The sequence below is a fragment of the Ferdinandcohnia jepli genome, assembly GCF_047246645.1.
Lineage (GTDB): Bacteria > Bacillota > Bacilli > Bacillales > Bacillaceae_L > Ferdinandcohnia.
Window position 1 is genome coordinate 57,672 of sequence record NZ_JBFOKR010000013.1, and the last position, 57,671, is coordinate 115,342.

At 37.9% G+C, this 57,671-nt stretch carries 57 protein-coding genes and 1 tRNA gene (1 of these 58 only partly in view); 10 read left to right on the forward strand and 48 right to left on the reverse strand.

All coding sequences use genetic code 11. The features are described 5' to 3' along the window. On the forward strand, nucleotides 1-105 hold the 3' portion of the coding sequence (locus AB3M96_RS14775) for a hypothetical protein (RefSeq protein WP_412968396.1). 21 nt of this gene lie to the left of the window's left edge; 105 of the gene's 126 nt are visible here — the last part of the coding sequence; the start codon falls outside the window, past its left edge; its stop codon occupies nucleotides 103-105. A gap of 402 nt (nucleotides 106-507) precedes the next feature. Here the strand turns inward: AB3M96_RS14775 and eno are convergent, their stop codons facing one another. From eno to rpoN, 8 genes are all read right to left on the reverse strand, one after another. Beyond that, a complete protein-coding gene (gene eno, locus AB3M96_RS14780; protein WP_412968397.1) occupies nucleotides 508-1,800 on the reverse strand; it encodes a phosphopyruvate hydratase in 1,293 nt (430 codons plus the stop codon). 63 nt (nucleotides 1,801-1,863) lie between these two features. Then, complete coding sequence (gpmI, locus tag AB3M96_RS14785; protein WP_412968398.1) at nucleotides 1,864-3,399, reverse strand: 2,3-bisphosphoglycerate-independent phosphoglycerate mutase; 1,536 nt, start codon at nucleotides 3,397-3,399, stop codon at nucleotides 1,864-1,866. Then, a complete protein-coding gene (gene tpiA / locus AB3M96_RS14790; RefSeq protein WP_412968399.1) occupies nucleotides 3,392-4,159 on the reverse strand; it encodes a triose-phosphate isomerase in 768 nt (255 codons plus the stop codon). Before tpiA ends, gpmI begins: the two co-directional genes overlap by 8 nt. A 100-nt stretch (nucleotides 4,160-4,259) precedes the next feature. Then, nucleotides 4,260-5,444 (reverse strand): phosphoglycerate kinase, encoded by a 1,185-nt coding sequence (locus tag AB3M96_RS14795; protein ID WP_412968400.1) that lies wholly within the window; start codon nucleotides 5,442-5,444, stop codon nucleotides 4,260-4,262. A gap of 292 nt (nucleotides 5,445-5,736) precedes the next feature. Then, a complete protein-coding gene (gap, locus tag AB3M96_RS14800; protein WP_412968401.1) occupies nucleotides 5,737-6,744 on the reverse strand; it encodes a type I glyceraldehyde-3-phosphate dehydrogenase in 1,008 nt (335 codons plus the stop codon). 43 nt (nucleotides 6,745-6,787) lie between these two features. Beyond that, complete coding sequence (locus tag AB3M96_RS14805; RefSeq protein WP_412968402.1) at nucleotides 6,788-7,807, reverse strand: sugar-binding transcriptional regulator; 1,020 nt, start codon at nucleotides 7,805-7,807, stop codon at nucleotides 6,788-6,790. Between the two features lie 198 nt (nucleotides 7,808-8,005). Next, nucleotides 8,006-8,248, reverse strand: a complete 243-nt coding sequence (locus AB3M96_RS14810; protein WP_412968498.1) for a glutaredoxin family protein — start codon at nucleotides 8,246-8,248, stop codon at nucleotides 8,006-8,008. Between the two features lie 21 nt (nucleotides 8,249-8,269). After that, nucleotides 8,270-9,583 carry an RNA polymerase factor sigma-54 gene (gene rpoN, locus AB3M96_RS14815; RefSeq protein WP_412968403.1) on the reverse strand — a complete coding sequence of 438 codons (1,314 nt, stop codon included), beginning with the start codon at nucleotides 9,581-9,583 and terminating at the stop codon, nucleotides 8,270-8,272. A 186-nt stretch (nucleotides 9,584-9,769) separates the two neighbouring features. Between rpoN and AB3M96_RS14820 the strand changes: the two genes are divergently transcribed. Beyond that, a complete protein-coding gene (locus AB3M96_RS14820; RefSeq protein WP_412968404.1) occupies nucleotides 9,770-9,958 on the forward strand; it encodes a hypothetical protein in 189 nt (62 codons plus the stop codon). 59 nt (nucleotides 9,959-10,017) lie between these two features. Here AB3M96_RS14820 and AB3M96_RS14825 read toward each other — a convergent pair whose 3' ends face one another. From AB3M96_RS14825 to AB3M96_RS14840, 4 genes are all read right to left on the reverse strand, one after another. Beyond that, nucleotides 10,018-10,662, reverse strand: coding sequence for a response regulator transcription factor (locus tag AB3M96_RS14825; RefSeq protein WP_412968405.1), 645 nt, complete (start codon nucleotides 10,660-10,662; stop codon nucleotides 10,018-10,020). Then, the gene (locus AB3M96_RS14830; protein ID WP_412968406.1) at nucleotides 10,634-12,661 is read right to left on the reverse strand and encodes a sensor histidine kinase; all 2,028 of its coding nucleotides are present in this window, start codon (nucleotides 12,659-12,661) and stop codon (nucleotides 10,634-10,636) included. Before AB3M96_RS14830 ends, AB3M96_RS14825 begins: the two co-directional genes overlap by 29 nt. Nucleotides 12,662-12,700: 39 nt before the next feature. Then, a complete protein-coding gene (locus AB3M96_RS14835; protein WP_412968407.1) occupies nucleotides 12,701-13,357 on the reverse strand; it encodes a hypothetical protein in 657 nt (218 codons plus the stop codon). Between the two features lie 182 nt (nucleotides 13,358-13,539). Next, nucleotides 13,540-13,611: transfer RNA gene (locus AB3M96_RS14840), tRNA-Arg, on the reverse strand. A gap of 481 nt (nucleotides 13,612-14,092) precedes the next feature. On the opposite strand from AB3M96_RS14840, the gene clpP reads away from it, so the two are divergent. Next, complete coding sequence (gene clpP, locus AB3M96_RS14845; RefSeq protein ID WP_412968408.1) at nucleotides 14,093-14,683, forward strand: ATP-dependent Clp endopeptidase proteolytic subunit ClpP; 591 nt, start codon at nucleotides 14,093-14,095, stop codon at nucleotides 14,681-14,683. Nucleotides 14,684-14,727: 44 nt separating this feature from the next. On the opposite strand, the gene AB3M96_RS14850 is transcribed toward clpP, so the two are convergent. The 5 genes from AB3M96_RS14850 to AB3M96_RS14870 form a co-directional block, all read right to left on the reverse strand. Beyond that, on the reverse strand, nucleotides 14,728-14,985 hold the full coding sequence (locus tag AB3M96_RS14850; protein WP_412968409.1) for an HPr family phosphocarrier protein: 258 nt from the start codon (nucleotides 14,983-14,985) through the stop codon (nucleotides 14,728-14,730). A 148-nt stretch (nucleotides 14,986-15,133) separates the two neighbouring features. Further along, nucleotides 15,134-16,075 (reverse strand): DNA-binding protein WhiA, encoded by a 942-nt coding sequence (gene whiA / locus AB3M96_RS14855; RefSeq protein WP_412968410.1) that lies wholly within the window; start codon nucleotides 16,073-16,075, stop codon nucleotides 15,134-15,136. 29 nt (nucleotides 16,076-16,104) lie between these two features. Beyond that, nucleotides 16,105-17,067, reverse strand: coding sequence for a gluconeogenesis factor YvcK family protein (locus AB3M96_RS14860; RefSeq protein WP_412968411.1), 963 nt, complete (start codon nucleotides 17,065-17,067; stop codon nucleotides 16,105-16,107). Then, entirely contained in the window at nucleotides 17,067-17,957 is an 891-nt protein-coding gene (gene rapZ, locus AB3M96_RS14865; RefSeq protein ID WP_412968412.1) for an RNase adapter RapZ, read from the reverse strand. The genes AB3M96_RS14860 and rapZ overlap by 1 nt, the downstream gene beginning before the upstream one ends. 18 nt (nucleotides 17,958-17,975) lie before the next feature. Next, nucleotides 17,976-18,443, reverse strand: coding sequence for an NUDIX hydrolase (locus AB3M96_RS14870; protein ID WP_412968413.1), 468 nt, complete (start codon nucleotides 18,441-18,443; stop codon nucleotides 17,976-17,978). Nucleotides 18,444-18,636: 193 nt separating this feature from the next. Here AB3M96_RS14870 and AB3M96_RS14875 point away from each other — a divergent pair, with 193 nt between their 5' ends. Continuing rightward, nucleotides 18,637-18,804: a hypothetical protein gene (locus AB3M96_RS14875; protein ID WP_412968414.1), complete on the forward strand. Its 168-nt coding sequence runs from the start codon at nucleotides 18,637-18,639 to the stop codon at nucleotides 18,802-18,804. 86 nt (nucleotides 18,805-18,890) lie between these two features. On the opposite strand, the gene AB3M96_RS14880 is transcribed toward AB3M96_RS14875, so the two are convergent. From AB3M96_RS14880 to AB3M96_RS14895, 4 genes are all read right to left on the reverse strand, one after another. Next, entirely contained in the window at nucleotides 18,891-20,306 is a 1,416-nt protein-coding gene (locus AB3M96_RS14880; protein ID WP_412968499.1) for an NAD-dependent succinate-semialdehyde dehydrogenase, read from the reverse strand. A 47-nt stretch (nucleotides 20,307-20,353) separates the two neighbouring features. Beyond that, nucleotides 20,354-21,709 carry a 4-aminobutyrate--2-oxoglutarate transaminase gene (gene gabT / locus AB3M96_RS14885; protein WP_412968415.1) on the reverse strand — a complete coding sequence of 452 codons (1,356 nt, stop codon included), beginning with the start codon at nucleotides 21,707-21,709 and terminating at the stop codon, nucleotides 20,354-20,356. A 125-nt stretch (nucleotides 21,710-21,834) separates the two neighbouring features. After that, nucleotides 21,835-23,952 (reverse strand): sigma 54-interacting transcriptional regulator, encoded by a 2,118-nt coding sequence (locus tag AB3M96_RS14890; RefSeq protein WP_412968416.1) that lies wholly within the window; start codon nucleotides 23,950-23,952, stop codon nucleotides 21,835-21,837. A 126-nt stretch (nucleotides 23,953-24,078) separates the two neighbouring features. Beyond that, nucleotides 24,079-24,324, reverse strand: a complete 246-nt coding sequence (locus AB3M96_RS14895) for a biotin/lipoyl attachment domain-containing protein (RefSeq protein ID WP_412968417.1) — start codon at nucleotides 24,322-24,324, stop codon at nucleotides 24,079-24,081. 289 nt (nucleotides 24,325-24,613) lie between these two features. On the opposite strand from AB3M96_RS14895, the gene aguA reads away from it, so the two are divergent. Further along, nucleotides 24,614-25,711 (forward strand): agmatine deiminase, encoded by a 1,098-nt coding sequence (gene aguA / locus AB3M96_RS14900; protein WP_412968500.1) that lies wholly within the window; start codon nucleotides 24,614-24,616, stop codon nucleotides 25,709-25,711. Nucleotides 25,712-25,729: 18 nt separating this feature from the next. After that, complete coding sequence (locus AB3M96_RS14905) at nucleotides 25,730-26,602, forward strand: carbon-nitrogen hydrolase (RefSeq protein WP_412968418.1); 873 nt, start codon at nucleotides 25,730-25,732, stop codon at nucleotides 26,600-26,602. A 128-nt stretch (nucleotides 26,603-26,730) separates the two neighbouring features. On the opposite strand, the gene AB3M96_RS14910 is transcribed toward AB3M96_RS14905, so the two are convergent. From AB3M96_RS14910 to AB3M96_RS14940, 7 genes are all read right to left on the reverse strand, one after another. Further along, the gene (locus tag AB3M96_RS14910; protein ID WP_412968419.1) at nucleotides 26,731-28,110 is read right to left on the reverse strand and encodes a putrescine aminotransferase; all 1,380 of its coding nucleotides are present in this window, start codon (nucleotides 28,108-28,110) and stop codon (nucleotides 26,731-26,733) included. 17 nt (nucleotides 28,111-28,127) lie between these two features. After that, nucleotides 28,128-29,585, reverse strand: a complete 1,458-nt coding sequence (locus tag AB3M96_RS14915) for an aldehyde dehydrogenase family protein (protein WP_412968501.1) — start codon at nucleotides 29,583-29,585, stop codon at nucleotides 28,128-28,130. A 214-nt stretch (nucleotides 29,586-29,799) separates the two neighbouring features. Then, nucleotides 29,800-30,858 carry an ABC transporter substrate-binding protein gene (locus AB3M96_RS14920; RefSeq protein ID WP_412968420.1) on the reverse strand — a complete coding sequence of 353 codons (1,059 nt, stop codon included), beginning with the start codon at nucleotides 30,856-30,858 and terminating at the stop codon, nucleotides 29,800-29,802. Between the two features lie 85 nt (nucleotides 30,859-30,943). Beyond that, complete coding sequence (locus AB3M96_RS14925) at nucleotides 30,944-32,512, reverse strand: GNAT family N-acetyltransferase (protein WP_412968421.1); 1,569 nt, start codon at nucleotides 32,510-32,512, stop codon at nucleotides 30,944-30,946. A gap of 112 nt (nucleotides 32,513-32,624) precedes the next feature. Further along, nucleotides 32,625-34,049: an NAD-dependent succinate-semialdehyde dehydrogenase gene (locus tag AB3M96_RS14930; RefSeq protein WP_412968422.1), complete on the reverse strand. Its 1,425-nt coding sequence runs from the start codon at nucleotides 34,047-34,049 to the stop codon at nucleotides 32,625-32,627. Between the two features lie 33 nt (nucleotides 34,050-34,082). Further along, on the reverse strand, nucleotides 34,083-35,159 hold the full coding sequence (locus AB3M96_RS14935; RefSeq protein ID WP_412968423.1) for a C45 family autoproteolytic acyltransferase/hydrolase: 1,077 nt from the start codon (nucleotides 35,157-35,159) through the stop codon (nucleotides 34,083-34,085). Nucleotides 35,160-35,252: 93 nt separating this feature from the next. Then, nucleotides 35,253-36,527: an NAD(P)/FAD-dependent oxidoreductase gene (locus AB3M96_RS14940; protein WP_412968424.1), complete on the reverse strand. Its 1,275-nt coding sequence runs from the start codon at nucleotides 36,525-36,527 to the stop codon at nucleotides 35,253-35,255. A gap of 368 nt (nucleotides 36,528-36,895) precedes the next feature. Here AB3M96_RS14940 and potB point away from each other — a divergent pair, with 368 nt between their 5' ends. The 3 genes from potB to AB3M96_RS14955 all read left to right on the forward strand — a co-directional run bounded on the left by potB (nucleotide 36,896) and on the right by AB3M96_RS14955 (nucleotide 38,912). Beyond that, nucleotides 36,896-37,723, forward strand: coding sequence for a spermidine/putrescine ABC transporter permease PotB (potB, locus tag AB3M96_RS14945; protein WP_412968502.1), 828 nt, complete (start codon nucleotides 36,896-36,898; stop codon nucleotides 37,721-37,723). A gap of 1 nt (nucleotide 37,724) precedes the next feature. Next, complete coding sequence (locus tag AB3M96_RS14950; RefSeq protein ID WP_412968425.1) at nucleotides 37,725-38,507, forward strand: ABC transporter permease; 783 nt, start codon at nucleotides 37,725-37,727, stop codon at nucleotides 38,505-38,507. Between the two features lie 84 nt (nucleotides 38,508-38,591). Further along, nucleotides 38,592-38,912 (forward strand): hypothetical protein, encoded by a 321-nt coding sequence (locus AB3M96_RS14955; RefSeq protein WP_412968426.1) that lies wholly within the window; start codon nucleotides 38,592-38,594, stop codon nucleotides 38,910-38,912. Between the two features lie 79 nt (nucleotides 38,913-38,991). Here the strand turns inward: AB3M96_RS14955 and AB3M96_RS14960 are convergent, their stop codons facing one another. The 3 genes from AB3M96_RS14960 to AB3M96_RS14970 all read right to left on the reverse strand — a co-directional run bounded on the left by AB3M96_RS14960 (nucleotide 38,992) and on the right by AB3M96_RS14970 (nucleotide 42,859). Further along, nucleotides 38,992-40,071 (reverse strand): ABC transporter ATP-binding protein, encoded by a 1,080-nt coding sequence (locus tag AB3M96_RS14960; RefSeq protein WP_412968427.1) that lies wholly within the window; start codon nucleotides 40,069-40,071, stop codon nucleotides 38,992-38,994. Between the two features lie 245 nt (nucleotides 40,072-40,316). Next, nucleotides 40,317-41,261, reverse strand: coding sequence for a thioredoxin-disulfide reductase (gene trxB / locus AB3M96_RS14965; protein WP_412968428.1), 945 nt, complete (start codon nucleotides 41,259-41,261; stop codon nucleotides 40,317-40,319). 107 nt (nucleotides 41,262-41,368) lie between these two features. Beyond that, the gene (locus AB3M96_RS14970) at nucleotides 41,369-42,859 is read right to left on the reverse strand and encodes a tetratricopeptide repeat protein (protein ID WP_412968429.1); all 1,491 of its coding nucleotides are present in this window, start codon (nucleotides 42,857-42,859) and stop codon (nucleotides 41,369-41,371) included. A 135-nt stretch (nucleotides 42,860-42,994) separates the two neighbouring features. Here AB3M96_RS14970 and AB3M96_RS14975 point away from each other — a divergent pair, with 135 nt between their 5' ends. Next, complete coding sequence (locus AB3M96_RS14975; RefSeq protein ID WP_412968430.1) at nucleotides 42,995-43,189, forward strand: hypothetical protein; 195 nt, start codon at nucleotides 42,995-42,997, stop codon at nucleotides 43,187-43,189. Between the two features lie 47 nt (nucleotides 43,190-43,236). On the opposite strand, the gene hisIE is transcribed toward AB3M96_RS14975, so the two are convergent. From hisIE to AB3M96_RS15060, 17 genes are all read right to left on the reverse strand, one after another. Beyond that, a complete protein-coding gene (hisIE, locus tag AB3M96_RS14980) occupies nucleotides 43,237-43,863 on the reverse strand; it encodes a bifunctional phosphoribosyl-AMP cyclohydrolase/phosphoribosyl-ATP diphosphatase HisIE (RefSeq protein ID WP_412968431.1) in 627 nt (208 codons plus the stop codon). Next, a complete protein-coding gene (gene hisF / locus AB3M96_RS14985) occupies nucleotides 43,860-44,618 on the reverse strand; it encodes an imidazole glycerol phosphate synthase subunit HisF (RefSeq protein WP_412968432.1) in 759 nt (252 codons plus the stop codon). Before hisF ends, hisIE begins: the two co-directional genes overlap by 4 nt. Beyond that, nucleotides 44,618-45,352 (reverse strand): 1-(5-phosphoribosyl)-5-[(5-phosphoribosylamino)methylideneamino]imidazole-4-carboxamide isomerase, encoded by a 735-nt coding sequence (gene hisA / locus AB3M96_RS14990; protein ID WP_412968433.1) that lies wholly within the window; start codon nucleotides 45,350-45,352, stop codon nucleotides 44,618-44,620. The genes hisF and hisA overlap by 1 nt, the downstream gene beginning before the upstream one ends. Continuing rightward, entirely contained in the window at nucleotides 45,349-45,984 is a 636-nt protein-coding gene (gene hisH / locus AB3M96_RS14995) for an imidazole glycerol phosphate synthase subunit HisH (protein ID WP_412968434.1), read from the reverse strand. Before hisH ends, hisA begins: the two co-directional genes overlap by 4 nt. Further along, nucleotides 45,985-46,572, reverse strand: a complete 588-nt coding sequence (gene hisB / locus AB3M96_RS15000; RefSeq protein ID WP_412968435.1) for an imidazoleglycerol-phosphate dehydratase HisB — start codon at nucleotides 46,570-46,572, stop codon at nucleotides 45,985-45,987. Nucleotides 46,573-46,791: 219 nt separating this feature from the next. After that, a complete protein-coding gene (hisD, locus tag AB3M96_RS15005; protein WP_412968436.1) occupies nucleotides 46,792-48,057 on the reverse strand; it encodes a histidinol dehydrogenase in 1,266 nt (421 codons plus the stop codon). A gap of 28 nt (nucleotides 48,058-48,085) precedes the next feature. Beyond that, on the reverse strand, nucleotides 48,086-48,715 hold the full coding sequence (hisG, locus tag AB3M96_RS15010) for an ATP phosphoribosyltransferase (protein ID WP_412968437.1): 630 nt from the start codon (nucleotides 48,713-48,715) through the stop codon (nucleotides 48,086-48,088). Continuing rightward, nucleotides 48,715-49,887 carry an ATP phosphoribosyltransferase regulatory subunit gene (locus AB3M96_RS15015; protein WP_412968438.1) on the reverse strand — a complete coding sequence of 391 codons (1,173 nt, stop codon included), beginning with the start codon at nucleotides 49,885-49,887 and terminating at the stop codon, nucleotides 48,715-48,717. The genes hisG and AB3M96_RS15015 overlap by 1 nt, the downstream gene beginning before the upstream one ends. Nucleotides 49,888-50,351: 464 nt before the next feature. Continuing rightward, nucleotides 50,352-50,876 carry an acyltransferase gene (locus AB3M96_RS15020; RefSeq protein WP_412968439.1) on the reverse strand — a complete coding sequence of 175 codons (525 nt, stop codon included), beginning with the start codon at nucleotides 50,874-50,876 and terminating at the stop codon, nucleotides 50,352-50,354. Then, entirely contained in the window at nucleotides 50,873-51,559 is a 687-nt protein-coding gene (ppaX, locus tag AB3M96_RS15025) for a pyrophosphatase PpaX (protein ID WP_412968440.1), read from the reverse strand. Before ppaX ends, AB3M96_RS15020 begins: the two co-directional genes overlap by 4 nt. Then, nucleotides 51,549-52,493 (reverse strand): nucleoside recognition domain-containing protein, encoded by a 945-nt coding sequence (locus AB3M96_RS15030; RefSeq protein WP_412968441.1) that lies wholly within the window; start codon nucleotides 52,491-52,493, stop codon nucleotides 51,549-51,551. Before AB3M96_RS15030 ends, ppaX begins: the two co-directional genes overlap by 11 nt. 24 nt (nucleotides 52,494-52,517) lie before the next feature. After that, nucleotides 52,518-53,330 (reverse strand): prolipoprotein diacylglyceryl transferase, encoded by an 813-nt coding sequence (gene lgt, locus AB3M96_RS15035; RefSeq protein WP_412968442.1) that lies wholly within the window; start codon nucleotides 53,328-53,330, stop codon nucleotides 52,518-52,520. A gap of 56 nt (nucleotides 53,331-53,386) precedes the next feature. Continuing rightward, nucleotides 53,387-54,322, reverse strand: a complete 936-nt coding sequence (gene hprK / locus AB3M96_RS15040; RefSeq protein WP_412968443.1) for an HPr(Ser) kinase/phosphatase — start codon at nucleotides 54,320-54,322, stop codon at nucleotides 53,387-53,389. Between the two features lie 278 nt (nucleotides 54,323-54,600). Further along, nucleotides 54,601-55,848, reverse strand: coding sequence for an ATP-binding protein (locus AB3M96_RS15045; RefSeq protein ID WP_412968444.1), 1,248 nt, complete (start codon nucleotides 55,846-55,848; stop codon nucleotides 54,601-54,603). Between the two features lie 128 nt (nucleotides 55,849-55,976). Beyond that, the gene (locus AB3M96_RS15050; protein ID WP_412968445.1) at nucleotides 55,977-56,339 is read right to left on the reverse strand and encodes a phage holin family protein; all 363 of its coding nucleotides are present in this window, start codon (nucleotides 56,337-56,339) and stop codon (nucleotides 55,977-55,979) included. A 6-nt stretch (nucleotides 56,340-56,345) separates the two neighbouring features. Then, nucleotides 56,346-56,540 carry a PspC domain-containing protein gene (locus AB3M96_RS15055; RefSeq protein ID WP_412968446.1) on the reverse strand — a complete coding sequence of 65 codons (195 nt, stop codon included), beginning with the start codon at nucleotides 56,538-56,540 and terminating at the stop codon, nucleotides 56,346-56,348. Between the two features lie 10 nt (nucleotides 56,541-56,550). Next, nucleotides 56,551-57,657: a DUF4097 family beta strand repeat-containing protein gene (locus AB3M96_RS15060; protein ID WP_412968447.1), complete on the reverse strand. Its 1,107-nt coding sequence runs from the start codon at nucleotides 57,655-57,657 to the stop codon at nucleotides 56,551-56,553. Between the last annotated feature and the right edge of the window lie 14 nt (nucleotides 57,658-57,671).

Here is a 57,671-nt window from a genome sequence, read left to right on the forward strand (position 1 = left end):
GCAATGGTAAAAACCGCTAAGAAACACATTCCAAACTATTTAGGTGAGAATACTCAGGACCCTAAAAAAACGAAAAAAAGACAAAATAAGAAAATGGAATCTTAAGTAACATAGAGCATAAAAAGAAAGAAAACGACAAGCCCAATGCTTGTCGTTTTTTCTATTTTAGAATTAGATAAAAAAGTTATAATTTATTACTTAGATTTTTGTGTCTAGCTCCAGCGCCTAGCCCCTCGAGGTCGCTTCACCCCTCCTGCGGCGGCAACACTAAGGAATGCTTCGTGAGGTTAATCCTCGCAGGAAAAAAGCTTTGCTTTTTTTCGAGCCTCCTCGTCAGGGTTCCAGCGCTTGTCGGACTTGCACAGGACAAGGAAGGCTACGGCAGCATAGACATCGCACGAAGAAAATGCACAGCATTTTCGAGGATGTGCTGACATCGACGTTCGCCACAGGACGTGGCGGCTTTTAGTTGATGTTCCTTTTTTCAAGGCGCTTGCGCTTTTCTTATTAGCCTCTTAAGTTATAGAATGCTTTTTTACCAGCATATTGAGCCATATCAACTAATTGATCTTCAATACGTAGTAATTGGTTATACTTCGCAACACGGTCTGTACGTGATGGAGCACCAGTCTTGATTTGACCAGCATTTGTTGCAACAGCGATGTCAGCAATTGTGCTGTCTTCAGTTTCACCAGAACGGTGAGAGATAACTGCTGTGTAACCAGCGCGTTTTGCCATTTCAATTGCATCAAATGTTTCAGTAAGTGTACCGATTTGGTTTACTTTGATAAGGATAGAGTTAGCAATTCCTCTTTCGATACCTTCTGAAAGCTTTTTAGTGTTCGTTACAAATAAGTCGTCTCCAACTAATTGTACTTTTTTACCAAGACGTTCGGTTAGAAGTTTGTGACCTTCCCAGTCGTTTTCATCTAAACCATCTTCAATTGAGATGATTGGGTATTTGTTAACAAGGTCTTCATAGAAAGATACCATTTCTTCAGAAGTAAGGACTTTGCCTTCACCTTTAAGATGATATTTTCCGTCTTCTTTGTTATAGAATTCAGAAGAAGCAGCATCCATTGCAAGTTTTACTTGCTCGCCTGGCTTATAGCCTGCTTTTTCAATTGCTTCAACGATTGTTTGAAGAGCTTCTTCGTTAGAACCAAGGTTTGGCGCGAATCCACCTTCATCACCTACAGCTGTATTTAAGCCTTTACCTTTTAGTACTGCTTTTAAGCTATGGAAGATTTCAGCACCCATACGTAGTGCTTCTTTGAAGTTTTCAGCACCTACAGGCATAACCATGAATTCTTGAATGTCTACGTTATTGTCTGCATGCTCACCACCGTTGATGATGTTCATCATTGGAGTTGGCAATGTTTTTGCATTGAATCCACCAAGGTATTGATAAAGTGGTAATTCTAAGAAGTCAGCTGCTGCACGAGCTACTGCCATAGAAACACCAAGGATCGCGTTAGCACCTAATTTACCTTTGTTTTCAGTTCCATCAAGCTCGATTAACGCTTGGTCAACAGCAACTTGATCTGTTACGTCAAAACCGATAATTTCTGGAGCAATTAGTTCATTTACGTTATTAACAGCGTTTAATACACCTTTACCTAAGTAACGGCTCTTGTCGCCATCACGAAGTTCTACAGCTTCATATTCACCAGTTGACGCACCACTTGGCACTAGAGCACGACCAAAAGCTCCAGATTCAGTAATTACTTCTACTTCAACAGTTGGGTTTCCACGAGAATCTAGTACTTCACGAGCATATACATCTACAATAATTGACATTTAAAAATCTCTCCTTTGATCCTTAATATACAGGTGTATTTTAACCTATTATTGGAAAATTAGTTATTTTTTAAGTAAAGTAGTTCCAGTCATTTCTGCTGATTTTTCTACTCCAAGAAGATCTAGCATTGTTGGAGCCAAATCTCCTAAAATACCGTCCTCACGAAGTTCAACACCTTCTTTTGTAACAATGACAGGTACCGGGTTTGTTGTATGAGCTGTCATTGGATTGCCTTCCAAAGTAATTACTTCATCAGCATTACCATGGTCAGCAGTGATAATTGCAGATCCACCTTTTGCTAGGATGGCATCAACAATTTCTCCAAGACACTCGTCAACCGTCTCGATTGCTTTAATCGTTGGCTCAAGCATTCCTGAATGTCCAACCATATCCGGGTTAGCAAAGTTTAAGATAATTGCATCATGTTTATCTGCTGCAATTTCAGCTAATAATGCATCTCTTACTTCGTATGCACTCATTTCTGGCTGTAGGTCGTAAGTAGCAACCTTTGGTGAGTTAATTAAGATACGTTCTTCACCAGGGAACTCCTGCTCGCGACCACCACTCATAAAGAAAGTAACATGTGGATATTTTTCTGTTTCTGCAATACGTAATTGCTTTAATCCATTTTGGGATAATACTTCACCAAGTGTGTTATCTAGATTTGTTGGTTTAAAGGCAACATATCCATCTACACTCTCACTAAAATGGGTTAAGCAGACAAAGAATAAATTCTTAGGATGTTTTTCACCACGGTCAAATGATCGGAAATCATCATTTGTAAATGTATTTGAAATCTGAATCGCACGGTCTGGTCTAAAATTATAAAAGATAACTGCATCATCATTCTGAATTGTAGCTACCGGTGAGCCGTCTTCTTTTACAATTACAGAAGGCAGTACGAATTCGTCATGGATGCCATTTTGATAAGAATCCTCAACGCATTCAAGTGCTGTCTTATATGTAGGACCTTCGCCATATACCATTGAACGATACGATTTTTCAACACGTTCCCAACGCTTATCACGATCCATGGAATAGTAGCGCCCTGAAATGGTTGCGATTTCTCCCACACCTAATTCAGTCATCTTGGCATTTAATTCTTCAATATAACCCTTTGCTGTTTGCGGACCAACATCTCTTCCATCTAAGAAGCCGTGAATATAGACTTTCTTAAGACCTTCGGCAGCAGCTAACTTAAGTAATGCATATAGGTGTTGAATGTGACTGTGCACACCACCGTCTGATAACAGTCCGAACAAATGAAGAGCAGTACCTTTTTCTTTCACATGCTTAATTGCCTCAATAAACGTTTCGTTCCTTTCAAACTCACCTTCACGGATTGCCACGTTCACTCTTGTTAAGCTTTGGTAAACAATACGGCCAGCACCTATGTTAAGATGCCCAACTTCTGAGTTTCCCATTTGTCCTTCTGGTAAACCTACTGCTTCACCACTAGCTTGTAATGTTGCATGTGGATAATGGTTCCAAAAACGATCAAAGTTCGGTTTGTTTGCTTGAGTTACGGCATTCCCTTTTTCCTCATTTCGCAAACCAAAACCATCTAAAATAATTAATGCAACAGGCTTTTTACTCATTACTTCCTGCCTCCAAAAGCTTTAGGAAAGAAGAAGGATCTAAACTTGCTCCACCTACTAATGCTCCATCGATATCAGGTTGAGCCATGTATTCTTGAATATTTTCAGGCTTGACGCTACCACCATATTGGATACGAACTGCTTCTGCAACCTCTGATGAAAATTGATCAGCAACCACTTTACGGATATGAGCACAAACTTCATTTGCATCTTGAGCTGAAGAAGACTTACCAGTTCCGATTGCCCAAATTGGCTCGTAAGCAATAACTGTTTGCTTCACTTGATCTTCAGTTAAACCTACTAATGCTTTTTGAATTTGAGTACCTACTAAGTCATTTGTTTGCCCTGCTTCACGTTGTTCTAATGTTTCACCACAACATACAATTGGTACAAGTCCATGTGCAAATGCTGCTAATGTCTTTTGATTTACCGTTTCATCAGTTTCAGCGAACATTTCACGACGCTCTGAATGACCTAAAATAACATAGTCTACACCTATGTCTTTTAGTGCAACAGGGCTAACTTCACCAGTGAAGGCTCCACTCTCTTCAAAGTGCATATTTTGCGCACCAATTTTAAGATCATAGTTACCTTCTTTTACATTTGAAACAAGACGTTCTAAAAATAATGCAGGCGCACATACTACAGAATCAATTTTGTCTGGTGATGGAATTAATCCATTTACTTCTTCTACGAATTGTACTGCTTCTGAAAGAACCTTGTTCATTTTCCAGTTCCCTGCAATAATTGGTTTTCTCATGTTACACACCATCCTTACTACTTTTTTGACTCAGCTAGAAGTCATTTATGTTTGTTAGGGAACTTGTTGGTAGATTACCAAACAAGTCCCCTCAATCTTATTATTTATCGTTTAGTAACACTACTCCAGGTAATTCTTTGCCTTCCATGAATTCAAGAGAAGCTCCGCCACCTGTAGAGATATGACTCATTTTGTCTGCAAGTCCAAACTTTTCAACAGCTGCTGCAGAATCTCCGCCACCAATTACAGAATAAGTATCAGTTGCATCTGCTAAAGCTTGTGCTACACCTTTTGTACCGTTAGCGAATGTTTCAAGTTCAAATACACCCATTGGTCCATTCCAGATGACAAGTTTAGAGTTTGAGATAACATCACGGTACAATTCAGTTGTTTTTGGTCCGATATCTAACGCTTCCCAATCACTTGGAATTTCTTCAATTGGTACAACCTTTGTATTTGCATCATTAGAGAAGTCATCTGCAACAATTACATCAACTGGCATATAGAAGTTAACGCCTTTTTCTTTAGCCTTGTTCATGAATGATGTAGCAAGATCAATTTTATCTTCTTCTAAAAGTGATTTCCCAACCTCGTGACCTTGTGCTTTTACGAATGTATAAGCCAGGCCACCACCGATGATAAGGTTATCTACTTTTTCTAATAGATTATCAATAACACCAATCTTGTCTTTTACCTTTGCTCCACCAATAATTGCTGTGAACGGACGGTCTGGATTAGAAAGAGCTTTTCCTAAAACCTCAATTTCTTTCTCCATTAAGAATCCTGCAACCGCTGGTAGGTGCTCTGCGATTCCTGCTGTTGAAGCATGTGCACGGTGTGCTGCTCCGAATGCATCGTTAACATATACGTCTGCTAAAGCTGCAAATTTCTTCGCAAGCTCTGCATCATTTTTCTCTTCTCCAGGATAGAAACGTACATTTTCTAGTAAAAGAACGTCTCCTGCTGACATTTGCTCGATTACTTGTTCAACTTCAGAACCAAATGCTTCGTCCGTTTTATGAACCTCAATACCTAAGTGTTCACCTAAACGTTTTGCAACCGGATTTAAACGAAGTTCTTCAACTGCTTGCCCTTTTGGACGTCCTAAGTGGCTAGCTAAGATGACCTTTGCGCCTTCATTACGAAGATACTCAATTGTTGGTAATGCTGCACGAATACGTGTGTCGTCAGTTACCTGACCATCCTTCATCGGAACATTAAAATCAACTCTACAGAAAACTCGCTTGCCTTTAACATCAATATCTCTTACAGATTTTTTGTTCATCGAAAGGCCTCCGTTCTTATGTATGATTCCAGAAAAAAGTATAAAGGGAAGGGAACACTCCCTTCCCTATTATAAGGTGAAACTTCAATCATTGGGGTTTTTTTCATCCCCAATGATTGTTAGTTGAACCAATCGGGGTGTTAGCGTCCGTTATCGCCCATCTAAACATCTCGATTCACTCCATGTTTTAAGAGGGAGTATTACGGACGGTTGCACCGGGATAATTGGAAATACTTAGTAAACCAACTTAAATGTGTTTTACTATTTTATGATTGTGATATACTATTTTATTTTATAGACCTTTGCTTGCAATGTATTCAACTAGGTCAACTACGCGGTGAGAGTAACCACTTTCGTTGTCATACCAAGAGATAACTTTCGCCATATTGCCTTCCATAACCATTGTTGATAATGCATCAATAGTTGAAGAGTTTGGATTTCCGTTATAGTCACCTGATACTAGTGGCTCTTCACTGTAACCCATAATACCTTTTAAGTCATTTTCAGAAGCAGTGCGTAATGCTGCATTGATTTCTTCAACTGTAGTTTCTTTATCTAATTCAACTACTAAGTCAACTAGAGAAACGTTTGGTGTAGGAACACGCATAGCTCCACCATTTAATTTACCTTTTAATTCAGGTAATACTAGAGAAACTGCCTTTGCAGCACCAGTAGTTGTTGGGATAATATTTTCAGCAGCTGCACGAGCACGACGATAGTCTTTATGTGGTAAATCTAGAATTTGTTGGTCATTTGTGTATGAGTGAACAGTTGTCATCATACCACGTCTAATTCCAAAGTTCTCATGTAATACTTTTGCAAATGGAGCTAAGCAGTTTGTAGTACAAGATGCATTTGAAATTACATTGTGGTTTACTGCATCATATTTGTCATGGTTTACACCCATAACGATAGTGATGTCTTCATCAGATGCAGGAGCTGAGATAATTACTTTCTTTGCACCAGCTTCTAAGTGTTTCGCTGCGTCTGCACGCTTAGTGAAACGACCAGTAGATTCAACTACTACATCTACTCCAAGGTCTCCCCAACCAAGTTGTGCTGGATCGCGCTCAGCTTTTACTTGAATTTCCTTGCCGTTAACAACTAGATTGCTTCCATTTACAGAAACCTCTGCGTCAAGAATTCCATGTACTGAGTCATACTTTAAAAGGTGAGCTAGCATGTCTGCATCAGTTAAATCGTTAACTGCTACTACCTCAATATTAGGATTTTTTAATGCCGCACGAAGAACGTTACGACCGATACGACCAAAACCATTAATACCAACTTTTACTGCCATTATAATTTCCTCCTTTTATATGTGAAACCATATTGTAGGGGTATTACCCCTTAATTAACTCTTTTGCCGCACCTTCATCTGTTATTAATAATGTGTCAGGTGCTTGTTTTAAGTATGCGTGGATTGCTTTTGCTTTAGATGCTCCTCCCGCTACTGCGATTACGTCGCGAATTCCTTTAAGATCCGTTAATTGAATCCCAATTGTTTGTACCTTATGAACCACATTTCCGTTTTCGTCAAAGTAATAACCAAAGGCTTCTGCAACTGCATTTGATGAGACTATTTTTTTCAAATCTTCGTCATCGGTTTTGCGTCGCTCTGCCATTGTAATAGCGTCTCCTATTCCATGTATAACCATACTTGAAGACTTAATTAAGTTAAGTACTTCCTTTATTGAAGGTTCCAATACAAAGGATTTGTACGCTTCATTACTAACTACATCCGGAACATGAAGAAGACGGTAATCTCCAGAAGCTTTTTCAGCCATTTTTGCACAAATGGTATTCGCTTGGTTTTCCACTCTTTCTCCTAGTCCGCCTCTAGCAGGGACAAACAGAATACTACGACCTTTTGAGTCAGGGGTCATCATATCAGCAACATCAGCGAGTGTTGTACCACCAGTAACTGCGACGATATTTTCACCAGAAAGCCTTTGTTTTATACGTGAAACACAAGCTCTTCCGATTTCTTTTTTCACCCAAGGAAAAACATCACTGTCTCCTGGTACGACAATAACGCCTTTTACGTTTAATTTTTCCTTAAGCTTTGTTTCTAACACTCGTAAACCTAAAACTTCTTTCATAATTTCTTCGAGTTCAACTAATAATTTCTTTCCCTCTTTTGTTAAGGTCATGCCAGATGTGCTAAAATCCACGAGTTTTTGTTCTTTTAAGAATTGGACCTCTGCTCTTAGTACACGCTCACTGTGACCAAGACTAGTAGAGAGACTTCTTCGACCAATTGGTTCCATGAGTCGTATGTACTTTAAAATCTCATGACGTTTCTGCATAACCTCAAGAAGGTCGGGTAATAATTTTTGTTGTACTTCTATGATCGACCTCATGCGCATTTCCCCTTTTTACCATAAGGGACTTCAAATGTCCCGGTGTGACTTATTGTGTCCCACTTACAGTAAAAAAAAACAAACTTTTAATATAAGTACTCGCCACGCTACAAATTCATTTTAACAGTTGATCTTGGATAAAGCAATAAATAAACTGCCTATTTTTTAGGCAGTTCAAAGAGTTGTTCATAAATTAGACTAAGAACTTACGTTTTTTAGAAAATCTGTAATTGTTTCCTTATGGATGATACCGTATTCAACTTCTTTACCAGCTATTTCAATGACTGGAATCATAATTTGATACTTCTCTAAAAGTAAATCATCCTTATAAATGTCTACTTCTTCGATATCTAACGGAAACTCTTCATTAATTTCACGTAAAACATTCATTGCTTTTGTACATAGTGAACAATTTTCTTTTGAATACATAATAACCTTAATCTTTTCCACCATTCACACTTCCTATATCCCATACCTCTTGCGTTTAGATGAAGACGGTATTTTAAGTTGATCACGATATTTTGCAATCGTTCGTCTAGAAACTAATATACCATGTTCAGTCTTAAGTATCGTAACAATATCTTGATCTGACAGAGGTTTTTGTTTATTTTCTCCCTCAATAAGTTTCTTCAATACATTTTTAACTTGGGTTGCTGAGGTATCCGAGTCACCGGTTGTCGGAATCATTCTACTAAAGAAATACTTCATTTCAAAGACACCATAAGGTGTTTGAACATACTTGTCTTTAACTGCTCTACTAACTGTTGACTCATGTATTTCCAGTGCCTCTGCAATTTCACTCATAACTAGAGGCTTTAGATAATCGGGTCCTTTAATAAAAAAGTCGAGCTGACGGTTTACAATTTCGTTCATTACATTTTGAAGAGTCGTTTTTCGTTGTTCAAGGCTTTTTATAATCCATTGACATTGATCAACCTTTTCTTGAAGATACGTCTTTGTTTTCGTATCTTTTTCCTGTAAAAAGTGTTGATAATATTGTAGATTCATTGATACCTTTGGGTAATAAGAATCCTGTAATTTTATCGACACAATCTGATTATTTACCTGTATTTCAATATCAGGAATGATATATTGAAGTTCATTACTTTGAAATACGGCACCTGGCCTTGGTTGTAAGGTTTGGATAAAATCATATACTTGCTGAATATCGTATAATTTAACATCTATGAGTTTAGTAATCTCTTTCCAAGCCTTTTCAGCAAATAATGCAAAATGTTCGCGTATAATAATTTCTGCTAGTTCATTTCGTTCTGGTAGTGCTTGTAATTGAAGTAAAAGGCATTCCTGAAGATTTCTAGCACAGATACCAACAGGCTCTAATTTTTGAATAAATGTAACTAACTCCTCAACCTTTTCAGGTTCAACTGATAATTCACTTGCTATTTCATCCGAAGAAAAATACAAATATCCGTTACTATCAAGTGAGTGAATAATATACTCAGCTATTATTTTTTCTTCATTCGTTAACTTCACATATGAAAGTTGTTTAAGTAAATGCTCATACAATGATGTTTCTTTTTTATCTAAGTAATCGATTGGATTTATATATGTTTCATTAGATACCTTTGGTTTTTTTGATCGAGAAATGTAGTCAGTTGTTTTTAATTCGATGAGGGGATTCTCTACCATTTGTTCTTCTAGAAATTTCGTAAGGTCCAACGATGAATATTGCAATAATGCAATTGCTTGGCTTAATTCCTTCGTCATAACTAACTTCAAAGACTGCTGCTGAAACAACCCAGTATTCAAATTCATTCGTTTCCCCCCTTTCTTTTATTTTACAACACCTCTGTAGTCATTGTAAGGTCAAATATTGGAAGCGTTTTCTTTTTTAAAAATTTAGCGCCAATATATTTTTTATATACATAATCATAAAAGTTAAAAATTAGCACGTATTTCATCACTTTTTTTGAAAGAATCTACCTATAAGAGGTGAACAAAATGAAAAAGGATGAAATCATGTATACTGGTCCAGTGACGGGAACTCTTCAAGAAGCAAAAGAACAAAATGAAAAAGGGCGTTATAAGGAAGAGTTTGGTGAGGAGTTTGAGCCGATTCAAACAATGTGGGCTGTTAATCCTGTCGAAGAAGTGGAGTATGATGGGACTGTGGGGTATAAAGATAATTGAAATAAAAATTAACTACGGACTCATGTACTATATAAAGGTACAGAATATACTCTGTACCTTTATCCCATTCCTGCATCCTTTGCCTTTTTGATAGCCTCTGCTCGATCAGCAACCTGGAGTTTACTTAAAATACTTGTAATATGATTACGAACTGTGCTTGGACTAAGAACTAATAAATTGGCAATTTCCGCATTTTTATAACCTCTTGCAATTAGATTTAAAATCTCCCGTTCTCTTACAGTTAGTTCGGAAAGCTCTCCAGCCTGTAAACCAAGTCTAAACTGTTCAAAATAATTAATAAATTTCTTTGCTATCCTCTCACTAAAAATGGCTTCTCCTGCTGCCACTGCTTGAATGGCACGAATAATCTCATTAGGGAGTGCGCCTTTTAAAACATATCCCCTCGCTCCGGCTCTCATTGCAGCCGCGACTGTTTGATCATCCTCAAACATCGTCATTACAAGAATCCTCACATTTGGAAATAAAGTAGTAATTTGTCTTGTAGCTTCAATTCCGTTAATTCCCGGCATCTGGATATCCATGATAACGACATCTGGTTGGAGTGTTTTTGCTATAGAAATAACTTCATCTCCACTACCAGCTTCACCCACAACCTCAAATGTTTTGTCATTATTCACCAGAGAAGCAAGACCAGTTCGAAAAGTGGGATGATCATCAGCTAATAGTACTCGAAAGATTGACATTATCATTACCTCCATCCAGAAACGGTATGCTGCCTTTAATGGCAGTTCCACCAGACTCTATATTTTCAATAAAAAATGTTCCACCTAACTCTTCTGCACTCTCACGCATTGTAATGATTCCAACACCAGAACGTTTTCTTTTCGGCAAGCCAATCCCGTTATCTCGTATTAATATCGATAGTGTTCCTTCACCTATAACTATTTTGACACTTACACTTGTTGCCCGAGAATGCTTTTTGATATTTACTAAACCTTCTTGAACAATTCTATAAACTGCAACTTCAACAGCTGCACCAAGGACTGGAAAAGATTCAGGAAGTTCTAATTTTATTGTGATATTATTATCAAGTTGATTTTGAACAAGTTCACTAATCGCTCCACCTAACCCATATTCGTCTAAAGATGGAGGACGAAGATTGTATGCTAATTTCCTTATTAAATCTACTGCGTTTCGTATATCAATTTGAAGCTCACTTAAAATTTCATCAGATTTTGCTGGTTCATTAAGTGACTGCCGAGCAGCTGCAATCTTAAATGAAAACGCAGCAATCTCAGGACCCAATCCATCATGAAGTTCTCGCCTTAACCTTCTTCGTTCATCTTCACGTGTCGTTACTATGCGTTGGCGAGATAGTTGAAGTTCTTTTGTTATTCCTAATGTATGTATTACTGAGCCAGTTTGACGCACCAGATTGTTAATTACTTGTCTGTCTTCATTAGACCACACATCATCTTTATCTCGATGCTCGACAACGAGCTCCGCAACTTTTTCTCCTTGATAATATACATCAATACGTTCTGGGTCGTTTCCAGGTGCACCACTTGATGCTGCAACGGTACCATTTGGCCAGACTAGCGCTGCATAAGGTAACCTTAAAGCATCCCGGAATGAAATAACAATCGCCTCTAATATACGATTAGGTGAAGTGGTAACATCAAGCCTTTCTCCCAATCTAACAATTGCTGCATATGGATCCTGCCTATCTCCATACATTAGTTTATTCACGATAAGTTGAAGTCTATTATGCAATGGTTGAACTACAATCGCTACCCCTACAGTACCAATTAAAGATACCAAAGCTGTTTTGTCATCAAGAAAGGTTAATCGTAATGCATATACAATACCCGTATATATCGCTAATAACATTCCCGATAATATTCCATATCGAAGCGTTCGGTTAATCAAAGGGTCAATTGACCATAGTCGATACCTAATTATCGCTAATGAAAAAGATAACGGTATCAAGGATAAGGCAACCAAATAAAGTGTCTGACCCAAAAGGTTTCCCCAAATAGTAGAGGCAGGAATTTGAACTGATAAGATAACCAGTATAATAGATATACTAAAAGCAAAAACAGGAAATTTAGTTTGTTGCCGTTGTAATGAGGTGAATTGCTTTCTATAACGTTGTATCTGATAATATCCCATTAAAAGTAAAATACTCCATTCAAGAACGAGTAAAAACCCTTCTAAAACAGAGGGTAAAACAGGAGAAAAAAGAATAAAAACTTCTACTATTATATAAGAAAGTGCTAAGAAGTGACTTAAACGTCGTGAAGATCGATGATCTGGAAAATAGCAAATAACCAAACCAAGTAACGTTATTGAAAAAAATCCTATCACTCTAGCAATCCCTTCAAGCTTTGGAAATTCGTTGTAAAAGGGGTCTGCTATAGTCAAAGTTAATCCAAATAACATTAATGTTATAGCAACAAGGAATGCCATCGAGTCTTTTGGACGCTTTACCAAAATTAGTATACCAAGGATAACATTACACAATGTAAATAGAAGCGAAGTAAATAATAGATAAAAGGCATACCGGCTCGTGTTTAGTCCAACCGTTTTTAATTCTTTTTGGATTTCAGGGGGTAATGAGCATGTATCACAAACCCGTTGAAGTTCCCCAAATAGTACAGGTATGTTTAAAATAAAAAGGACTGTTGTAATAACTACCATACTAATCGAAAAGGCCCGTATAAGTACCCAGCGTTTTGTCATACAACAGCCCTCCATTTCTTGTTATTTGTCTATCTAATTTTAGAAGTTTTCGATTTCAGTAGTAGCTATTACCTTTTTTTGTCTACCAAGTAAAATCATCCCTATGCCGCCATATAAACATAAGGTTATTAAAGAACTTATAAATGGTTGTATAGGTCCAAGTTCTATAAACCCTGTAATTAACTGCAATACGCCAAATAAAACAAACCATTTTGAAGCAATTTTCGCTCTAACTAAGCCAATTGTAATAATAAGCATGCCCACGTAGGATAACAGAAAGAATAAGAGATGTGGAATGAAGTAAACCGGTGTTTCAAAAATCCATTGAAGAAGTGATACCATCGGTTCCCGTTCTAATGTTGCCATACCTCTTTGGATAAGTGCCTCTGTTACTAAAATTACAAAGAAGAAGTTTCCAACTAATGCGGTAAGGGCACCTAGATAAGTTACCACCTTTCCTCTTCCATGAACTTTATGAGTAATACCAATCAAAGCAGGTATATTAGCAATAGCAAACCCTAGTACAGAAAATGTGAAAAACAGTGTATATCCAGGTCGATCATTTACCCAGTCAAGAAATGCAATGTCTCCCGCTAATGGTGGACCAAACAAAGTAACAATCTGCAAAATTGCAGATATTAAAAAGCTCACCCCACCGATGAAGATAATAAAATTTTTCGAAGAATCTTTTTCCATTTGTCATCGCTCCCTTAATGAGTTATTTCATACTCATTGTATTTGAGCGCACTTTTATAAGTCATGGGAGTAACTCCTACAAAAAGTCCTATCTTTACTCCTAAAATCTTTATAGTACATATTACTTTAAAACATAATAGAAAAGACCCGTTTCTATATAAAGAAACGGGTCTTTTTGTATACGCCCTCGGCAGGATTCGAACCCACGATAAGAGAACCGGAATCTCTTGTGCTATCCACTACACTACGAGGGCAAAATTGAAATGCGTATGCTTTTTTAAGAGGAACATCGACTAAAGTCCGCCACGTCCTGTGGCAACGTCGATGTCAGCACATCCTGTGCAAGTCCGACAAGCGCTGGAACCCCGACGAGGAGGCTATTGCCGCCGCAGGAGGGGTGAAGCGACCTCGAGGGGCTAGGCGCAGAAGCTGGACATATATAACTTTATAATTTTTGCATACATATATACTAATTTAATACTACAAACTGCACTCACAATTATATTCGAGAATTCACTCCATTGCAAGTTGCATGTTTTAAATCCATAAGATAAGGGTATGATGGAATACGTATGATTTTTTTCTTTTCCGTATATCAGTTATCATTGGATTAGAAGATATTGAATAGAATAATTTTAGTAAAGCGAAATGTTTGACCTTTACTGACCTTAATTGTATGATGGAAATACATAGTAAGTTAATTTTGACATATAAAGGATAAGGGAGGAAGTAATAATGAACTTAATACCTACAGTCATTGAACAAACAAATCGCGGAGAGCGCGCATATGACATTTACTCACGTCTTTTAAAAGACCGTATCATCATGCTAGGAAGTGCAATTGATGATAATGTTGCAAACTCAATCGTTTCTCAGTTATTATTCTTAGCGGCTGAGGATTCTGAAAAAGATATTTCTATATACATTAACAGCCCAGGTGGATCTATCACAGCTGGTATGGCAATCTACGATACAATGCAATTCATTAAACCAAAAGTATCAACCATTTGTATCGGTATGGCTGCTTCAATGGGTGCATTCCTATTAGCTGCTGGTGAAAAGGGTAAACGTTTTGCACTACCAAACAGTGAAGTGATGATTCACCAACCACTTGGCGGTGCTCAAGGGCAAGCAACTGAAATTGAAATTGCTGCAAAGCGTATTCTTTTCTTACGTGATAAATTAAATCGTATCTTAGCTGATCGTACAGGTCAACCATTAGAAGTTATCGAAAAAGATACTGATCGTGATAACTTCATGACTGCTGAAAAAGCACTTGAATATGGTTTAATTGATAAAGTAATGTTCCCAACAGATAATAAGTAATAGCAACAAAAAATCCTCTCACTCTTATTCGTGAGAGGATTTTCTTATGCTTCTTTTTGAACAAATGCAGTTAAAGCTTCAACTGCTGCTTCTTCATCATGACCTTCTGCTATTAATGTAACAGATGAACCTGAGCTGACTGCTAAACTCATTAACCCCATGATGCTTTTAGCGTTTACCTTTTTTCCGTCTTTTTCTAAGAAGATATCAGCATTGAATTTATTTGCTTCTTGAACAAATAATGCTGCCGGACGTGCTTGTAAACCAGTCCTTAAACCAACTTCCACCTTTTTCTCAACCATTTTTCTTCCTCCTCGTTTTTCTCAAGCTTTTCTTGTGGTTTGTTTTTTGTAAACTTAGAGTGTTTCCTTGTATACGTATATAACACCGTTAAGGTTTCATTTCTTTTTTATGATAGCGTTTTAATTTATTGTAAAAAAGAGACTAAGCTTAATAGCTTAGTTGTCCAGAACGTAGCTTTTCTGCAATCTCGTCAATTTTTCGCAAACGGTGATTGATTCCTGACTTACTGATTTTCCCCGATGAAACCATTTCACCAAGTTCTTTAAGCGTTACATCTTGGTAGGCAACTCGTAATTCAGCAATTTCACGTAGTTTATCAGGTAATATTCCTAAACCAACTGTTTCATCGATATAACGAATATTTTCTACCTGTCTAATAGAAGCACCAATTGTTTTATTTAAGTTCGCAGTTTCACAATTCACTAATCGGTTTACTGAGTTTCTCATATCGCGAACGATACGCACATCTTCAAAGCGAAGTAATGCCTGGTGTGCTCCGATTACGTTTAGAAATTCAGTAATCTTTTCTGCCTCTTTTAAATAAGTGATATATCCTTTTTTGCGCTCTAATGTTTTGGCATTTAGGTCAAAGATATTCATTAACTCGCAAAGAGAATCATTGTGCTCCTTATAAGAGGAATAGATTTCAAGATGATATGATGACGTTTCTGGATTGTTTACTGACCCACCGGCAAGAAATGCACCTCTTAAGTATGAACGTTTACAGCATTTTTTCGTAAGCAAATCGGATGAGATTTCCTGACGTAACGAAAAGCCTTCGAAAATCTTTAAATCTTCTAAAATACCTCTGGCATTTTCAATTAAACGTACAATGTATACATTGTTTTTCTTTAACCTCATTTTTTTACGAACTAACAACTCTACTCCTACATTGTAGCATTTTTTAAGTAAAGTATAAATTCTTCTCGCAATAGCAGCGTTTTCTGTTTGTATATCAACTACTACTTTTTGATTGGAAAAGGAAAGTGCGCCATTCATTCGGATTAAAGCAGAAAGTTCAGCTTTTGTACAGCAATCCTTTATGTCTAAGTTTGTTAATTCTTTTTTGGTCTCTGATGCAAATGACACAGCTTCTCCCCCCTTTTTATAACAGACATTTATTTTTTGGGCAGCAAGTCATATAACAACGACGCCACCTTAGTGGTATCGTGTCGAATAACTCCATCTTCATATGAAATAATTTTATCATGAATAATGGTTAGCCCCATAGCAGATAGCCTTTCTGTATCGTAATACACAGGCTTTGCTAATTCCTTGGCATATTTTTCTTTAATATGTTCTGGAACTTCTTCATCATTTACAAGAATTGTATTTATAAACGCGAGCCCCATATGATCATATAGAGCTTGAACATGATCGCTTGCTGTGAAGTCTAAGGTCTCCCCCGCTTGAGTCATCACGTTACAAATATAAATTTTCTTGGCCTTTGCCTTCTTTACCTCTTCTCCAATTTTCGGAACAAGGAGGTTTGGCAAGATACTTGTATATAAACTTCCTGGCCCTAGGACAAGCAGGTCTGCCTGTCGAATGGCGTTAATCGTTTCAGACAAAGGTTCAATATCGTCAGGAGTTAAAAATACTCGCTTAATTCTTTTTCCGGAATAAGGGATCTTTGATTCACCAGAGACAACAGAGCCATCCTCCATTTCAGCATGTAGAACAACACTCTTGTTAGCAGCTGGGAGTACTTTTCCTCTTACTTTTAACACCTTGCTCATCTCACCGATTGCGTGAACAAAATCTCCAGTTATTGTTGTCATGGCAGCCAAAATTAGATTTCCTAAAGAATGACCGGATAATCCATTTCCTCCAGCGAACCGATGTTGAAATAGATCTTCAATAAGCGGTTCTACATCAGAAAGTGCTGCTAATACATTACGTATATCTCCTGGTGGTGGGATATCCATTTCATCTCGTAGTCTACCAGAACTGCCACCGTCATCTGCAACCGTTACGATTGCAGTGATATCAACTGGTTGAAATTTCAACCCACGTAAAAGAACAGAAAGTCCTGTTCCACCACCGATGATGACAATCTTAGGTTGTTTAGGTTCAGACATCACTTTCTTTCCTTTCGCCTTTCAATATCTCGGTGGGATACGTGGGTTTCATATTCACCCTTGAAATAATTTGCAAAGTATTCAGCAAGAGTAACTGAACGATGTTGACCACCAGTACATCCAATCCCTATAACAAGCTGGCTTTTACCTTCACGTTTATATTGAGGAAGCATAAATGTTAGTAAATCAGTAACTTTTTCAATAAATTTATTTGTCTCATTCCATTTTAATACATAGCTTGAGACATCTTCATCTAACCCTGTTTTAGGTCTCATTGCTTCAATGTAATGAGGATTAGGCAGGAATCTAACGTCAAAAACCAGGTCAGCATCAATCGGAATTCCATACTTAAATCCAAACGACATCACATTCACTGAAAATGTTGGACGGGAATGTGAAGCAAATTGCTTTAGTATTTTTTCTCGAAGATCGCGAGGTTTTAAATCAGATGTATCATAAATGTATTGCGCTCTACCCTTTAATTCATCAAGTATTTCTCTTTCATTTTGAATACCTTCTAAAGGTGAACCCGTTGGAGCCAGCGGATGGGAACGTCTTGTTTCCTTGTATCTAGTAACAAGCGTAGAGTCCTTCGCGTCTAGGAAAAGGATTTGTGGTGTAATCCAAGATTTTTCAGATAGATCATCAAGTGATTCGAATAAGCTATCAAAAAATTCTCTACCTCGCAGATCCATAACGAGTGCTACTTTATTCATTTTGCCACCTGATTCTTTCATAAGTTCCAAAAACTTAGGTAGTAAGGTTGGTGGCAGATTATCTACACAAAAGTAGCCTAAATCTTCAAAGCTTTGAATCGCAACTGTTTTTCCCGCACCAGACATACCTGTTATAATGACTAATTGAATTTCACTAGTTGAGCCTGTACTCATTCTTTCTCCCCCTTACTCCTAACTCGGATCTAACCGATATGACAATAATTCAAAATCAGGTGTGTATGTAAATGTACCATATATGATTCCTGAACCTTTCAACACATAATCTAAAATGTGAAAGTCTCCAGGTGCCATTGGTAAGGATGAGATATCTGTAACATCATGCCATTGAAGAATACCTTCCTCACATTCATCTACATTTTCACCTTCATATTCTGTTGCTAAAAAGGAAAACATCATCCACTCGGAGGTGATTTTGTCTCCATCTTTTATGATAAAAGTAAAAATACCCTTTATGTTTGGATTTTTTAAGTAAATACCGGTTTCTTCCCGATATTCTCGAATACACGAATCCCGGATAGATTCACCGATTTCCATCTTGCCACCAGGGGCAACCCACCACCCACGTCGTGGTTTTTGTAACAATAAAACTTTATTATCTTTCCGTAACACGCAGTTAGTAACTCTCTGCACACTATTCACCCCAAGTCGGCTTGCACGTAACGACCGTTTGTAAGCATTCTATTGTTATTATTATACTATTTCTCAAAGGTAGTCACAACGAACAAGATTTTCTTATTTTATTCTATGGCATTGTCGTATCTTACATATGTAAATAAGGGTTGAAATATGAAAAAGGATTTTTTCTAAGAGGCAAAAAAAGGGGGCACAGAGGATGTATCTGTGCCCAAAAGAAATCTATTTTATAAAAAGGGGGTCAATTACTATCTTTATAATACTGGAAGAATATTTCACTCGTGTTACAACAGGGTTAAATACAAATTACGAAAATAGGCTGGCGTTTACAATTGCCTCTCAAAGCCTTGAAACAATTGATTTATAGGTCTTTTAACCCCTTTGAAAATGGTGCAAAATGTCTATAGAATTTGTTTGGACATTATATTTTTTAAATGTAATTTACTTTCAGTCTTAAAAAGCAATTGAAATGTATTTCACTTCTATATATTCATCAATTCCGTAGTGACCGCCTTCTCTTCCTAAGCCACTTTCTTTGAACCCACCAAATGGTGCCTGGGCAACAGAAGGTAGGCCGTCATTGAGGCCGACAATTCCATACTCAAGTTGTTCAGAAATACGTATCGCTTTTCCGATATTCTCAGTAAATACATATGCAGCCAGGCCATATTGTGAGTTGTTTGCTCGTTGTATTGCTTCTTCTTCTGTTCTAAATGTAGTGATTGGTGCAAGTGGACCAAAGGTTTCCTCTTTCATACAGAGCATTTCATCAGTAACATTCACAAGAACAGTTGGTTCGTGGTAATAACCTTCTTGGTCGTGAAGTCTGTTTCCTCCATACATAATACCAGCGCCTTTTGAAACTGCATCTTCAATATGTTCTGTTACTTTTTCAAGTGCTGCCTGATCAATTAATGGACCGATATCAATACCTTCGTCTAAACCGTTACCTACCTGTAGACCCGCAACAGCCTTTTGGAATTTTTCCTGGAAAGAATCAGCAACAGATTCATGAACATAAATTCGGTTTGTGCAGATGCACGTTTGCCCTGCATTTCTAAACTTTGAACCTACAACCCCTTCAACTGCTTTGTCCAGATTTGCATCGTCCATCACAATGAACGGCGCGTGTCCTCCAAGTTCAAGGGAGATTTTCTTAACTGTATCTGCAGCACCCTTCATTAAAAGCTTACCAATCTCTGTAGAACCAGTGAACGTTATTTTTCTAACACGATTATCTTCAAGCCAGCTATCACCTATTGCACGAGCATTACCCGTAACAACATTAATAACACCCTTAGGAATACCTGCTTCACCTGCTAGTTCTGCTAGTCGAATAGCAGTTAACGGTGTTTGTGAGGCCGGTTTCACTACAGCAGTACATCCAGCTGCAAGTGCAGGTCCTACCTTTCTTGTAATCATTGCCGCAGGGAAATTCCAAGGAGTTATCGCCGCAATTACCCCTACCGGTTGCTTATGAACTAGAATTCTTTTATTTGGATGAGAAGCCGGGATTGTTTCTCCATAGATTCGTTTTCCTTCTTCTGCGTACCAGGAGATAAAGCTATTGGCATACATAATTTCCCCTATCGCTTCCTTCAATGGCTTTCCTTGTTCCTCAGTCATCAAACGCCCAAGCTCTTCTTTATGTTCATCGACTAACTGATACCACTTCATCAGTAATTGCCCGCGTTCATTCGCCGTTTTAGCTGCCCACTCCTTAAAAGCTGCATGCGCTGCATCTACTGCTTTTTTCGCATCATCTCTTCCTCCTCTTGGAACAGTTGCAATGACCTTTTTTGTTGCAGGATTAATTATTTCAATTTCTTCTCCAGATGTACTACCTACTTTTTCTCCGTTAATATACATAAAATGAGTTGGCATAAATAAGCCTCCTTTGTTTTTATTTTCCATTCTTATTGACTATTAATCTTTTGTTTTGATAAAACTACTTCTATTGATTGTTCTAATATTGCAAGCCCTTCAAAGAGCTGCTCATCCGTTATGACGATTGGCATAAGAAGTCGGAGAACGTTACTATAAACTCCTGCACTTAGTAACAAAAGCCCACGCTGGTTAGCTTCCTTAATAATTTCATTTGTAAGTCCCTTTGCTGGAAGCTTTGATTTTCGGTCCTCTACGATTTCAATAGCACACATTGCTCCGAGTCCACGAATATCACCAACACATTCATACTTATCATATAGATGCTGAAACTTTTCCATAACCAGTTTACCAATTTTTTCAGCTCTTGCGTTCAAATTTTCCTCTTCAATAATATCAATTACAGCCAGAGCAGCTTTGCATCCCAAAGGACTTCCACTATATGTACCTCCTAGCTCCCCGGGATCGGACTGATCCATAATTTCACTTCGTCCAATAACACCACTGATTGGGAAACCGGCTCCTAATGACTTAGAAACAGTAATCATATCAGGGATTACATCAAAATGATCAATCGCAAAATAACGGCCTGTTCGTGAAAAACCTGTTTGAATTTCATCTGCAATAAATAAGATACCGTGCTCTTTACAGATTTGATAAACTCCTTGAACAAACTTCTTTCCTGGAACAATAAAGCCGCCTTCTCCTTGAACTGGCTCCATAACAACTGCCGCTATTGTTTCTGGTGCTACCTCTGTGATTAAGAAATTCCGAAATTCTTCAACCATAAAGTCCTCGTATTGTTCGATTGATAGTCCTTCAGGTCGGCGATAATGGTAAGGATATGGAGCTTTATAGATTTCAGGTGCAAACGGACCAAACTCATATTTATATGGCTTCACCTTACTTGTCATTGTCATAGTGAGCAAAGTTCTGCCATGAAAGCCTTTAGAAAAGGATACTATTCCTTGTCTTTTGCTATATTTTCTTGCTATTTTTACCGCATTTTCAACTGCCTCAGCCCCGCTATTTTGAAGCAGAACTTTTTTATCATGGCCACCAGGTGCCAGTTTTGCTAGTTTTTCAGCCAATTCGATATAAGCTTCATACATCATAATATTAAACCCCGTATGAATGAATTGATCGACCTGTTCATGTAATGCTTTTTTTACTTTCGGATGACAATGTCCCACGTTAATCGTTCCAATTGCTCCAACAAAGTCAATGAATGTGTTACCATCAACATCTTTAATAAGTGCACCTTCTGCTGATTGTGCAAATAGCGGAGTACCAAAACTGACTCCTTTCGGTACAGCTTGTTTCCTTCTTTCTAATAATTCTTCTGATTTTGTACCAGGTACATTTGTATGAATTGATGCAAAACTCATTATACGATCATCCTTTCTTAGCAATTGTTCAATAATATATATCTAGCAATATTTATGCCAAAAAAGAACTGAACGACAAAAACTACTGACCTATTTTTAGTGTCAGTAGTTTTTATTGTTTAATGTTAAAAAACATTTTCAAAGTTATTTTGCTGTTCGGCCATAAGTTTCTGATACTTTCTACTTACTGATGATTGACTAATTCCAAGTGCCTTTGCTGCCTTTGTAGTGGTTTTATAATGTTTCATTGCCATTAATATAAGCTGCTCTTCCACCGAATCTAATGCTTCCTGAAGAGGTAAAATCTTCGTAACAATCGGCTTGGTCTTTTTCAATTCACTTCCTAAAAGAAGGAATCTATTAACAAATTCAGCATCGATTGCTTCATCATCAGCTGAGACCACTAAGCGTTCAATCATATTTTGGAGTTCACGAATATTGCCCGGCCATGAATGGACCTCTAATAGATTAAGAGCATCAGGTGTTAGATGGTAGTTTCGATTGTATCTTTCATTCAATTGTTGAATAAAGTGAAAAGCTAATAATGGAATATCCTCTGACCTCTCACGTAACGGCGGTATATGTATCGGAATGACATTTAACCGATAAAATAAATCTTCTCGAAATTCCCTTTTCTCAACCATCTTCTCTAGGTTTTTATTTGTTGCTGCAATGATTTGGACATCTACTTTAATAGGTTTTGTGCTTCCTATAGGGATTACCTCTTGTTCTTGAAGAACGCGAAGAAGCTTTACTTGAAGATGTAACGGCATTTCTCCAATTTCGTCCAGAAATAGCACGCCACCATCAGCTTGTTTAAAATAACCTTCTTTTCCATTTCTCTCTGCACCTGTAAAAGCTCCCTTGCTATAACCAAACAATTCACTTTCGAGTAAGTTTTCTGGTATTGCTCCACAGTTTAACTTAAGGAAAGGCTTCTTGGAACGTTTTCCAAACTGGTGAATCGCTTGGGCAATTACCTCTTTCCCAACTCCCGATTCACCATAAATGAGTACGGTCGAGGAAAAGTCGGCGATTTTCTTCACCTGTGTCATAATCTGCTCCATTTTAGTACTGCAATATATCAATTTTTTATAAAATAAATCCTTTGTTTTCATATCATCTAATTCACGTTTATATTGGTCAGTAATCTCTCTCATATGGCGTAATTCATTTTTTAATTTAGTTGTTTCTGTAATATCCCTTGAAGCAATGATGATCCGAGATAAATCCCCATTCTCATCAAAGATTGGCTTTCCAACAGCAAGGATTTTTTTTCCTGCCTTTGTTTCCTGTACCACGGATACTTTTTTCTTTTTTTCTAAGACAAGCCGTGTTACAGAAGGACTAAATAAGCCTTTTTGTTCAAGTTCAATAATATTTTTTCCTAGCAAACTCTTTAGTTCGACTCCCCAAAACTGAGAGATTTCAGTATCACTAAAACGAATTAATTCTCCTTTTGCATTTACAACAAGTATTTCATCATAGATGCTCGAAAGTATTGCATGCAGGTCATTATTCAAATCCTTTATATATTCTATTTCATTTGCCATCTCTTCAACCATTGGCAAATCTTGAACAATAATAATCATTCCATCAACTTGGTTTTCTGGTGTGTATATTGGACTAAAATCAACTAATACACTCATTGTTGTAGTAATCTGAAGCTGGTTTAAAACTGTAGATCCAGTCCTAAACACATTTTCGATATGTTCTTTTGCGAAGATTTCATCTGCGGATTTATGTAGGATGTTCTCTGGGGCCATTTTTATCATTTTTAATGCTGAATCATTGTAGGAGACGATATTTTTCTCACGGTCAACGACAAGGATTCCCATTGGAATCGAGGTTAGAATTACTTTTAAAAGGTCAATGTTTTGATTACCTTGTCTAAATAGTTCTGCTAATACATCTTCTCTTAAAATATATCCGCACAACTCGCCTTTCTCATCCCTTGTTAAAGCAAAGGGTTCTCCAATCATTTGAAAAATTCCAGGAAGCGAAATGTTCTTGCTGAACTGAGAGATATTATTGATAGGGATTAAACTTTTCGTGACCTCTTGAACTGATGCTCCCGTTTTATAAGCATGTATTGGGAGATAGCCAATAATGGTATTATTTTGTTTCAGAAAAAGGTAAGGTTCTTGGACTTCTGGTATAAATGATGTTACTGTTTCATTTTCAAGCTCCTCGATATCAACACATACTAGTGGTTTGACTAGTCTTTGATTAATAGAAAACAATGACTACAATCCCCCTTTTCTATTGATTATTTATATTATATCATTAATAATTGCAATTTTTTAACAAATCAAAAAAATAAAAAAAGAGAAGATTTTACCTTCTCTAATGCGTACAATTCGTATTTTTCATTCCAAAACAATTGAATCATCCTTTATGTATGTTAATACCATACCTGGAATGACTTCGTCGCCTATTTGGACCTCTATCGAATGTACTCTTCCATTGATTCCAACAGTGATTGCTTTGTTTTCACCATTCAACGTTTGAATAATAAAGAGTGGTTCCCGCTCACCTATCTTTGATTTCTCCTTTATTGGAATTTCCTTAATTACCCCATGGTAGGGGCTTGTAACTATTTCATGGTGTTCCACTCATTCACTTCCTCCCTCATTTCCTTTGTAGTAAAACTTATGCAAATTATGTGCCAATATGGAACCCCGTACAGTATGGGTTTATATTCGGTTTTCCTTTTAAGAGATATCAATATTATTCAGAAGTGCATAACTTATTCTGTTTTACATAATGTGGTGTACATACGATATTCATTGTAACTATCTGTATATTTGGTATGAATTTTGCATGAGTATATTTAGAGAATTATAGTAGGAGGTTATTAGATTGGTGAGGATAAATGATCACACAGTCATTGGAGGTAACACAATGGTAGATGCGTTAACGAATTCGCCAAGAAATGATGGATATAGAATGCCTGGTGAATTTGAACCTCATAAAGCAACCTGGATGCTATGGCCAGAAAGAACAGATACGTGGAGACTAGGTGCAAAACCTGCTCAAAAGGCTTTTGCTGAGGTAGCGATTGCTATTTCAAAATTTGAACCAGTCACAATTGGTGTCTCCTCAAATCAGTACGAACATGTTCGAGAAATACTTCCAAAGCAGATTAGAGTTGTTGAAATCTCCTCTAATGATGCATGGATGAGAGATATCGGGCCAACCTTTGTTAAAAATGACCAAGGTGCGATACGCGGTATTGACTGGGGTTTTAATGCTTGGGGTGGGCTTGAAAACGGCCTATACTTTCCATGGAATTTAGATAATCTGGTCAAACAAAAGGTATTAGAAATAGAGCAAATTGACAGATACGATGCCCGTGATTTTATTTTAGAAGGCGGTTCAATCACAGTAGATGGGGAAGGTACCCTTATAACAACAGAACAATGCCTACTTAATAAAAATCGTAATCCACTGCTTACCAAGGAAGAAATTGAAGAAAAAATAAAGTCTTATCTTTCTATCGATAAAATTATCTGGCTAAAAAGTGGGATGCTTTACGATGAGACTGATGGACATGTAGATGAAGTTGTTTTTTTCGTAAGACCTGGTGTAGTTGCAATAAGCTGGACAGATGATAAAACTGATCCACAGTATGAAGTACTTGCTGAAGCATACGAACGTCTACAAAAGGAAACAGACGCGAAAGGGCGAAAACTGGAGATTCATAAAATTCATATTCCAAATCAAATTGAAATGACAAATAAGGATAGTGACGGTATTGATATTGCACGCCATAGTTACGGCCGCAAACCAGGAACAAAACTAGCTTGTACGTATATAAATTGTTACATTTGCAATGGCGGCGTTATTATCCCTGCGTTCGGAGATCCTTTTGACAAGATTGCTTTTAACAAAATACAAGAGCTTTTCCCTGAAAGAGAAGTCATTCAAATAAATACAAGGGAAATTGCTTTAGGTGGCGGAAATATTCACTGCATTACCCAGCAGCAACCGCGACCATAAGAGGAAAGGACTGATCATATGAGCAAAGGTAAATTAAAAATTGCTTTACTGCAACATAGCTGTACTGAGGACCGTCACTATAATTTAGAAAAGGCTGTTGAAATGGTAAAAGCGGCTGCGAATCAAGGGGCGAAAATTATATGCACACAAGAACTTTTTACAGGGATGTACTTTCCACAAACAATTGATGTAACTAAATATGAATGGGCAGAGCCTATTCCAGGACCTACCACAACTATCATGCAAAATTTAGCCCGTGAGTTAGGAGTCGTCATTATTACATCGCTTTATGAGTATGTGATAGATGGTATGTATTTTAATACTGTTGTAGTGTTTGATGCCGATGGAACAAATCTAGGAAAATATCGTAAGCACCATATACCTGAAGGTCCTCAATATATCGAAAAATATTACTTTACTGAAGGTGATACGGGTTATCCTGTATTTGAAACGAAATTTGGAACAATAGGAGTTTTAATTTGCTGGGATGAGTGGTTCCCAGAACCATCTCGAATTTTAGCTTTAAAAGGGGCTGATGTTATTTTTTATCCATCAGCAATTGGCTCTGAACCAGATAACCCTGAACTTGACACTTCCCAAACTTGGATGGATGCCATTCGTGCGCATGGTATCCATAATAATCTTTTCATTGCAGCAGTGAATCGAGTAGGACGTGAGGATAGTAAGGAAGGATATATGGAGTTTTATGGACGGAGCTTTATTAGTAATCCTTGGGGAACAGTTATTGAAGAAGCAAAAACAAAAGAAGACGAAATCATACTAGCGGAGCTTGACCTTTCAGAAATTACAAAGGCACGTAACATTCTTCAGTTTCATCGCGATCGAAGACCTGATAGTTATGGGGAACTGTTGAAACGAGTCTTGAAATAACTAGTAAAATACTTATAAAATATCCCGAAGACCACTGTGGTCACCGGGATATTTTTGTTTCCCTTACCAATTATGTAAAAGGTAAGGTAGATTGAAAAAGCAGTGGAATATCCACTGCTTCCTTATACTTACTCTTTATCTAGTATTTCAAGCACTTTCCTAAACGTAGCCACAACCTGATCAACTTCCTCAATCGAAATTGTTAATGGTGGCTCGATACGGAATGTCTTTGAGTTTACAAGCGTCCCTGCAACTAATACTCCATTATCAAAGAGTCCTTTCGAAACCTCAAAGCCAATTTCATCTGTGTGGAACTCAACACCAATTAACAGTCCTTTTCCTCGAATCTCTAATACTTGTTCAGGAAAGTCGTGACCAACCTCCTGAAGCTTTTCTAACATATATTCACCAACCTCAGCTGACCGTTGGGGTAGCTTTTCTTCAAGTAATATATCAATTGTTGCTATTGCTGCAGCACATGCTAAAGGGTTTCCACCAAAGGTAGTGGTATGCATAAATGGATTCGGGAATAAACTGCTGAATACCTCCTCAGTAGCTACAACAGCACCCGCCGGCATTACACCACCGCCGAACGCTTTTGCCAAACAAAGGATATCCGGTACAACGCCATATCCTTCTGCTGCAAACATAGTTCCCGTACGCCCCATACCTGTTTGCACTTCGTCAAAAATGAGCAATGCTCCAAATTCATTACAAAGCTCCCGAACCTCTTTTAAATAGCCATCCGGAGGTAGCACTACACCACCTTCACCTTGAATAGGTTCTAGAATAACTGAGTTTACATCTTCGCCAACTAGAGCACATGATTCAAAAGTTTTCCTCATCATATCAATATCCCCAAATGGTACATGACGAAAGCCTGGAATCATTGGGAGAAACGGTTTTCTAAATACTCCCTTAGCTGTTGCCGAAAGTGAGCCCAAACTTTTTCCGTGAAAGGCTCTTGTTGTAGCAATAAAGGTAGTTCTATCACTATGCATTTTTGCAAGTTTAAGAGCCGCCTCAACGCTTTCAGTTCCACTATTGACAAAGAATGAGTATTTTAAGTCCCCAGGTGTAATATCAGCCAAAATCTTTGCAAGCATTGCTCGTAAAGGATCAAGAAGGTCCTGACTATGAAGAGCCTGTCGGTTAAGCTGGTCAGTTACAGCTTTTACGACTTTGGGATTTCTGTGTCCTACATTATAAATTCCGAAGCCACCTAAGCAGTCAATATATTCCTTCCCATTCACATCTTTAAAGCAGGATCCTGAATCCGACCATTCAACAGCTGCGAATTGCTTATCCTTCGTTACTGTTTTTCGGTAATCAAGGAATCCTGGATTAACATGCTCCCTAAATCCATCTACCGTTTCGCGTGTAATCCATTCAGCTTCTTCTTTCGTAATACTTTCCTTTTCAATTATCGATAACACCTTTTTTATATACCCGTTAACCTGTGAATAATCCTTTTTTACCAAGCTTTCGTTTGTAATCTCTACACTCATTTTTTCTCTCCTTATGTTTAGTTTTCAAACCAACCCGATGGTTCGACCTGTAAATTGATATTTATCTGTTTAATCTCTGTAAATTCATCAAAGCCAAATGTTCCTAGGCCACGTCCAATTCCGCTTTGCTTATAACCACCCCATGGTGCTTCATTGTAAGTTGGGTGGTACGTATTAATCCATGTAATACCTGCTCGAATTTTTTTAATGACACGAAGTGCCTTTGCTCCATCCTGAGTGAAGACACCTGCCGCTAGTCCATACGCGGTATTATTTGCAAGCTCAATCGCCTCTGCTTCATCCTTGAATTTTTGTACAGCAAGGACCGGTCCAAAAATTTCTTCCTGAACAATTCTCATTTCTGGAGTTGTATCAACAAAGATTGTTGGTTCTACAAAATATCCATTTTCAAGACCATTTGTAGTAATTCTGCTGCCACCACAAACTAACTTTGCTCCTTCGTCTTTACCAATTTGAATGTAAGAAAGAACTTTTTCCATATGCTGTTGACTTACGAGTGCACCCATTTCTGTATTTGGATCATCGCCAGGACCAACACGGATTTTCTTAGCCCTTTCTACCAAACTATTAATGAAATTGTCATAAATACTTTCTTCCAATAAAAGCCTAGATCCCGCTGAACACACTTGACCTGCATTTGAAAATATTCCAAATAGGGCATAGTCAACCGCTGTTTCGAAATCAGCATCTGCAAAGACAATATTTGGAGACTTACCTCCTAGTTCTAGTGAAATCTTTTTTATGTTACCTGCAGCAGCCTTCATAATGCTTCTACCAGTTGCAGTCCCACCAGTAAATGAAACCTTATCAACTTTATGGCTTTCTGCTATCTCATTACCGACTGTCGGTCCCGCTCCCATGACCATGTTAGCTACCCCAGCAGGAATACCTACCTCTTGGATAATTTCAAATAATTTTATAGATGTAACAGGTGTTACCTCTGAAGGTTTAAATACAATTGTATTCCCCGCTGCCAGTGCCGGTGCGATTTTCCATACTCCCATAAGAAGCGGATAGTTCCAAGGAACGATTAGTCCACAAACCCCCACAGGCTCACGTACAACCATTGCTTGCATTGGATCTGAAACATGATAGGTTTGGCCATCTGGTTTTGTCACTAAACCAGCATAATATCGAAAGCATGCTACTGCATCAGCTACATCAAATTCAGTCTCTCTATGGGGTTTCCCGTTATCTTCCGTTTCAAGCTTACTAATTTCGTCCGCACGTTCTTCAAGCTTATCTGCGATTTTAAATAAGTAGGATGCTCTTTCAGCAGCAGGCAGGTCAGACCAAATGCCTGAGTCAAAAGCTTGTCGAGCAACATCGATTGCTATACGTGCGTCCTCAGCATCGCCTTCTGCCGCCTCGGCTATGACTTTCCCATTTGCAGGATTTACAATTGAACGGGTCTTTTTGCTTTGTGCTTCTACCCATTCGCCATTTATAAACATTCTTAGCTTCTGCAATTTTTATCCTCCCCTTTATTTATTCTCAAACAGATATAATGCAAAATCTGTGCCAAGTTCGTAAAGTAAAGGTTTACAAAGGCTTATAGGCTTTTTATTCGAAAATCATGCAAGCTTGAATAAGTTATTCACATGTGCATAACTACATATTTGAAGACTATAAAACCCTATCCACAAATAATGGATAGGGTTTTTAGGTCTAGTTCTTAATTTCAGACCAAATTCGGTCATATATTTGTGTTGCTTCACCGACGTCAATGTTATATTCACCTTTTGCAAGTTCCTCTTCAGGGACTTCTAAAGATTCTCTAACGTCATCAGGTAATAGCTTCATAGCTTCTACATTCGGATTACCGTATGGATATTCCATTGAAATCTCTTTACTAATTTCTGGTCGTAAAATAAAGTCAATAAACTTCTCTGCATTTTCCTTATGCGGGGCATCCTTTGGGATAACAAAGTTATCTTGCCACAAGTTCATTCCTTCTTTAGGAAATACTGTCTTAATCGCTGGATTCTCTCTTGCTGCAAGAGTAGCCTCAGCTCCCCAAACGATACCAGCCTTTACTTCTCCACTGACAAGAAGTGTTTTTGGACTGTCACTATCATACGCTTTAATATTTGGCTTTAGCTCAAGGAGCTTTTCCTTTGCTTCCTCAAGTTCTGCTTCATCTGTACTATTTTGCGAATAACCTAACAACGCAAGCATATTTCCAATGATGACACGTACATCATCAAGTACGACAAGATTATTTTCAAACTCTGAACCAAACAAATCCGCATAACCAGTAATCTCTTTCTCTACCAAGTCTTCATTATAGGCGATAACTGCTTTTCCCCACATATAAGGTACAGAATACTTATCTTCTGGATCAGCATCTGTTCCTAAGAAGCTTTCCCCAATGTTTTTTAAGTTAGGTATATTATCTTTATTGATTTCTGCAAGCATATCTTGTTTTCTCATAATCTCAATAAAATATGTCGAAGCTACGGTTATGTCATAACCGGTATTTCCGGCTTGAAGTTTTGCAAGCATCTCCTCATTCGAAGAATAAGTATCGTAATTTACTTTAATACCCGTTTCTTCTTCAAACTGTTTAATAACACTTTCAGGAAGATACTCTGACCAGTTAAAAACATTCAGAACCTTCTCATCCGATTTTCCACCTGCTTCATCTCCACCACAAGCAGCTAATACCATTGATAGCAAAAGCATAAGTGTCAGGGCAACAAAACCAAATCTCCTTCTAAACGACATGTAACAGCCTCCCCTTACTAAAATTGACTTCGTCTATACTAGTAATCTTGCAAATTTTATGCCATGTTTAGAAGATTCAGTTTCGTTAATCTGCCATGATCTTCTTTTTTTCAGTCTTAGTATCCTTTGTAATTATTTGATAATAATCGGTACGACGATCTTTTAAAGGAGTTTCCGTTCCAATATTTCGGTTTCGGCGAAGACTCTCTAGGTCAACCTCTCCAACAACAATCGTTTCTATATTCGGGTTACATTCTCCTACAATTCCATTACTCGAAAAAGTAAAATCCGACGGTGAAAAAATTCCAGATTGGGCGTATTGCACATCTAGATGGGGAACATGTGATAAATTCCCCACCGTCCCTGCTATCACAGTGTAAACTTGATTTTCAACCGCCCTAGCTTGTGAACAATATCTTACTCTTAAATACCCCTGTTGATCCTCTGCACTAAAAGGAGTAAAGATAATTTGCGCACCTTTATCAACAGCTATTCTTGCTAGTTCTGGGAATTGGATATCATAACTAATTAAAATTGATATTTTTCCACAGTCCGTGTTAAATACATGGACTCCGTGTCCTGGTTGGACTCCCCACCACCTTCGTTCATCTGGTGTAATATGAAGCTTATATTGTTTGTCAATTGTACCGTCACGCCTAAATAAATAGCCTACATTATAAATACAATTTCCCTCTTCAACAAAGTGTGAGCCGCCTACAATATTGATATTGTATTTTACGGCGAGCATAGAGAATAAATTGATATAATCCTCGGTGTACTCTGCAACTCTCTTAATCTGTTTACTTGGTACCTGTTCATCTATAAACGATAAAAGCTGCATGGTAAAAGTTTCAGGGAACACCGCGAAATCAGAACGAAAATTGGAACTCGCGTCTATGAAATATTCACATTGTGTTGCAAAATCTTTAAAGGACTTTATTTTTTTCATCATATATTGGATAACCGAAATTCTTACCGGTAAAGCCCTAGTGTAAATTCTTCTCGATTTATTTGGTAAATAATCTGGGTTATTCCACTCCATCAAGGTCGCATAACCTAAGGAGTCCTGATCTGTTAAATAATTTGCATTTACACGTTTTAAAACAAATCCACTCATCATTTGAAATGTGAGAGCAGGGTCATAAATGTTTTGTTGTATGACTTGTTCTACATATTCTCTAGCAGACATTTTATCAGCATATTTGTGATAGTTTGATATTCTACCACCGATAATGATGCTCTCTAAGTTTTTCTGTTGCGCAAGCTTCCTACGTGCTTCATACAAACGACGTCCAATTTTCATTCTCCGGTAATCAGGATGAACCATCACATCAATACCATATAAATTTTTCCCATGCGGATCATGGTTACGAATATAGGAATTATCGCTAATTTCATTAAATGTATGCTTATCATCATACTCATCGAAGTCAACAATTAAACTCGAGCAGGAGCCAATAATTTTCCCGTCATATTCCACACAAAATTGCCCTTCCGGAAAAACCGTCAGGTGGCTCTCGAGTTGGTCTCGTTCCCAAGACTCCATGTTTGGAAAACAAATTTTGGATAACTCTATGATATCATCAATATCCTCATGCTTTATGTTTCGTAAAATGATCTTCTTTTCAAATTTCGAAAGATCGATGGTTGACACAAATATCTACCCTTTCTTAGTAATAAGGTTTTTTGTAACTGTTTTAAAGCCAGCTTATCTAACGATGCACGTTAATAAGATGCGTGTTTTGGTATTGCTCATAGAACCTGACTTACATCTGAATGGAGACATACTTTTCTTCCAAGTATTCTTCCAGACCATATTTTCCGCCTTCTCTCCCGATACCACTCTCCTTCACTCCACCGAATGGGGCTTGTGCGACAACAGGTGTTGGGTCGTTTATTCCCACAATTCCATAATCTAACTCCCTCATAATACGGAGTGCTCTACTTAAATCCTTTGTATAACAGTAGGATGCTAAACCATAGAGCTTGTGATTTGCTTTTTTAACCACTTCCTCTTCAGATGAAAATGATATAATCGGAGCGACTGGGCCAAATGTTTCTTCAGATAAAATTTTCATATTCTCGTTGGCACCCTGGATAACTGTCGGCTCATAAAAGCTTCCTTTTAATCCCTCCTTAAAAGCCTGTTTTCCTCCACAGAGAAGCTTTCCATTATTCTGCAGTGCATCCTCTACATGTTCTTCTACTTTTTCAAGTGCATGTTTATCAATAAGTGGGCCAACATCTACCCCTTCTTCGAGACCATTTCCAATTGTAAGTTTACTAACTCTTTTGGCTAATTTTCTTCCAAATTCTTCAGCAACATTTTCTGCTACATAAATCCGGTTTGTACTGATGCAGGTTTGGCCACAATTCTTAAACTTCGTCAACATAATTCCTTCTACCGCCAAATCTAAATCAGCATCTTCAAAAACAATAAAAGGCGCATGTCCTCCGAGTTCCATTGATACTCTTTTCATTTGTGCTGCTGAATCTTTTATAAGTTTTTTTCCAACCTCCGTTGAACCAGTAAACGTAATTTTCTTTACTTCAGGATTGCTTGTCATTTCACCTGCGATTTCTGAAGCAGAACCAATGACTAAGTTTGCTACTCCTTTAGGTAATTCAGCTTCGTGAAAGCATTCAAATACTTTCATTGCCGTTAGTGGGGTAGCTGATGCAGGCTTCAAAATCACCGTACAACCTGAAGCTAAAGCAGGTGAAAGTTTTCTTGTAATCATTGCAATAGGGAAGTTCCACGGTGTTATAGCAGCCGTAACTCCTACTGGTTCACGTAGTACCATTAAGTGCTTATCTGGATGTGAAGGTGTTAGTGTTTCTCCGTAGATTCGTTTAGCTTCTTCTGCATACCAGTCTACGTAATCGATGGCAATTCCTATTTCACGGATTGCTTCTGGCAATGGCTTCCCCATCTCCGATGTCATGACAACAGCAATTTCATCGGTATTCTCACGTAAAAGCTGGGCAATTCTTTCAAGATATTGCCCTCGTTCCTTACCCGTTCTCCTTTTCCAAAGCGGAAATGCCTCTGCCGCCGCTGCTATTGCTTCATTTGTTTCTTCTGCACCACCATATGCAACTTCTTGAACAAGTTCAGATGTCGCAGGGTTTGTTACTTGTAATGTTTTGCCTGAGTTAGAATTTCTCCACTCGCCGTTAATATATAGCATGGTTTCACTCCTTGTAAGATTTGATATTTATTTTTATATTTTTACATATGCCGTAGGTGTTGGTTTTCCAATACATAGCTGCATGGTTTGCTTTGAGAGATTCATGATAATTGAAAAGACGGTTTCCATTTGTCGGTGTTCTGGGGCTGAGGAATTTATGTAATGATTAATGGAGTTTGGGTAATTAAATGTGTCTGAAAACCATATTTTTAAGCTTTCTTCGTTAATTTTTTCACCAAATGTGATTGAAGCATTGATTAATTCCTCCGCTCGACTTTTTCGGATCATCGAATCTACGAATTTAAATTCATTCATATCTGATAGATACTTTTTAACTTTTGTAGAACAAATGTGATTCGTATGAACTACTATCCCGTCCTTACTTGGTATCATTTCCGTTCCAAATGGAGAAACCTCAAAATTTGCAGCACCTGATTGACCTTCCACTCCTTCACTCGCAATAAGGAAGTTAGCTGCTGAAGCAAGTTGATTATCTTTAATTTTTGAAATTGCTTCATGGAGTGAATGAGAATTTAGAACACTTCGTAGTGCTAAGTGAATGGGTACTTGAGTTGATTTTTTATCAGTCAATAACGCATTTAGGCAAATTCCAATTCCAGCAGAATTAAAACCTATTTTTCCAATTATTCCACCTTCTGTTACCATCTTAATTACTGGTTTTCCTACCTGTTCAATTTCAAGTAGTAACAGGCTTTTAGTTTGTGTCATTTTCCAGTCCCAATTTTGACCTATAATTGTATCTTTAGACGCAGGTGGAGTAATTGCAATTGCTGTACAACCATCAGAAAATCCTTTCCTGCCTGTTAATGCAATTTCACTTCTCGTGTTTAATACTAGAATATCCTCAAATTGAACTCCTGCCCCCTTCGCCACCCCTTCCATTTCCTCTATAAAGTCAGAGTTATACGCTTCAATTGCCGGTAAATGTTCTAAGGCAACTTCAACAGCATGTTTCCAGTTAATTTTGCTGTAGCCATAAAAAAGAGACTCATAGGTTTCCAGACTCTGAATAATTTCACTCTTTCCTTGTCTGCCATGCTCCTCTCCTATCTGTTGCGGAGTCCCCGACAGATGGATTTTTTTTATCATAATTACAAATCCTTTCATGTTGGATACGTTTAATTAATCCTTGCAAGTAATAACAATTTCTTACTATTGTATGCACACATATTCAAATACCTTCTAGGATATAGCGTCCTTCATCTTAAAATAATACTTCATTAAACCAACTACCTTACCATGCTGACTAAAAAACGGAATAGGGCGTAAATCATTTTTTTCAAAAGGATTATTCCCCTTGTTTTCCGACAGGATATTCTCAGCGAGTAGTTTCCCCATTAGGGTGGACATTGCCGCACCATGCCCGGCATATCCAAATGCAAAGTGAGTTCCATCTTCGAGTTGGCCGATGTAAGGAAGCATATCCCTTGTGAAGCCAACCTTCCCACTCCAACTATATTCAACTTTATGATTCTTTAACTCAGGAAATACTCGATTCATTCCTTCCTGCAGCTTTACAAACAATGGTCCTATATCAGAGCTAATTGACCTTCCTGACCCGCCGAATACGATTCGATTATCAGGGGTTCTTCGAAAATAATAAAGCATATGTTTTGTATCAAAAACAGCTCTATTTTTTGGGATTAATGATGACACTAATTCCTCTGGCAGTCTTTCAGTAGCAATCATAATACTTTCAACAGGTATCACACTTCGAGAAATTGTTTTATGTAAATCTCCTGAATATGCATTTGTAACGATAACTAAATGTTCTGCTGTAACCCTCCCTTCAGCTGTCTCAATTGTTACCTTATTACCTGGTAATTTCTTAATCTGAATTGCTTCTGAGTTTTCATACACCTCTCCACCGAGGCTCTCTACAGTATCTGCCATACCTAGGACGTAGTTAAATGGATGGAAGGTTGCACTCTGCTCGTCAATACTTCCTCCATAATAAAAGTCTGTATTTAGTTCAGATTTCAGATCATTTTTTTCGATAACAGAAATTTTGTAATTAAAGTCTCGCGCAAGAGCCTCTTGCTCTTCTTTTAGCCATTGTATATGCGACTCTTTAAACGCTGCATAAAGATGCCCAGAACGTTGAAAGGAACACGAGATCTTATTCTCCTTTGTAATTTTCTCAATTAAATCTATCGAGTCTAATGACATTTGAAGCATCTTTCTTGCAGTTTCTAACCCTCTTTTTTTGGCAAGCGCACTCATTGAATCAATAAAACCTGTTAATATTTGTCCCCCGTTTCTTCCGCTTGCACCGCTTCCGATATAGTTTTTTTCAAGAACAATTGTTTTTACATTTCTTTTTTGTAAGTGATAGGCAGTTGATAATCCTGTAAAGCCACCACCAACAATGACAACATCACATTCTTTACTCCCTTTTAATGTAGTACGGTTTCTGGCAGGATTAGCCGTTACCTCCCACATTGACTGTTGTTTCATTGGATTCACCCCTTATCTAAAAACCTAGCGAAACGATTCTATAACATCTTTATGCAAGTAGCATACCAAGGAAGTTTTTTACAATTAGTTACATACTGACTCTATAGCCAGTTACATAGTTAGTAGCAAGAGTGGTTATGCAAAATTGAATAAGTTATTCACTAGTGCATATCTGTATATTCGGTATTTTCAAACATCATAAATGGACTGCTTTTTTAAAACTTGGAATGATTCTTGCATATTAGAATAGTAGATTAGTTGCAGGAGGGGTTGAAATGAATAAAGAGGATTTGCCTACAAGCAGGCCGGTTGTTATTCATACACAGGGTGATAAAAAGAAAAAGATAGAAACCACTGGTCCTGTCTGGATGATATCACCTGTTGCATTATGGATGATTGCATTTTTATTTATTCCTATTTTATTAATACTTATTGTTAGTTTTATGTCTAGAGGTACCTACGGTGGGATTGAATATGTATTTACACTGCAGAATTATGCACGTTTCTTTGATCCCTTATATCTAGACATCTTACTCATGTCGATTTTAATGGCTGCTGCAACCACTGGTATTTGTATTATTTTTGGATACCCGTTTGCCTATCTAATTGCTCGTTCTTCTCCAAAATATCGCACATTATTATTATTTCTTGTCATCATTCCTTTTTGGACGAACTCGTTAATTCGTACATATGCCTGGATCATCCTTTTGCGTACAGAAGGAGTAATTAATCATCTTCTTATGGGGCTCGGAATCATCTCAGAACCTCTTACGCTTCTTTATAACAGCGGCGCGATACTAATTGGCCTTGTGTATACTCTATTTCCATTTATGGTGTTGCCTCTTTATGCATCGATCGAAAAGCTCGATAAGTCCTACCTGGAGGCTGCCAGTGATTTAGGTGCAAAGGGTTGGCAAACCTTTTTGAAAATAACTTTACCACTTACAATGCCTGGTATCGTTGCAGGTTCACTGCTTGTTTTCATACCAACATTAGGTCTATTTTTTATCCCAGACCTAATGGGTGGTGCTAAAACCATGATGATCGGAAATTTAATTAAGAACCAGTTCCTAACAGCTAGAGATTGGCCATTCGGAGCTGCTTCTTCTGTAATTCTGGTCATTTTAACAATGATATTAATCTTTGTTTATTTACGTATATCAAAAGGGAATAAAGACGACTTGGGGGTGATGTAGCATGACTTCTAAATTAGCAAAATGGTCTTCTATTATTTATGGTGCATTGATTTATTCGTTTCTGTATATCCCAATACTTATCTTAATTTTATTCTCATTTAATGAATCTAAGCTTAATGCAGTTTGGACAGGATTCACTTTTGATTGGTATGCAAAACTTTGGACAAATACTGCAGTACTTGAAGCTGCTAAAATTACCATTATCGTTGCTATTGTCTCAACAATCGCTTCAACCATTTTAGGAACCCTTGTATCAGTAGGTATGTACAAATATCACTTCAAAGGGAAGTCTGCACTTGATGGAATGCTCTATATTCCTCTCGTAATGTCCGAAATTGTTATGGGAATTGCCTTGCTCGCATTTTTTTCAATGGTAAAAATGCCTCTTGGCATATGGACACTCATCATTTCACACATTACCTTTTGTATTCCTTATGTTGTAGTTGTTGTGCGTGCACGATTAAAAGGATTTGACCGTTCAGTTGAGGAAGCTGCAATGGATTTGGGGGCTAGCGAATGGCAAACCTTTCGACTCATTACATTGCCGATTATTGGTCCTGCGATCGTTGCGAGTGCATTATTATCTTTTACCATCTCATTAGACGATGTGATTGTTAGTTTCTTTGTGGCTGGACCAGGAAGTACAACGTTGCCGCTACAAATTTTTTCGATGGTTCGATATGGTGTTACACCTGAAATAAATGCATTATCTACTTTAATGCTTGTTGTCACACTAGTCGCTGTTATAATTGGTGAGCGTCTCCTGATGAAGAAAAATGTGTAAGAAAACCATTGTAATAGGTAACTATTACCATATAATAAGAATAAGACGTTGATTTTAAAATTTAATAGGGGGTGAATATTACTTTTGTATTCTCTTCTTGCCTACCTTTCTCTGTTCCTATTTTTAGTTACAACGGTTTTTGCCATTAAAGGGGCTCACAAATACTATTGGTTTGCTGCTCTATTTATTTATATTTTCAGCTTCCTAAGTGGTTTCTCAGTAGGACAACTTACAATTGGTTTAACATTTATTTTTTTAGTGCTTGCGATTGGTTATAGTTTCAAATGGATTAAAACTAGAATTCAAGTATTGTTAAGCACTGGAATAGGTTTTGTTCTTGCATACGTGGCAGTCGTTTACGTGGATGATGCATACTTGTTTTTCCCATTTAGATTTTTTATCTAATAATAAAGAGCTCAGTTATCTGAAATATGACTCCTTAAGCGAGTAGAAGTACATCTCAGATATCCAAGCTCTTTTTGGTTTATTCCTTCATAACGACTCCATGTTCAATTCCCCATGATAAGAATATATCCTTATCTATGTAATCAGCTGCTTCAGAGCGTCCTACCGGTTCGTTCACTACTACTTCTTTCCCATTTTCCAGTCGTACCACCATTTTTGAAACAGAACCAACGTATATTCTTTCTTTGAACTTTCCTTTTATTTTTACCGAATCTTCCCCCTTTGAATGGTCTGCATCAATCGAGATCCTCTCTGGGCGAATGGTTAAGAAAATCTTTTCGCCTACCTTTAACCCTTCATTTCTTACTTCTATTTCTTTTCCATCAAGATTTATATACGCGTATTTTGTACCTACCTTTATAATTTCACCTTCAAATAAATTTGTTTCTCCTATAAAATCAGCGACAAATTTAGTCTTTGGTTTTTCATATATGTCAACTGGGGTACCTATTTGCTCAACAAACCCATTATTCATAACAGCTATTCGGTCTGACATAGTAAGTGCTTCTTCCTGGTCATGTGTAACATAGATAAAGGTTATTTTTAATTGTTGTTGTAAATGCTTTAATTCTACCTGCATTTGTTTTCGAAGCTTTAAGTCAAGTGCCCCTAATGGTTCATCCAATAAAATTACTTTAGGATTATTAATCAATGCTCGTGCAATGGCAATTCTTTGTTTCTGTCCACCACTTAACTGTGCTGGAGTTCTATTTTCATAGCCTTGTAAACGAACAAGCTCCAGCATTTTAGTAACCTTTTCTTTGATTACAGCTTTATTTTCGCCTCGCATTTTTAAGCCAAAAGCAACATTATCAAAAATATTCATATGGGGAAAAAGAGCGTAGCTTTGAAATACAGTATTAACATTACGTTTATTTGCAGGAGTTCCATCCACTCTTTTTCCATCTAGAACAATGCTTCCAAATGTTGGCTGTTCGAAGCCTGCAACCATTCGTAAAGTAGTTGTTTTTCCACAACCACTTGGACCTAGTAAGGTTAAAAATTCTCCTTCTCTCACTTGTAGTGAAACATCCTGTACAACCTTGGTATCACCAAATTGTTTTGTCACGTTCTGCAATTCTACCATGTTCAGTGTCATTACATTATCTTCCCCCTTTGTATTCTACAAAAGTCTATGTGATGGTCTAAATAATTTTTCCCACAATAATTTGGTTTCTTTTATATAAATAGACATGCAATAAATATGCCAAGAAATTGAGTTGAGGCGTTTTAAAGTTAGATCTTTGTTGGTTGCAAGAGGCAATTAAATAAGGGGATCTACCTTTGGGAATTATCTTAAGCTAAAAAGCCCTCCGAATTAATGATCGGAGGGCAACATATTTTTTATGCTTTTAATTTCTCGAGTAGCTCTTCTACATAATGCTGTGCGGCTTGAGCAGCAATACTACCATCGCCAGTTGCTGTAACAATTTGACGTAGTGTTTTTTCACGGATATCGCCTGCAGCAAAAATTCCTGGAACTCTTGTTTCCATTTGTTCATTTGTTTCGATATAACCACTTGCGTTAGTAATACCAAGGTTTTCAAACGGCTTTGAAAGTGGAACCATACCAATGTAAATAAATACACCGTCAGCACCAAATTCTTTTTCTTCACCAGTTTGTGTATTCACAAGTGTTAAGCTTCCAACTTTACCGTCTTTTTCATGAATTTCTTTAACGGTATGATTCCAAATGAAATCAATTTTTTCGTTGTTAAACGCACGATTTTGAAGGATTTTTTGCGCACGTAATTCGTCTCGGCGGTGAACAATTGTAACCTTAGTTGCGAAACGAGTTAAGTAGACACCTTCTTCAACAGCAGAGTCTCCTCCACCCACAACGACAAGTTCTCTTCCTTTAAAGAACGCACCGTCACACACTGCACAATATGAAACTCCACGGCCACCAAGTTCTTTTTCACCAGGCACTCCGATTTTTTTGTATTCAGCTCCCGCAGAAATAATAACTGCACGAGCTTTAAATTGCTTGCTACCAGCAATAACTGTTTTATATTCTTCTCCATCAATTACTTCCTTGATGTCACCGTACGCATATTCAGCACCGAATTTTTTTGCGTGCTCAAACATTTTGGTAGATAGATCAGGACCTAGGATATGATCAAATCCTGGATAGTTTTCAACTTCCTCTGTGTTAGCCATTTGGCCTCCAGGGATTCCGCGCTCCAACATGAGAGTTGATAAGTTTGCACGAGAAGTATATACAGCAGCAGTCATACCCGCTGGGCCAGCTCCAATAATAATGACATCATAAATTTTCTCTTCAGTCATTTTTGTCACTCCTTACCTAGCTGAGAACAAAACTAGTGTGATTTATTGTAATAGTATTTCCTACCTCTATACTATAAAAACATGTCAAAATACGTCTATTAATATGCTCACTGAAGGAGTTCTTTCACATATTTAACATATTTCATCACAGTTGCCTTTGATATTTTGTATTTATCCGCTATTTCCTTTTGTGTGATTGTTCGAGACTGATGATTTCTCCAAATGTATTCAGTTGCAGCAGCCCATGCATGCCAGTTTGACACTTTGAACTGTCTCTTCACTGCTTCATCGTAAATCATAAGCCAAGTTAAATAGAGCTCTTCATTAGCTGTGTCATCATGTTTATTGTTCATAAACAGTGTATCGGCTATTTGGTACCCGTCAATAATATAAGCAGGAATGTTTTGGGTTTTCTTTCTCTTGCTTAGTACGTAGTTTGCGAATTCCTGTTCAATTGTTGCATGTAATTGGATATGCTTTAAGTCTTTACGTACTAATGAAGAATTTGTCTTGCTGGCTAAAAATAAACCATATAATCGTTCTTCAATAAAGTCTCCGTTTAGCCACCGATCAAGTACATCACTTATAGGCTTTGTACTATCTGATTCCCAAGGTGCAGTCCCTTTTTTCTCAGGATTTTCCTCAAGTACTCGTTTCCATGCATTTTTTGAAACCTCAATATGATCTGTATAATAAGCAGCATGTGATAACCAATAGAAAAAGGTATCGTCTCCTTCAAAGCCACTACGTTGTAAATTTCGTAACCATTTATAAGCAAGGTCATGTCTGCCGATTAGCCCAAACGTTGCTCCGAGCTTATAGCGATGCTCAACTAGAATTGGGTGAATGGTTGATAATCGATTTGTAAGTTCCTTCACCTTCTGTGTTTTCCGTTGGTAATATAAGAAAACTAGCGTATTACATAAAGCGTGCAAATTTCCTGGATTTTTATCAAGTACTTCCTCAAGGGTTTCCGATGCTTTTTCAACATCACCTGAATAAAAATAAGCCAGTGCCAAATTGTTATAAGCTGACCAAAACTCAGGATACTCCTTAGTTATTTGTTTTAATAAAGTCACCGCTTCATCAAGTCGACCCGTTTCAAGTAACTCGCGTGCTTCTTCCTGTTTAACAAGTAGTTCATCCTGCTGGTTAGGGGATTCATCATAATCGACTTCCTCTAAACTTAATAGATCCAGTAAATCCTCTGCATCTTCTGCAAAGTCTCCATCTGGTTCTCTACTCAGGTACTTTTCTGCATATCTGCCTGATTCTTGGAATAAGCCAAGGTGGGCATAATTATTTGCTATAAAATAAAAACACTCCGGCATATCAGAGTCGACTTCTTCAATAATAGAAGTGAGATATTTGTTTGAGGATAAGTAATCACCAATTTCAGTTAGCGCAACTGCTAATTGACACAAAAACATCGGCTCATCTGGTTCAAGCTGAATTGCCCGTTCAAAGTGCTTGATTGATTTATATATATCATGCTGTCTATAAGCTTTTAATCCCTTTTTAAAATAATACTCTCCCGTCTGGATAAACGGAATTACCTTCGTGCTATGCTGTCTTTCTTTTATGTTTTGTTTTTCCATCGGGACCTCCAAAAATAATTAGTACCGAACGTAGTATAACACATAAAAGACCCGAGAACATAGAGCCTGCTTGGTTAAAAGTATAAAAATGATGTGTGGATTGATTATAGAGGGGAATTGGGAAGTAGGTAGATTGTGGATATTGTGGATATTGTGGATATTGTTGATAGGCAGGTTGAGTTTACCTGGATTTTTTACGTTTCTGAGGCTATTTTTGTTGTAGGAAAGATACTGTGTCCTCCTGAGGTGGACAGTTGTCTTTTTGTGGTGCCTGACACCATTGGGGATTACTTGAATAATGTGGATAAGTGCATGCTTATGGAAAGCTAAAAAGAGCATGCTTTATAAAGAAAGCACGCTCTTCTGTGGATTGTTTTTTATCTGCGTTTTTGGAGTGCGTGTAGGACTTCGTCTAGTGGGAGCTTTTGCTCGCGTAATAGGACGAGTAGGTGGAAAAGTAAGTCAGCCGCTTCCCATTTTAGCTCTTCAGGGTCACGATTTTTTGCTGCAATGATAACTTCCGCTGCTTCTTCACCGACTTTTTTCAGTATCTTATCTACCCCTTTATCAAATAGGTAGGTAGTATACGATCCCTCTGGCATCTCCGCTTCACGCTCTGCAATTATTTTTTCCAGTTCACTAATAATCGCAAAACGATCACTGCTTTCGTTTTTGGAGTTTTCTTCCCCTAACAGACTGTCATTAAAACAAGAATAACTCCCAGTATGACAAGCTGGTCCTGCTGGTTCAACTAGCACTAGTATGGCATCCTGATCACAGTCGTATTTTATATCCACAATCTTTTGGGTATTCCCTGAGGTTTCCCCTTTATGCCATAACTCCTGACGAGAACGACTATAAAACCACGTTTCGCGCGTTTTAACTGATTTTCTCAGTGATTCTTCATTCATATATGCAAGTGTTAAAACCTCTTTACTACCACCATCCTGCACAATAGCTGGAGCAAGTCCCTTTTCATCAAATTTTACAGATTCTATATTCATCGGACATTTACCCCTTTCTCTTTTAAAAACGCTTTTACTTCTTTAACAGATGTTTCTTTATAGTGAAAAATACTTGCTGCCAATGCTGCATCTGCCTTACCTTCTTCAAAAGCTTCTACGAAGTGCTCTGCATTACCTGCTCCACCTGATGCAATAACTGGTACAGAAACTGCAGAACTAACTACATTCGTTAGCTTAAGATTAAATCCGTCCTTGCTTCCGTCTTTGTCCATACTCGTTAACAAGATTTCGCCTGCACCCCGCTTAACCGCTTCTTTTGCCCAAGCCACAACTTCCCAGTCTGTTGCGTTACGACCACCGTGGGTATAGACTCTCCAACTTCCTAGTGCTTCATCAAATCTAGCGTCAATCGCAACGACAATACATTGAGAGCCGAAGAAATCTGCACCTTCTTTGATTAAGTCTGGATTAAGAAGGGCTGCTGTGTTAAGTGAAACTTTGTCAGCACCCGCACGAAGGATTTTTTTCATGTCTTCTAGAGAGTTGATTCCTCCTCCAACTGTAAAAGGAATCGCAAGCTCTGCTGCAACTTGTTCAACTACCTCTATCATCGTTTTACGTCCTTCATGTGAAGCAGAGATATCTAAGAAAACAAGCTCATCGGCTCCCTCTGAATCATAAAACTTAGCAAGCTCAACAGGATCTCCAGCATCTCGCAGTTCAACAAACTGCACTCCTTTTACAACTCTTCCGTCCTTTACATCTAGACACGGAATAATTCGTTTTGTAATCATCAGGACTTCACCTCTTGTAAAGCCTCTCGGACAGAAAATTGGTTTGTATATAGGGCTTTTCCGACAATTGCGCCACAAACACCTTGACCAACTAATTCACTTAAGGCTGTCAGATCAGCCAACGAACTAACTCCACCAGATGCAATTACTTGTTTTCCTGTAACCGACGCTAGGTTCGCTACTGCTTCTAGATTTGGACCTGATAGCATCCCATCTGTTGCAATATCCGTAAATATAAAAACCTCTGCACCAGCATTGGCAAGTTCTACTCCTAGTTCAGTGGCTTTAACTGAAGACGTTTGTAGCCAGCCCTCTGTTGCAACATAACCGTTCTTTGCATCAATACCAATTGCGATTTTTTCTTTATAGATCTTGAGCATCTTTTTTACGAATGCTGGATTAGAAATTGCGGCGCTTCCTAAAATAACCCGGTCAACTCCGTTTTCGATGTAGTACTCTACATCCTCTTCCGTACGAATGCCCCCACCGATTTGCACCTTTGCGTTAAGCTTTTGTGCCACTTGAATGACATATTCGTCGTTTACGCGCTTGCCTGCTTTTGCTCCGTCCAAGTCAACCATATGGATCCATTCTGCTCCATCGTTTACGAACGCTTGAGCCATATCAAATGGGGAATCGCCGTAAATTGTTTCTTGATTATAATCACCTTGGAGGAGACGGACGCATTTTCCGCCTCTCATATCAATGGCTGGATAGATTGTAAATGTACTCATACAGTCACCTTCTTTTCTACGATTGCAGCATAATTTTTTAGAATTGCAAGACCAAGTTCACTGCTTTTTTCGGGGTGAAATTGTGTCCCAAATACGTTCCCCTTTCCAACTACAGCAGGTACTTCCACATCATAAGAACTACTCGCTAACACAACTTCTTGATCTGGTGTGGCTACGTAATAGGAATGGACGAAGTAAACGTGTCCGCCTTCCACACCTTTTAAGAGAGGAGAAGGGTTCTTTTTTTCAAGTTCGTTCCAACCCATATGTGGAACTTTGTATGATTCTCCTGATGAAGTAACACCAGGAATTTTTATGATTTTTCCATTTAAGAGACCCAGGCCAGCTGAGTGTCCATTTTCTTCGCTTTCCTGGAATAATAATTGCATGCCTAAGCAAATTCCTAGAAGCGGAGTACCAGAGTTTACTTCATCTTTTATAAAGGCAGCTAAGCCCGTTTCATTGAGAATGTCCATAGCGTCCTTAAACGAACCTACTCCTGGTAAAATTAATCCCTTCGTCTGTCTTAATTCTTCTGGTGAGCATGAAATGATATATTCATAATTCATTCGCTCAAGTGCTTTACTCACGCTGTATAAATTCCCCATGCCATAATCAATTATGCCGATCATTTATAACATTCCTTTCGTAGATGGAACCCCCTTAACACGCGGGTCAATCATCGTTGCTTCATCTAACGCACGACCTAATGCTTTAAATACCGCTTCAATCATATGGTGCGTGTTTTGCCCATAATGTACAATTACATGCAGGTTCATTCTTGCTTCTAATGCCAGCTTCCATAAAAACTCATGAACTAGCTCAGTATCAAAGGTTCCAACTCGAGAACTAGGAAACTCACCTTTTAATTCAAAATGAGGTCTGTTGCTCAAATCAATGACAACCTGCGCTAATGCTTCGTCCATTGGAACAAATGCATTTCCATAACGCTTTATCCCCTGCTTATCCCCAAGAGCTTCACGTAATGCCTGTCCTAGACAGATACCAATATCCTCTGTTGTATGGTGATCGTCTATTTCAACATCACCATCTGCATCAATTGATAAATTAAACTGACCATGCTTTGTAAAAAGGTCTAACATATGTGTTAAAAAAGGGACACCCGTTTCTAACTTTGAAATACCTTCTCCATCCACACTAAAATCCAACTTAATATCCGTCTCATTTGTCTTTCGCCCAACAACTGCCTGTCTCGTCATCACTAACACCTACCGTTTATGAAATATGTAAACTTGTAAATTACTTTTAAAATGCTTGTGGATTATTGGGCTTATTATGTTGTCAGATATGCACATAATCCACAAAGTCCACAATGGTGCCTGACACCATAGAAATACAAATGTCCTCCTGAGGTGGACACTACACCTTATACTGAGTTATTCTTCAGGAGGACTTCCTGCATTTTGTCATGCTCACAATTATTTAAGACGTTCTTCCACCGCTCTAGCGTGGGCTTCTAAGCCTTCTAGTCTTGCAAATGCGGCTATTTTGGGACCATTTTCTTCTAGTGCCTGTTTACTATAGGAGATGATACTGGACTTTTTAGTAAAGTCATCTACATTTAATGGACTTGAGAAACGCGCTGTCCCGTTTGTGGGTAACACGTGATTTGGTCCTGCAAAATAATCTCCGACAGGCTCCGAACTGTATCGCCCTACAAAGATAGCACCTGCATGTCTAATTTTGCTAACAAGCTCCATCGGTTCTTCTGTCATAATCTCTAAATGCTCTGGAGCGAGTTCATTCACAACTTTAATTGCTTGTTCAAGATCCTCCGTTACGTAAATAGCCCCATAATCAGTTATCGATGCTTTTGCAATATTCACACGTGGTAAAAGCTTTACCTGTCTTTCTACCTCAATAGAAACCTGCTCTGCCAGCTCCATGGAATGGGTCACAAGGATACTTGACGCACGCTCATCATGCTCAGCCTGTGACAAAAGATCTGTTGCTACTTCATTTGCCAATGCACTATCATCAGCTAAAACGACAATCTCACTTGGACCAGCAATCATGTCGATATCGACATTTCCATATACTTCACGCTTGGCAAGTGCAACAAATATGTTCCCTGGTCCTACAATTTTATCCACAGGTTGAATAGTATCTGTACCAAAAGCAAGTGCCCCCACCGCTTGCGCTCCACCAACCTTGTAAATCTCACCTACACCTAAAATATCAGCTGCTACTAAAACCCCGGCAGGAATGCTTCCATCTTTACCAGGGGGAGATACCATCACAATCCTTTCAACACCAGCTACTTGGGCTGGTACCACATTCATTAAAACGGAAGAAGGGTACGCAGCTTTTCCACCAGGCACATACACGCCAACTGCATCAAGCGGTGTAATTTTTTGACCAAGAATCGTACCGTTATCCTTCATCGTCATCCAAGACTGTTTGACCTGACGGGAATGGAAGTCTTGAATATTTTCAGCAGCTTCTTTTATTATGCCTACTACATCTTTATCTACTTTTTTATACGCTTCTTCTATTTCCGCCCGACTAACCTTTAAATCAGAAAGAGAAACACCGTCAAATTTCTCGGTATACTTTTTTAAGGCGTAATCCCCTTTGGTTTTAACCTCAGAGAGGATTTCTAAAACTGCTTGCCGTTGCTCCTCTGTCCCGCTATCAATAGTTCTTTTAAGGGAAACAGTGCTCGTTACACGTTCTATCCGCATCCTTTGTTAGTCCTTTCTATCTAATCTGTTATTGTGAAACAACCTTTGAAAGCCGCTCTACAATCTCATCGATTTGTTGGTCTTTTAAACGATAACTCACAGGATTCACAATTAAACGCGAAGTAATGTCCGCGATATGTTCTAACTCTACAAGACCGTTCTCTTTTAGCGTACGTCCAGTCGAAACAATATCCACAATACGGTCAGCAAGCCCAATAAGTGGAGCAAGCTCAATCGAACCATTCAGCTTAATAATTTCGACTTGCTCCCCATTTTCTCGAAAATAACTTGATGCAATCTTCGGATATTTCGTTGCAATTTTAGGAGCAACGCCCGTTATCCTTGTATTAGGTAAACCAGCTACTGCTAGATAACATTTGCTAATTTGAAGATCAAGAACTTCATAGACATCACGTTCTTCCTCAAGCATAACGTCTTTCCCGGCAATGCCAAGGTCTGCAACTCCATGCTCGACATATGTTGTCACATCCATCGGCTTTGCTAACATAAACCGAAACGATTCCTCAGGAACATCGATAATTAGCTTTCGAGAGTCATCAAATTCAGGCGGAAGAGCATAGCCAGCCTTTCGTAAAAGCTCAACTGCATCTTCAAAGATTCTTCCTTTAGGCATGGCAATCGTTAATATATCTTTCATCACTTCTCCTCCTTCTTGGAATTCCCAATGAAAAAGGTAACTTCATTAAACGCCTTAACACATGCATCAACATCTTTTAATCCAGCAATATCTTGTAAAATCACTCGTTCACCTTGTTCTCTTCTCTCCATAGCAAATCGAATCGCTTCTTCTCGTTGCTCTGAGCTAAAAACAACACAATGAATAGCTGCTTCCGTATTAGGTAAATCTAACGCTTCAATTAATCGATCTAGCCGTACCGCAAATCCTGTCGCTGGTGCTGGGCGATCAAATTTATCAAACAATTGATCGTAGCGGCCGCCGTTTCCTACTAAAAATCCTACATTTTCTGCATATACCTCAAATAAAATACCTGTGTAATAACTCATATGACTCACAAGGTTAAAGTCTATTTTTATATGCTCTGTTACACCAAAGGCCTTTAGTTTTTGCCAAAGTTGCTCAAGCTCATCAACCGCTTTTCTCCCACTTTCGCTTTCTACGAGTTCCTTTGCATACGGTATTTTCGTCTCATCACCTCTTAATTGTAAAAGGCTTAGTAAACGTTGCTTATCAATTGATGAAAGTTGCAGGTTATTCACATGCTGTCTGTAACCAACATAATTCTTTTCATATAAATATCGACGAAGTACATCGGCTCTTTCTTCATTTCCAAGAATTTCAATGAAAAGAGATTTCACATATCCAATATGGCCAATTGGAACAGTAAAATTAGTAAGCCCCGCTTGTTTCAAAGCCGAAATCATTAATGCAATAACCTCTGCATCAGCACTTGTTGTACTGTCTCCAATGAACTCAATACCAATTTGTTCAAATTCAGCAGGTCTGCCGCCTTCTCGTTGTTGGGCACGGAATACATTTTCCGAATAAGCAAGTCGTAACGGGTAGCCTTCCTTGTATAAACGGGAAGCTGCAACACGGGCAATCGGTGCTGTTAAATCTGGTCGTAATACAAGAGTTTGACCTTGTTGATCAAGTAGCTTAAACAACTGGCGATCTAGAATCGCGGAAGCTTCTCCAATTGTTTCGTAATATTCAAGAGTGGGTGTTTCAATGTATTGATATCCCCAACTTTCAATTTTTCTAGATATCGCATTACGGACTGTTTTTTTCGCTTCAAATAAAGCCGGTAATGTGTCTCTCATCCCTAAAGGCTTTTCAAACATTAACACGTTTTTCACCACCAAAATTTTATATACTTATCTTTTGTTAAAAACCTTATATTATCAATAGTTTAATAGGCATATAGTAATAATCAATTTATGAGTTCACTTTAGTTCGCTAATATACTACCAAAGTAAAGTATACCTTATTTTACACCTTAGCTATAGTAGCGTCAACCAAAAGTCGTGTGAATTCCTGGAAGAGAAGAACGTTTTTTTGTTTTTCTTCTGTTTTATTCACCTTGTGAATTGTGGATAATCTGAGGTGTGAATTAGGTTAGATGTGGATTATGTTGATAAAGTGGATAACTCAGTTAGAAAAAATGTAAGCAAGAGAGGAAGAAGAGAGGATAAAAATGGAATATAGTGTCCTCCTGAGGTGGACAAGTGTATTTTTATGGTGCCTGACACCATTGTGTATAGTGGGGATAATGAGGATAAGTTACATGCTCAAAAAAAGAGGAGGGCCTGTCCTATTGGACTGGTCCCTCCTCTTGTAGGCGTTGTTGCATTTGTTCTTTTGTGTAGATGATTTGCATGGGGTTGCCTCCGACGAAGCAGCCGGGCGGTACATCTTTGTGTACGAGTGTGCCTGCTGATACGATTGCTCCGTCCCCTATTTCTACCCCTGGTAGAATGGTTGAGTTTGCACCAATCATAACCTCGCTGCCAATTTTTACATCCCCAAGTCTATATTCCTTAATTAAGTATTCATGGGCCAGTATGGTTGTGTTGTAGCCAATGACTGTGTTTCGACCAACACTTATTTTTTCAGGAAACATCACATCAAGCATAACCATAAGTGCAAATGATGTTTGATCTCCAACCTTCATTCCCAGAAAGTTTTTGTATAACCAGTTCTTCACTGCTAGAAATGGTGTATATCTTGCCAGTTGTATCACAATAAAGTTTCGGACAACCTTCCAAAAGGGAACGGTTTTATAAACATGCCAAAGCGAATTTGCACCAGAGACAGGATAACGTGTTGTCCTCCTCACTTATGTGGTACCTCACGTTCGTTTTGTTTTGTAGATGCATTTTCTGTTGTTCCAACCAACTTCAGTAAATCATTCATTGTTTCAAGCATAAAATCGGGCTCATATTTTAGAAGGAATTCACTACCCTTTGCTGACCATGCTACACCTGCAGTAAGGGTATCTGCATTTTTTCCTGATAAAATATCATGATAATTATCCCCTATCATTATTGCCTCTTCAGCCTTAGCATCTAATAAAGATAGAGCAAGTTGAACTGGTTCAGGGTCTGGTTTTGGCTTTTTTACATCATCAAGTGTTACGATGACATCAAAAAATTGATCTAATTTTGTTAGCTTCAATCCCATATTGACTGTATTTCTCATTTTTGTTGTTACAATTCCCAGCTTAAGTCCTTGCTCCTTAAGGGCTTTTATTGTATTGAATACCCCAGGAAACTCAGTCACAAGTTCATCATGTTTTTCATGATTAAACCTGCGGTATTCAGCAACCATCTCTTCCGCCCGATCAGGATCTAATGATGTAAATGTCTCATATAATGTAGGACCATTAAATGGGATGACATCTTCCTTCGTATATTGACCTGGATAATAAATTTCAAGTGTGTGTAAAAAAGATTCACTAATTAATTCATTCGTATCTATTAATGTCCCATCTAAATCAAATAACAGTGTATTAATTGCCATATACTGCTTCCTTTCTGCTATTATGCTCTACCCGTCTCCAGATAAATGCAACCACCATTGTTAATAAGGTTGCTGTTACGAGGCGAATGATAAGCAATGGTAAAACAGGTATGCCAAGTGGAATAAAAATAAGGGTATCCTCGACGACAGCGTGACACGCTACTAGGAAAATAAACGCCAATGTTAAATCCTTTTTACTTACATTATCCTCTTTTACTGCCTGAATCATTACACCTGCTCCGAAAGCTAGCCCGAACAATATTCCCGCTGCTAATGTTGTAGATGTGTTCTCCCTCATCCCCAGCACCTTAGTGACAGGTGACATCCATTTCGAAAATACATCTAGCCACTTTAATTCCTTTAAGATCTGAATCACGATCATAAGAGGAATGACAATGACTGCTAATTGTAGAATTCCAAGTGATGCTTTTTCTATTCCGGCAAATAAAATACTTCCCAAACCACTCACTTGTTCATCAGAGGCTGACACCAGTCCATACTTTGCTAGTTCACTTCCACCTTGCCAAACTAGATTAATAACGAATGCGGAGAAAAACGCAAGCCCAAGTCTTACTAAAACGATAATCCAAATCTTAATACCTACTTTTGCAGCAACAGTAGATTCGATAATCATATTATGTGAGAATGATAGCATTACAGCCAAAATAAACACTTCTTTTACTGTTAAATCAAGGGTTAATATTGCGCCAATTCCCGCATACAAGTTTAAGAAATTCCCTAATACTAATGGAATAGCTGCGTCACCTGATAATCCAAACCAGCCCATTATTGGAGAAATCCATTTGATAACCCAATCCAACGCTGGTGTGTGTTGCAAAAGTGCAACGATAAGGGTTACGGGAAAAATGACTTTTCCTAATGTCCAAGTAGTCTTTAATCCAACGACTAGCCCTCTTTTGATTGTCTCTAGCAAATTTCCCCTCTCCCATCTGTATTGTTATTGTTCTAAATATCTTTCTTTTGAAAGCCCTTTTGCTCTTCGGTAAAATATGAATGCCAATGCACCCACAATAAGAACAATCGAAATTAGCTGTGCCACTCGAATATCACCAAGCATTAAACTATCCGTACGAAGTCCTTCTACAAACAGTCTTCCGACCGAATACCATACTACATACGTGAGGAACATTTCACCACGACGTAAGTTCACTTTACGCAACCAAAGTAAAAGTGCAAATCCAACTAAACTCCATAGAGATTCATATAAAAATGTTGGGTGATAATATGTTCCTTTGATATTCATTTGGTCCATGATAAAGTCTGGTAAAACATTATAGAATGTTTGAATATGTTCTTCCCCAATTGGACCTCCATGAGCTTCCTGGTTCATGAAATTTCCCCAGCGACCAATTGCCTGCCCTAAAATAATACTTGGTGCTGCAATATCAGCTATCTTCCAAAAAGATAGTCCTTTTACCTTTGCAAACACAATCGTAGTCACGACTGCACCAATTAGTGCCCCGTGAATGGCGATTCCACCTTCCCAAATCGCGATGATTTTGGAAGGATTTTGTGAGTAGTAGTCCCACTTAAAGATAACGTAATAGATTCTTGCACATATAATTGCTATTGGTACCGCAAATAACATGAGGTCCATAAAGGTATCCTTATGCATCCCTCGGCGTTCCGATTCCTTAATTGCTAAAAATAGGGCTAACATCGTTCCCAGACCGATAATTAGTCCATACCATTGGATTGTTAATGGTCCAAGTTCCAAAAATACTGGATTTAGTGGTTTAATATTTTCCATATACTCAACTCCCTTTACCTTTTACTCATCAAACAAGTAATTTTACCTATATTTTCTTAATCATCATGGTCCTGTTCGCTGCCAATCGCGCTTGTCAGACGATTTGAGAATTGCTCAGCAGCATTAAGTCCCATACGTTTCAAACGGAAATTCATCGCAGCCACTTCAATGATTACCGCTAAGTTTCGCCCTGGTCTAACTGGAATTGTATATTTTGTTAACTCTGTGTCGATAATTTTCATTTTCTCTTCTTCAAGACCTAAACGATCATATTGTTTTGTTTGATCCCATAGCTCTAAATTAACAACAAGCGTAATCCGTTTAAAATTACGAATCGCTCCTGCACCAAATAATGTCATCACATTAATAATTCCTAAACCTCGGATTTCAAGCAAATGTTCAATAAGCTCAGGTGCACTACCTACTAATGTGTCCTCGTCTTCCTGACGAATCTCTACACAATCATCAGCAACCAAACGGTGTCCACGTTTAACAAGCTCTAACGCAGTTTCACTTTTACCTACACCGCTCTTACCAATAATCAAGACACCCACACCGTATATATCAACAAGTACTCCATGTACTGCGGTTGTTGGAGCAAGCTTACTCTCTAAAAAATTAGTAATGCGCCCTGATAAACGAGTCGTTTTCATCTTTGATTTGATAACAGGTACCGATTCCTTTTCAGATGCCTCAATAAGCTCCAGAGGAACCTCCATATCTCGCGAAACAATTATTGCAGGCGTTATATCCGTACATAGCTTTTCCATGCGGTATATCTTTTCATCATGAGTCAATCTGTTAAAGAAGGTAATCTCAGTTTTTCCTAAAAGTTGAATACGTTCAGCTGGATAATAATCAAAAAAGCCAGCCAGTTCAATACCAGGTCTAGATATATCACTTGTTGAGATAGGACGATTAATTCCTTCCTCTCCACTTACTAATTCTAAGTTGAATTTTTCAATTAAATCTTTTGTGCGGACTTTTGGCACAGTAACTCCTCCTTAGTAGGAAATACATAGATGCATACTATTTACTCTTCGTTATATGTAAGAACTCATTCTCTATATTTTAGCATTATTCTCTGTCACACCAAAACTTTTCTTACTAAAAATCTAATGTAAATCAAATATTCAGTCTTGAGAGCCTTGAACTCAAAAACATAATAAACACTGTATTTTTAAAGACCATGATCCAACTTGCCCATTTTTAGGTTCACAGCTACTGTTGGGCATCACTAAAAGAATAGCCCTACATGTGTAGGGCTTACTTATTTAGTAGTGAATGGAATAGTGATTAGAAAATTAGTCCCCTTTCCTTTCTCACTCTCCACCTCAATTTTTCCATTTAATTTATTTATCGTACTGTAAATAACGATCATTCCTAAACCCGTGCCTTCCTCTTTAGTTGAGTAATAAGGCTTGCCTATACGTGATATTTCGTCTTTCGTCATTCCGATACCTGTGTCCTTTATCTGAATCAAGATACTATCTTTACTGCTTTCTACCTCAACAGATAAAATTCCACCCTTATTTTGCATCGACTCAATGCCATTTTTGTACAAGTTGATTAAACACTGTTGAAGCTGATTTTTATCAAAACGAATAACAGATTTATTCGAAAAGAAATAATCGATAGTTACTTGATGAATGGTCGCATACGGAGTCATAATACTATTCACGTAATTAAACTCTTCCTCCAGATTGGAAGATACCATATTTTCCGCTTGTGGCTTAGCTAGAGACAGAAAATTACTCACAATTCCTTCTGCCCGTTTTAATTCTTGCAGTGAGAAACCAATATATCGTTTCTCAGTTTTTTGGATATAATTCGATTCATTTAATAATTGTAAAAATCCATTTGTGACAGTCAGTGGATTTCTAATTTCATGTGATATACTAGCGGCTAACTCACTGATAACATGTAACCGATCTGAATCTAAATATCTTTTGCGTGCCTTCGTATTTTCAATAATTTTTTCGATTAATGCCATGATGATAATCGTTCCAAGGACATGAATCAACAGAACGTTGATAGTGATAATTACAAACTCCTTGTTAATTGACTCGAAAAACTGTCCTAAAATAATGAGATATGATTTCATTGTTGCCAAAGAAACAAGACCAGCCACGATAATTCTCTTATGAGAAATTAAATTTATAAAATTCTTGGTCCAATAAGGAACAATGAAAAACACCAGTGTCGAAAAAAGAAATGAAGGTAAAACACCATCTCCCCCAATATAGAGACGATATATGTTTATAACAATATATAGTGGTAACGCAACCCTATAACCTCCGAAAAGGGAAGCGATAATAAACGGAATATACCGTAAGTCAAATATAAAACCAACCTCTAGTTTTATGGGAAAGGACATACAAAGTATGATTGTTATTGCAGAGAATAAAATAACTAATTTTTTGTTCTTTTTAATATAAGACCTATTTTCATAGAAAATAAGATAAAACAGCACTGGCAAGAGTAAGAACAAAAAATTGATTAATAAAGTCTCAGTCACATGCCTCCCCCTTTCTTTAAGTAAATACATTTTATAATAACAGAAGTAGAAGGAGTTGTTCTATAGAAAATTAAGGGAGCATGTATTTTTCATGCATAAAGAAAGACGCTAGGAAATGTCCTAACGCCTTATTTCTTCTTCTCTTGCAGTGGTTTAACAATTACATTCTGGATTAACAAGTTTAACACTGAAATAATAACTGCTGCTAAAAGTGCCGTTCCAAAACCTTCAATAACGAAAGAGTCACCCATAATCGATTGCGTAATCATTAATGTAATGGCATTAATTACGAATAAAAACAAGCCAAGTGATAATACGGTAACTGGTAATGTTAATAAAATCAGAATAGGTTTTACCAACACATTTAAAATTGATAAAATGACACTTGCTAAAATGGCAGCGCCTATGCCTTCTAGGTAAAACGTATCAACATACCCCGCAACAACAATAAGAACAATACTATTAACAATAATACTAGCTAGCCATTTCATAGCTTTTTAAATTTCCATTTCATTTGGTACTACAAAGATCCATACTAGGTATATCAGACCTAACGAACCAAATCCTAAAAAGAATCCGACAACTGTAAGTATACGAAGGAGTGACGCGTCAATACCAGTGTAGTCAGCAAGTCCGCCAAGTACTCCTCCAAGCATTCTGTTACGGGTTGAACGATATAATTTCTTTTTCATACTAAACACCTCAAAGTGGTTTTATAGTGATAGAGCCTGTTTTTGTTTCCGCAAATAAGTGAAGCTTCTGCCCCTTATCCTGATTCGCTTTAAAACGTAAGGATTTTTGTACGACTTCATTCTTTTCTTCAATGATCGACATCATCGGAAGTTCGGACTTGAAACCTCCTAGATTTGATTTTAGTTCTCCATCTACTTCATATTCATCTGCAATAAAGACATCAACACTACCTGTTGTTGTTTTTGCAAAAGCAGTGTGACACTTATCTCCTTCTAAGTTACAGGTAATATTCCCATTAAAGCTTTGCACATCAAGCTTTTCAAACTTTCCTGTCGCTTTCACAGACCCATTGATTGTCTCTGCTTCAAAATCTCTACTTACAATTTGCTCAGCATTGATATGACCATTTGCTGTTTCAACCTCAACCGTATCAGTTACAAGGTTTAACACCTTGATAGCACCGTTTGCTGTCTTAGCACGGAAGTCCTTTACTTGTAAATTTTCCCCACTAATTGGACCATTAAACATGCGAACCTTGATTGACTCATAATCCTCTTGTGGAACGAATATTTTCGCATGTACCTTCATTTGCTTTTTCTGAATAGAAAGTCTAAGTGTTCCATTTTCAATTGAAAATAGTACGTCTTCTAAAAACGCTTTACGGGCACGGTCCTGGTTTTCAGTATTGTAAACCTTTGCTTCACACTCAACACGTACATCGCTTTCCTGCCAAGGAATAATCGTGATGCTGCCATTGGATACATCGAGGTCCAGTTTCTTAAGATAAACATCTTGATGCTGGAATATATGTTTAACCTCAACCGCCGTCCCAAAGTTGAAATCTAAATCTAAGTCCTTAATCTTTTGTAAAGCAGTGTCTATGAAATCCATAAACTTATGTTTTACAGATCCATGCTTGCTGCTGTCATAGCTGCTTCCCTGCTGTCGTGATTCTTCATAGTTCACCTGTGTTGAAAGCTCAGTCTTGATTTCTTGTGCTCTGTCACTTTGAGCACTTTCTCCTGAATGAAGCCTTTCAATAAGAATCACAGCCTCTTCTGCAGTGAGTTTTCCCTCTTCAACAAGCTTTAAAATTCGTTTTTGTTCTTCTTTCATTGTTTTTTCCTCTC

Excerpts from the sequence above, each read along its gene's own strand:
- eno (WP_412968397.1), bottom strand. The coding sequence starts at position 1,800 with ATGTCAATTATTGTAGATGTATATGCTCGTGAAGTACTAGATTCTCGT.
- gpmI (WP_412968398.1), bottom strand. The coding sequence starts at position 3,399 with ATGAGTAAAAAGCCTGTTGCATTAATTATTTTAGATGGTTTTGGTTTG.
- tpiA (WP_412968399.1), bottom strand. The coding sequence starts at position 4,159 with ATGAGAAAACCAATTATTGCAGGGAACTGGAAAATGAACAAGGTTCTT.
- AB3M96_RS14795 (WP_412968400.1), bottom strand. The coding sequence starts at position 5,444 with ATGAACAAAAAATCTGTAAGAGATATTGATGTTAAAGGCAAGCGAGTT.
- gap (WP_412968401.1), bottom strand. The coding sequence starts at position 6,744 with ATGGCAGTAAAAGTTGGTATTAATGGTTTTGGTCGTATCGGTCGTAAC.
- AB3M96_RS14805 (WP_412968402.1), bottom strand. The coding sequence starts at position 7,807 with ATGAGGTCGATCATAGAAGTACAACAAAAATTATTACCCGACCTTCTT.
- rpoN (WP_412968403.1), bottom strand. The coding sequence starts at position 9,583 with ATGAATTTGAATACTGGGTTGTTTCAGCAGCAGTCTTTGAAGTTAGTT.
- AB3M96_RS14820 (WP_412968404.1), top strand. The coding sequence starts at position 9,770 with ATGAAAAAGGATGAAATCATGTATACTGGTCCAGTGACGGGAACTCTT.
- AB3M96_RS14825 (WP_412968405.1), bottom strand. The coding sequence starts at position 10,662 with ATGTCAATCTTTCGAGTACTATTAGCTGATGATCATCCCACTTTTCGA.
- AB3M96_RS14830 (WP_412968406.1), bottom strand. The coding sequence starts at position 12,661 with ATGACAAAACGCTGGGTACTTATACGGGCCTTTTCGATTAGTATGGTA.
- AB3M96_RS14835 (WP_412968407.1), bottom strand. The coding sequence starts at position 13,357 with ATGGAAAAAGATTCTTCGAAAAATTTTATTATCTTCATCGGTGGGGTG.
- clpP (WP_412968408.1), top strand. The coding sequence starts at position 14,093 with ATGAACTTAATACCTACAGTCATTGAACAAACAAATCGCGGAGAGCGC.
- AB3M96_RS14850 (WP_412968409.1), bottom strand. The coding sequence starts at position 14,985 with ATGGTTGAGAAAAAGGTGGAAGTTGGTTTAAGGACTGGTTTACAAGCA.
- AB3M96_RS14860 (WP_412968411.1), bottom strand. The coding sequence starts at position 17,067 with ATGTCTGAACCTAAACAACCTAAGATTGTCATCATCGGTGGTGGAACA.
- rapZ (WP_412968412.1), bottom strand. The coding sequence starts at position 17,957 with ATGAGTACAGGCTCAACTAGTGAAATTCAATTAGTCATTATAACAGGT.
- AB3M96_RS14875 (WP_412968414.1), top strand. The coding sequence starts at position 18,637 with ATGTATCTGTGCCCAAAAGAAATCTATTTTATAAAAAGGGGGTCAATT.
- AB3M96_RS14880 (WP_412968499.1), bottom strand. The coding sequence starts at position 20,306 with ATGTATATTAACGGAGAAAAAGTAGGTAGTACATCTGGAGAAGAAATT.
- gabT (WP_412968415.1), bottom strand. The coding sequence starts at position 21,709 with ATGAGTTTTGCATCAATTCATACAAATGTACCTGGTACAAAATCAGAA.
- aguA (WP_412968500.1), top strand. The coding sequence starts at position 24,614 with ATGGTAGATGCGTTAACGAATTCGCCAAGAAATGATGGATATAGAATG.
- AB3M96_RS14905 (WP_412968418.1), top strand. The coding sequence starts at position 25,730 with ATGAGCAAAGGTAAATTAAAAATTGCTTTACTGCAACATAGCTGTACT.
- AB3M96_RS14910 (WP_412968419.1), bottom strand. The coding sequence starts at position 28,110 with ATGAGTGTAGAGATTACAAACGAAAGCTTGGTAAAAAAGGATTATTCA.
- AB3M96_RS14915 (WP_412968501.1), bottom strand. The coding sequence starts at position 29,585 with ATGTTTATAAATGGCGAATGGGTAGAAGCACAAAGCAAAAAGACCCGT.
- AB3M96_RS14920 (WP_412968420.1), bottom strand. The coding sequence starts at position 30,858 with ATGTCGTTTAGAAGGAGATTTGGTTTTGTTGCCCTGACACTTATGCTT.
- AB3M96_RS14930 (WP_412968422.1), bottom strand. The coding sequence starts at position 34,049 with ATGCTATATATTAACGGCGAGTGGAGAAATTCTAACTCAGGCAAAACA.
- AB3M96_RS14935 (WP_412968423.1), bottom strand. The coding sequence starts at position 35,159 with ATGATAAAAAAAATCCATCTGTCGGGGACTCCGCAACAGATAGGAGAG.
- AB3M96_RS14940 (WP_412968424.1), bottom strand. The coding sequence starts at position 36,527 with ATGAAACAACAGTCAATGTGGGAGGTAACGGCTAATCCTGCCAGAAAC.
- potB (WP_412968502.1), top strand. The coding sequence starts at position 36,896 with ATGATATCACCTGTTGCATTATGGATGATTGCATTTTTATTTATTCCT.
- AB3M96_RS14950 (WP_412968425.1), top strand. The coding sequence starts at position 37,725 with ATGACTTCTAAATTAGCAAAATGGTCTTCTATTATTTATGGTGCATTG.
- AB3M96_RS14960 (WP_412968427.1), bottom strand. The coding sequence starts at position 40,071 with ATGACACTGAACATGGTAGAATTGCAGAACGTGACAAAACAATTTGGT.
- trxB (WP_412968428.1), bottom strand. The coding sequence starts at position 41,261 with ATGACTGAAGAGAAAATTTATGATGTCATTATTATTGGAGCTGGCCCA.
- AB3M96_RS14970 (WP_412968429.1), bottom strand. The coding sequence starts at position 42,859 with ATGGAAAAACAAAACATAAAAGAAAGACAGCATAGCACGAAGGTAATT.
- hisIE (WP_412968431.1), bottom strand. The coding sequence starts at position 43,863 with ATGAATATAGAATCTGTAAAATTTGATGAAAAGGGACTTGCTCCAGCT.
- hisF (WP_412968432.1), bottom strand. The coding sequence starts at position 44,618 with ATGATTACAAAACGAATTATTCCGTGTCTAGATGTAAAGGACGGAAGA.
- hisA (WP_412968433.1), bottom strand. The coding sequence starts at position 45,352 with ATGAGTACATTTACAATCTATCCAGCCATTGATATGAGAGGCGGAAAA.
- hisH (WP_412968434.1), bottom strand. The coding sequence starts at position 45,984 with ATGATCGGCATAATTGATTATGGCATGGGGAATTTATACAGCGTGAGT.
- hisB (WP_412968435.1), bottom strand. The coding sequence starts at position 46,572 with ATGACGAGACAGGCAGTTGTTGGGCGAAAGACAAATGAGACGGATATT.
- hisD (WP_412968436.1), bottom strand. The coding sequence starts at position 48,057 with ATGCGGATAGAACGTGTAACGAGCACTGTTTCCCTTAAAAGAACTATT.
- hisG (WP_412968437.1), bottom strand. The coding sequence starts at position 48,715 with ATGAAAGATATATTAACGATTGCCATGCCTAAAGGAAGAATCTTTGAA.
- ppaX (WP_412968440.1), bottom strand. The coding sequence starts at position 51,559 with ATGGCAATTAATACACTGTTATTTGATTTAGATGGGACATTAATAGAT.
- lgt (WP_412968442.1), bottom strand. The coding sequence starts at position 53,330 with ATGGAAAATATTAAACCACTAAATCCAGTATTTTTGGAACTTGGACCA.
- AB3M96_RS15050 (WP_412968445.1), bottom strand. The coding sequence starts at position 56,339 with ATGAAATGGCTAGCTAGTATTATTGTTAATAGTATTGTTCTTATTGTT.
- AB3M96_RS15055 (WP_412968446.1), bottom strand. The coding sequence starts at position 56,540 with ATGAAAAAGAAATTATATCGTTCAACCCGTAACAGAATGCTTGGAGGA.
- AB3M96_RS15060 (WP_412968447.1), bottom strand. The coding sequence starts at position 57,657 with ATGAAAGAAGAACAAAAACGAATTTTAAAGCTTGTTGAAGAGGGAAAA.